The sequence below is a fragment of the Aequorivita sediminis genome (genome assembly GCF_032080575.2).
GTDB lineage: Bacteria > Bacteroidota > Bacteroidia > Flavobacteriales > Flavobacteriaceae > Aequorivita > Aequorivita sediminis.
The window spans coordinates 1-57,671 of record NZ_JAVLSO020000002.1 but is presented as its reverse complement, the minus strand read 5'-3'; the positions used below and the strand labels follow the sequence as shown (position 1 = coordinate 57,671).

General features: G+C 35.1%; 51 protein-coding genes and 1 tRNA gene (1 of these 52 running past the window's edge). 30 read left to right on the top strand and 22 right to left on the bottom strand.

Annotation, left to right across the window (positions count from 1 at the left end):
- Positions 1 to 749, top strand: partial view of a M4 family metallopeptidase gene (locus RT250_RS03740; RefSeq protein WP_313112284.1) — the 3' end only. Its footprint begins 2,302 nt before the window's first position; only the last 749 of its 3,051 coding nucleotides appear in the window; its start codon lies off the left edge, out of view; its stop codon occupies positions 747 to 749.
- Between the two features lie 76 nt (positions 750 to 825).
- Here RT250_RS03740 and RT250_RS03735 read toward each other — a convergent pair whose 3' ends face one another.
- From RT250_RS03735 to RT250_RS03700, 8 genes are all read right to left on the bottom strand, one after another.
- Complete coding sequence (locus RT250_RS03735) at positions 826 to 1,242, bottom strand: hypothetical protein (RefSeq protein ID WP_313112282.1); 417 nt, start codon at positions 1,240 to 1,242, stop codon at positions 826 to 828.
- A gap of 88 nt (positions 1,243 to 1,330) precedes the next feature.
- Positions 1,331 to 2,044, bottom strand: a complete 714-nt coding sequence (locus RT250_RS03730; protein ID WP_313112280.1) for a 3'-5' exonuclease — start codon at positions 2,042 to 2,044, stop codon at positions 1,331 to 1,333.
- A 129-nt stretch (positions 2,045 to 2,173) separates the two neighbouring features.
- Complete coding sequence (gene serS, locus RT250_RS03725) at positions 2,174 to 3,445, bottom strand: serine--tRNA ligase (RefSeq protein ID WP_313112278.1); 1,272 nt, start codon at positions 3,443 to 3,445, stop codon at positions 2,174 to 2,176.
- A gap of 156 nt (positions 3,446 to 3,601) precedes the next feature.
- Positions 3,602 to 4,936, bottom strand: a complete 1,335-nt coding sequence (locus RT250_RS03720) for an HTTM domain-containing protein (protein WP_313112276.1) — start codon at positions 4,934 to 4,936, stop codon at positions 3,602 to 3,604.
- Positions 4,929 to 5,861 (bottom strand): bifunctional riboflavin kinase/FAD synthetase, encoded by a 933-nt coding sequence (locus RT250_RS03715; protein ID WP_313112274.1) that lies wholly within the window; start codon positions 5,859 to 5,861, stop codon positions 4,929 to 4,931. Before RT250_RS03715 ends, RT250_RS03720 begins: the two co-directional genes overlap by 8 nt.
- A gap of 2 nt (positions 5,862 to 5,863) precedes the next feature.
- Positions 5,864 to 6,499: an aminoacyl-tRNA hydrolase gene (pth, locus tag RT250_RS03710; protein ID WP_313112273.1), complete on the bottom strand. Its 636-nt coding sequence runs from the start codon at positions 6,497 to 6,499 to the stop codon at positions 5,864 to 5,866.
- A gap of 81 nt (positions 6,500 to 6,580) precedes the next feature.
- Entirely contained in the window at positions 6,581 to 7,204 is a 624-nt protein-coding gene (locus tag RT250_RS03705; protein ID WP_139854241.1) for a 50S ribosomal protein L25/general stress protein Ctc, read from the bottom strand.
- Positions 7,205 to 7,546: 342 nt separating this feature from the next.
- Entirely contained in the window at positions 7,547 to 8,485 is a 939-nt protein-coding gene (locus RT250_RS03700; RefSeq protein WP_313112270.1) for a ribose-phosphate pyrophosphokinase, read from the bottom strand.
- Positions 8,486 to 8,752: 267 nt separating this feature from the next.
- Here RT250_RS03700 and RT250_RS03695 point away from each other — a divergent pair.
- A tRNA-Leu gene (locus tag RT250_RS03695) sits at positions 8,753 to 8,834 on the top strand.
- Between the two features lie 242 nt (positions 8,835 to 9,076).
- Here RT250_RS03695 and lipB read toward each other — a convergent pair.
- From lipB to RT250_RS03680, 3 genes are all read right to left on the bottom strand, one after another.
- Entirely contained in the window at positions 9,077 to 9,790 is a 714-nt protein-coding gene (gene lipB / locus RT250_RS03690; protein ID WP_313112269.1) for a lipoyl(octanoyl) transferase LipB, read from the bottom strand.
- A 29-nt stretch (positions 9,791 to 9,819) separates the two neighbouring features.
- A complete protein-coding gene (lipA, locus tag RT250_RS03685) occupies positions 9,820 to 10,779 on the bottom strand; it encodes a lipoyl synthase (protein WP_313112268.1) in 960 nt (319 codons plus the stop codon).
- A 370-nt stretch (positions 10,780 to 11,149) separates the two neighbouring features.
- The gene (locus RT250_RS03680) at positions 11,150 to 12,529 is read right to left on the bottom strand and encodes a T9SS type A sorting domain-containing protein (RefSeq protein WP_313112267.1); all 1,380 of its coding nucleotides are present in this window, start codon (positions 12,527 to 12,529) and stop codon (positions 11,150 to 11,152) included.
- Between the two features lie 345 nt (positions 12,530 to 12,874).
- Here RT250_RS03680 and RT250_RS03675 point away from each other — a divergent pair, with 345 nt between their 5' ends.
- From RT250_RS03675 to RT250_RS03665, 3 genes are all read left to right on the top strand, one after another.
- On the top strand, positions 12,875 to 13,453 hold the full coding sequence (locus RT250_RS03675; protein ID WP_313112265.1) for a HupE/UreJ family protein: 579 nt from the start codon (positions 12,875 to 12,877) through the stop codon (positions 13,451 to 13,453).
- 213 nt (positions 13,454 to 13,666) lie between these two features.
- Positions 13,667 to 14,101 carry a deoxycytidylate deaminase gene (locus RT250_RS03670; RefSeq protein WP_313112264.1) on the top strand — a complete coding sequence of 145 codons (435 nt, stop codon included), beginning with the start codon at positions 13,667 to 13,669 and terminating at the stop codon, positions 14,099 to 14,101.
- The gene (locus RT250_RS03665) at positions 14,101 to 15,732 is read left to right on the top strand and encodes a S41 family peptidase (RefSeq protein WP_313112262.1); all 1,632 of its coding nucleotides are present in this window, start codon (positions 14,101 to 14,103) and stop codon (positions 15,730 to 15,732) included. Before RT250_RS03670 ends, RT250_RS03665 begins: the two co-directional genes overlap by 1 nt.
- Before the next feature lie 2 nt (positions 15,733 to 15,734).
- Here the strand turns inward: RT250_RS03665 and RT250_RS03660 are convergent, their stop codons facing one another.
- Together RT250_RS03660 and RT250_RS03655 are read right to left on the bottom strand one after the other, a co-directional pair.
- Entirely contained in the window at positions 15,735 to 15,932 is a 198-nt protein-coding gene (locus RT250_RS03660; protein WP_165145699.1) for a hypothetical protein, read from the bottom strand.
- A 47-nt stretch (positions 15,933 to 15,979) separates the two neighbouring features.
- The gene (locus tag RT250_RS03655; RefSeq protein ID WP_313112259.1) at positions 15,980 to 16,561 is read right to left on the bottom strand and encodes a MarC family protein; all 582 of its coding nucleotides are present in this window, start codon (positions 16,559 to 16,561) and stop codon (positions 15,980 to 15,982) included.
- 315 nt (positions 16,562 to 16,876) lie between these two features.
- Here RT250_RS03655 and RT250_RS03650 point away from each other — a divergent pair, with 315 nt between their 5' ends.
- The 14 genes from RT250_RS03650 to RT250_RS03585 all read left to right on the top strand — a co-directional run bounded on the left by RT250_RS03650 (position 16,877) and on the right by RT250_RS03585 (position 30,433).
- Complete coding sequence (locus RT250_RS03650) at positions 16,877 to 17,440, top strand: DUF3109 family protein (protein ID WP_313112257.1); 564 nt, start codon at positions 16,877 to 16,879, stop codon at positions 17,438 to 17,440.
- A gap of 98 nt (positions 17,441 to 17,538) precedes the next feature.
- Positions 17,539 to 18,141, top strand: a complete 603-nt coding sequence (locus tag RT250_RS03645; RefSeq protein ID WP_313112255.1) for a hypothetical protein — start codon at positions 17,539 to 17,541, stop codon at positions 18,139 to 18,141.
- Positions 18,142 to 18,435: 294 nt separating this feature from the next.
- On the top strand, positions 18,436 to 20,217 hold the full coding sequence (locus RT250_RS03640) for a tetratricopeptide repeat protein (protein ID WP_313112253.1): 1,782 nt from the start codon (positions 18,436 to 18,438) through the stop codon (positions 20,215 to 20,217).
- A gap of 78 nt (positions 20,218 to 20,295) precedes the next feature.
- Entirely contained in the window at positions 20,296 to 20,628 is a 333-nt protein-coding gene (locus tag RT250_RS03635; protein ID WP_313112252.1) for a DUF4286 family protein, read from the top strand.
- Positions 20,629 to 20,696: 68 nt separating this feature from the next.
- Complete coding sequence (rsmA, locus tag RT250_RS03630) at positions 20,697 to 21,524, top strand: 16S rRNA (adenine(1518)-N(6)/adenine(1519)-N(6))-dimethyltransferase RsmA (RefSeq protein WP_313112250.1); 828 nt, start codon at positions 20,697 to 20,699, stop codon at positions 21,522 to 21,524.
- A complete protein-coding gene (gene mgtE / locus RT250_RS03625; RefSeq protein ID WP_313112248.1) occupies positions 21,502 to 22,857 on the top strand; it encodes a magnesium transporter in 1,356 nt (451 codons plus the stop codon). Before rsmA ends, mgtE begins: the two co-directional genes overlap by 23 nt.
- Positions 22,854 to 23,249 carry an acyl-CoA thioesterase gene (locus RT250_RS03620; RefSeq protein ID WP_313112246.1) on the top strand — a complete coding sequence of 132 codons (396 nt, stop codon included), beginning with the start codon at positions 22,854 to 22,856 and terminating at the stop codon, positions 23,247 to 23,249. The genes mgtE and RT250_RS03620 overlap by 4 nt, the downstream gene beginning before the upstream one ends.
- Before the next feature lie 103 nt (positions 23,250 to 23,352).
- Positions 23,353 to 24,807: a lipopolysaccharide biosynthesis protein gene (locus RT250_RS03615; RefSeq protein ID WP_313112245.1), complete on the top strand. Its 1,455-nt coding sequence runs from the start codon at positions 23,353 to 23,355 to the stop codon at positions 24,805 to 24,807.
- Between the two features lie 8 nt (positions 24,808 to 24,815).
- Complete coding sequence (locus tag RT250_RS03610; RefSeq protein WP_313112243.1) at positions 24,816 to 25,292, top strand: hypothetical protein; 477 nt, start codon at positions 24,816 to 24,818, stop codon at positions 25,290 to 25,292.
- An 11-nt stretch (positions 25,293 to 25,303) separates the two neighbouring features.
- Entirely contained in the window at positions 25,304 to 25,738 is a 435-nt protein-coding gene (dut, locus tag RT250_RS03605) for a dUTP diphosphatase (protein WP_313112241.1), read from the top strand.
- Positions 25,739 to 25,869: 131 nt separating this feature from the next.
- A complete protein-coding gene (locus RT250_RS03600) occupies positions 25,870 to 26,886 on the top strand; it encodes a sugar phosphate nucleotidyltransferase (RefSeq protein WP_313112239.1) in 1,017 nt (338 codons plus the stop codon).
- A gap of 90 nt (positions 26,887 to 26,976) precedes the next feature.
- Positions 26,977 to 28,374: a tetratricopeptide repeat protein gene (locus RT250_RS03595; protein WP_313112237.1), complete on the top strand. Its 1,398-nt coding sequence runs from the start codon at positions 26,977 to 26,979 to the stop codon at positions 28,372 to 28,374.
- 4 nt (positions 28,375 to 28,378) lie between these two features.
- Entirely contained in the window at positions 28,379 to 29,143 is a 765-nt protein-coding gene (gene lolB1, locus RT250_RS03590) for a lipoprotein insertase outer membrane protein LolB1 (protein ID WP_313112235.1), read from the top strand.
- Positions 29,144 to 30,433, top strand: a complete 1,290-nt coding sequence (locus RT250_RS03585; protein ID WP_313112233.1) for a murein hydrolase activator EnvC family protein — start codon at positions 29,144 to 29,146, stop codon at positions 30,431 to 30,433.
- 491 nt (positions 30,434 to 30,924) lie between these two features.
- Here the strand turns inward: RT250_RS03585 and RT250_RS03580 are convergent, their stop codons facing one another.
- The 3 genes from RT250_RS03580 to RT250_RS03570 all read right to left on the bottom strand — a co-directional run bounded on the left by RT250_RS03580 (position 30,925) and on the right by RT250_RS03570 (position 36,223).
- Positions 30,925 to 34,524: a S8 family serine peptidase gene (locus RT250_RS03580; RefSeq protein ID WP_313112231.1), complete on the bottom strand. Its 3,600-nt coding sequence runs from the start codon at positions 34,522 to 34,524 to the stop codon at positions 30,925 to 30,927.
- 160 nt (positions 34,525 to 34,684) lie between these two features.
- Positions 34,685 to 35,194, bottom strand: a complete 510-nt coding sequence (locus tag RT250_RS03575) for an acyl-CoA thioesterase (protein ID WP_313112230.1) — start codon at positions 35,192 to 35,194, stop codon at positions 34,685 to 34,687.
- 90 nt (positions 35,195 to 35,284) lie between these two features.
- Positions 35,285 to 36,223: an HU domain-containing protein gene (locus tag RT250_RS03570; RefSeq protein ID WP_313112228.1), complete on the bottom strand. Its 939-nt coding sequence runs from the start codon at positions 36,221 to 36,223 to the stop codon at positions 35,285 to 35,287.
- A gap of 196 nt (positions 36,224 to 36,419) precedes the next feature.
- Here RT250_RS03570 and dprA point away from each other — a divergent pair, with 196 nt between their 5' ends.
- The gene (gene dprA, locus RT250_RS03565; protein WP_313112226.1) at positions 36,420 to 37,523 is read left to right on the top strand and encodes a DNA-processing protein DprA; all 1,104 of its coding nucleotides are present in this window, start codon (positions 36,420 to 36,422) and stop codon (positions 37,521 to 37,523) included.
- Here dprA and trpS read toward each other — a convergent pair.
- A complete protein-coding gene (trpS, locus tag RT250_RS03560; protein WP_313112225.1) occupies positions 37,520 to 38,488 on the bottom strand; it encodes a tryptophan--tRNA ligase in 969 nt (322 codons plus the stop codon). The genes dprA and trpS overlap by 4 nt on opposite strands.
- Positions 38,489 to 38,792: 304 nt before the next feature.
- Here trpS and RT250_RS03555 point away from each other — a divergent pair, with 304 nt between their 5' ends.
- Entirely contained in the window at positions 38,793 to 39,302 is a 510-nt protein-coding gene (locus RT250_RS03555; protein ID WP_435373068.1) for a lysophospholipid acyltransferase family protein, read from the top strand.
- A 96-nt stretch (positions 39,303 to 39,398) separates the two neighbouring features.
- Here RT250_RS03555 and RT250_RS03550 read toward each other — a convergent pair whose 3' ends face one another.
- From RT250_RS03550 to recA, 3 genes are all read right to left on the bottom strand, one after another.
- A complete protein-coding gene (locus tag RT250_RS03550) occupies positions 39,399 to 40,970 on the bottom strand; it encodes an outer membrane beta-barrel protein (protein WP_313112221.1) in 1,572 nt (523 codons plus the stop codon).
- 110 nt (positions 40,971 to 41,080) lie between these two features.
- Entirely contained in the window at positions 41,081 to 41,620 is a 540-nt protein-coding gene (locus RT250_RS03545) for an RNA polymerase sigma factor (RefSeq protein WP_313112219.1), read from the bottom strand.
- A gap of 130 nt (positions 41,621 to 41,750) precedes the next feature.
- On the bottom strand, positions 41,751 to 42,758 hold the full coding sequence (gene recA / locus RT250_RS03540; protein WP_139854281.1) for a recombinase RecA: 1,008 nt from the start codon (positions 42,756 to 42,758) through the stop codon (positions 41,751 to 41,753).
- A 439-nt stretch (positions 42,759 to 43,197) separates the two neighbouring features.
- Between recA and trhO the strand changes: the two genes are divergently transcribed.
- From trhO to RT250_RS03510, 6 genes are all read left to right on the top strand, one after another.
- Positions 43,198 to 44,229 (top strand): oxygen-dependent tRNA uridine(34) hydroxylase TrhO, encoded by a 1,032-nt coding sequence (trhO, locus tag RT250_RS03535; RefSeq protein WP_313112216.1) that lies wholly within the window; start codon positions 43,198 to 43,200, stop codon positions 44,227 to 44,229.
- A gap of 216 nt (positions 44,230 to 44,445) precedes the next feature.
- Positions 44,446 to 45,786, top strand: a complete 1,341-nt coding sequence (locus RT250_RS03530; RefSeq protein ID WP_313112214.1) for a PSP1 domain-containing protein — start codon at positions 44,446 to 44,448, stop codon at positions 45,784 to 45,786.
- Positions 45,779 to 46,258, top strand: a complete 480-nt coding sequence (locus tag RT250_RS03525; RefSeq protein ID WP_313112213.1) for a gliding motility lipoprotein GldH — start codon at positions 45,779 to 45,781, stop codon at positions 46,256 to 46,258. The genes RT250_RS03530 and RT250_RS03525 overlap by 8 nt, the downstream gene beginning before the upstream one ends.
- 10 nt (positions 46,259 to 46,268) lie before the next feature.
- Complete coding sequence (locus RT250_RS03520; protein WP_313112212.1) at positions 46,269 to 48,578, top strand: penicillin-binding protein 1A; 2,310 nt, start codon at positions 46,269 to 46,271, stop codon at positions 48,576 to 48,578.
- Between the two features lie 157 nt (positions 48,579 to 48,735).
- Entirely contained in the window at positions 48,736 to 49,434 is a 699-nt protein-coding gene (locus tag RT250_RS03515; RefSeq protein WP_139854286.1) for a CoA transferase subunit A, read from the top strand.
- Positions 49,435 to 49,584: 150 nt separating this feature from the next.
- Positions 49,585 to 50,238 carry a CoA transferase subunit B gene (locus RT250_RS03510; protein ID WP_139854436.1) on the top strand — a complete coding sequence of 218 codons (654 nt, stop codon included), beginning with the start codon at positions 49,585 to 49,587 and terminating at the stop codon, positions 50,236 to 50,238.
- A gap of 176 nt (positions 50,239 to 50,414) precedes the next feature.
- Here RT250_RS03510 and RT250_RS03505 read toward each other — a convergent pair whose 3' ends face one another.
- Positions 50,415 to 52,103, bottom strand: coding sequence for an ABC transporter ATP-binding protein (locus tag RT250_RS03505; protein ID WP_313112209.1), 1,689 nt, complete (start codon positions 52,101 to 52,103; stop codon positions 50,415 to 50,417).
- A 131-nt stretch (positions 52,104 to 52,234) separates the two neighbouring features.
- Between RT250_RS03505 and RT250_RS03500 the strand changes: the two genes are divergently transcribed.
- A complete protein-coding gene (locus tag RT250_RS03500; RefSeq protein ID WP_313112208.1) occupies positions 52,235 to 52,702 on the top strand; it encodes a lipocalin-like domain-containing protein in 468 nt (155 codons plus the stop codon).
- A gap of 95 nt (positions 52,703 to 52,797) precedes the next feature.
- On the opposite strand, the gene polA is transcribed toward RT250_RS03500, so the two are convergent.
- Entirely contained in the window at positions 52,798 to 55,677 is a 2,880-nt protein-coding gene (polA, locus tag RT250_RS03495) for a DNA polymerase I (protein WP_313112206.1), read from the bottom strand.
- A gap of 282 nt (positions 55,678 to 55,959) precedes the next feature.
- Here polA and RT250_RS03490 point away from each other — a divergent pair, with 282 nt between their 5' ends.
- Entirely contained in the window at positions 55,960 to 56,673 is a 714-nt protein-coding gene (locus RT250_RS03490) for a T9SS type A sorting domain-containing protein (protein ID WP_313112204.1), read from the top strand.
- A 193-nt stretch (positions 56,674 to 56,866) separates the two neighbouring features.
- On the top strand, positions 56,867 to 57,671 hold an 805-nt coding region (locus tag RT250_RS03485), incomplete at its 3' end, for a hypothetical protein (protein ID WP_313112202.1).

Here is a 57,671-nt window from a genome sequence, read left to right as displayed (position 1 = left end):
GAAACAACTCAGTGTATAGCAATACTGTAAATGTTACAACGCTTTCTAATAGTACTGTAGAATATTGTAATTCTAAAGGAAACAACTCTAATTATGAATGGATCGACCTAGTGAAACTAAATAATTTAAATAATCCGTCTGGAAATGATGGTGGTTATAAAGACAATACAAATATGTCTGCAAATGTGCCTTATGGCTCAAATACGATTCAAATAAGTGCAGGGTTCTCTGGTAGAGGTTATACTGAATATTGGAAAATTTGGATTGATTACAACCAAAATGGAACTTTCGATTCTAATGAACTTGCAGTAAGCGGTTCGTCTAGAAGTAGTGGAACGTTAAGCGGAACATTTAATGTGCCGTCTACAGCTCTTGCAGGACCAACGAGAATGCGTGTGTCTATGAAATACAATAGCTCGCAAACTGCTTGTGAAACATTTAGTTATGGTGAGGTAGAAGATTATACTGTTGTAATTGGAGCGAATGGTGTTGCACCGCAAGGATTTGCTGGTGGTGACTCTGTTTCTTCTAACATGACACTATATCCAAATCCAGCTAAACATTATCTAAACATTGCGTTATTGGATGTAGTGGGTAAAGATTACGTAATTTATAATGTAATGGGGCAAATAGTAGGTAAGGGAGCATTTACTGAAAACTTAGATGTTTCTTCCTTACAAAATGGAGTTTATATGTTAGAGATAAACACCGAAGACTCAAAAATGATGAAACGATTCGTTAAAGAGTAAGTATTTTTTTCATTAACAAAGAGAGAGGCCCGATTTAAATTATAATCGGGCCTCTTATTTTTATGTCTAATAAAATTTATAGTGGAGCTCCCACTTGTATATCACATCTGTGTCCTGGTTGTCCGTGAGGAGGGTTTATTTTTCCTTCGCCAGATGCCTGAATAGGGCTTGATGTGTTTGTGTTCATTGGCTTAGCTTTTATAGTGCTAGATCCAGTGCCATTTAAAGGAGCGCCAACAGGAATTGTACAATCATGGCCTGGTTGTCCGTGAGGTGGATTAACAGCTAAATTGCCACTATTATTTGTTGATCCCTGAGTTTGGGTTGGAGCTACATTCTGTAACGCTTGCTTTTTCTGTTCAAGTGTAACCTCTTGCGGAGTTTGGGTTGTGCTCTCAGTCTTAGTTTCCTTATCATTACAAGAAACGAATAATAATGCTGAAGCAGCGAATAAGGTTAGAAATGATTTTGATTTAATTTTTGAAAATAACATACTTCTCTTCTTGTTTAATTTATGACCGCTAAAACTACAAAAAATTACATAGAATCACTCGTAGTAGATTACAGATCAATTTTTAAAGCTATACGGAGAGTATTTCATTCTTAGTTAAAATGTCTTCATTTCTGAGTCTTAAAAAAATTTGAGCGACTGCAATAGTATCTTTTTCGCAGTAAACGATTATTCTGTCAATGTCTTTTTCTTCATAAAATACACTACCCACTTGGCTGCCATCGATGTCGTCTTTAGGTGAGGGTATTCCGAGTACGTGTGTCATTAATTTAAGTGAAGTAAAAGTTTTATAATCCCCAAACTTCCATAGTTCTAGCGTATCTAGGTGAGGAACTTCCCAAGGTTTTTTCCCGAAGAGGTCAAGTTTAAATGGAATTTCAATTCCGTTAATTATCATTCGTCTAGCAATATATGGGAAGTCGAATTCTTTTCCATTATGAGCACAAAGTAGATGATTAGGTTTGTTGAAATGTGTGTCTAGAAGATTTTTAAAATCTTTTAAAATCTTCACCTCATCACCATGAAAACTGGTAACTCGAAAATTTCTAGTATCTCCTTTAAGCACAAAATACCCAACAGAAATACAGACTATTTTACCAAATTCAGCCCAAATGCCTGCTCGATCGTAGAATTCTTCGGCTGAAATATCATCTTTTCGTTGATATTTGCTTTTAAGATCCCACAGTGATTTTGTAGTATCATCAAGCTCATCATAATATTGATGCTGAGGTACGGTTTCGATATCCAAAAACAGGATGTTTTCTAAATTAATGCGCTTTATCATAATGATGAGGTTTATCTCTAATGCTTCATTAAAGCTACAAAAAATTAAAATCTTTCACCATAAAACAAGTGTAGCTGCCATACATTTACCTATCGCAGCTACACTTAAAAAATAGAATGTTGGAGTCTTTTAGTCAATTATATCAAACCCACAATAAGGAACTAAAACTTCTGGAATTCTAATTCCATCCTTTGTTTGGTAGTTTTCAAGAATCCCTGCCAATACGCGAGGAAGGGCTAAAGAGCTTCCATTTAATGTATGTACAAGCTTGTTTTTGCCATCAGAATCTTTAAATCGAAGCTTTAATCTATTCGCTTGGAATGTTTCAAAGTTTGATACTGAAGAGATCTCCAACCATCTATCCTGTGCAGTTGAAAACACTTCAAAATCATAGGTAAGGGCAGAAGTGAAACCTAAGTCGCCACCACATAACCTAAGGATTCTATAAGGTAATTTTAGTTCGCGAAGAATATCTTGCACGTGCTCTACCATCCCATCTAAAGCTTTATAAGAATTATCTGGATGTTCAACGCGTACAAGCTCAACCTTGTCAAATTGGTGTAAGCGATTTAGTCCGCGAACGTGAGCGCCATAACTTCCAGCTTCTCTTCGGAAACAAGGGGTGTAGCTAGTACAAGTAATCGGTAAATCTGAATTGCTTAATAAATCTCCTCTAAATAGATTTGTAATTGGAACTTCAGAAGTGGGAATTAAATAAAGGTCATCAACTCCTACGTGATACATTTGTCCTTCTTTGTCTGGTAATTGCCCAGTTCCGTACCCAGATGCCTCGTTTACTAAAAGTGGTACTTGGTATTCGGTGTAACCAGCTTTAGTGTTTTTATCAAGGAAGTATGTAATTAGTGCACGCTGTAAACGAGCGCCTTTTCCTTTATACACAGGAAAGCCTGCTCCGGTTACTTTAACGCCAAGTTCGAAGTCTATTAAATCGTATTTTTTTGCCAATTCCCAATGTGGTAAGGCACCTTCGTAAAGGGTTGGAACCTCACCTTCTTTGAAAATTTCTTCGTTGTCATTTTCATCAGTTCCAGCGGGAACCAAATCGTTTGGAATATTTGGAAGCGTAAATAATAACTCTTGCAACTTTTCGGCTGCAACAAGCATTTTCTCATTCAATTGCTTAGACGATTCTTTTAAAGTAACTGTTTTTTCTTTTAACTCATTTGCTTTTTGAACTTCTCCGCTTTGAAAAAGTTTTCCAATTTCCTTAGAATAGGAATTGCTCTGTGCCAAAACTTCATCTAACTGCGCTTGTGTAGCACGGCGTTCTTCATCATAAGTCAATACATCTTCTAATGTTGAAGTAGCATCAATACCACGTTTAGCAAGTGCTTGGATATACTTTTCTTTGTTTTCGCGAATGTCGGTTACTTGTAGCATATTCTATAATATATTTTGAATTGGCTAAGTTACAACAGACTCAAAAGGTTTTCAAATGCTTTGTAGTCTTTATTTATAAAAATGAAGAATTAATTGTGATTTAGAATGGAAATAAAAACTTCACTTACTAATGTAAGATTTAAATAGCTAAATAACCTAAGGAGTTTTGCGTTTAGTAAATTCTTCGGGAGAAGGTAAAATCCATTCACTATGTTTAAAAGGATGCCATTTCTCAGCTGCAATGTCGATACTTGGGTCTGTAAATTGATGATACGGGCCATAATTCACTCGCACTTTAGCATCAAGATAAACCGCTACGTCTCTTCCTTTTTCAGCTTCAACCTGTTTTATTTTTTGAGCTAATTGCCACATGATATCAGGTTTTGTGGTAACTGAAGCTTGTTGCTTAAGCCCTAAAAGGCTTTGATGGTCATAGAGCTCTCTTTTTCCATTTTCTTTGTCTTTTACATATACCTTCAGCATTCCACCTTTTGAGCGTAACATCATTCTCCAGCTTAAACGGTGCCCTTCTTCTGTCCAAAGTACATCGTCTTTAAAAAACCAATGACGCAATGGAAGCCCAAGCTGAAACAGGAAATAAATAGAAAATACACCAACTATCAGATGCTTATTTTTAGGGATAATCACCTCGTTGGCAGTGTATAATTTTTTACTCGGAAGAAACATTCTCTGAAGTATTTCCTTTGAGAAGAAAAACAAAGCAAAGGAAATCGACATATAAGGGAAAATTCCGATCTGAAAAACGATTGAATTAAATAGGTGAAAAAACACAGATATTGCAAACCCTAGTAGCCGTGTGCGTTTCCAAAGCATTAGCGGAACGATAAGCAAATCGAATAATATACCTGTGTACGTAATTGCCCAATGCACCCAATTTTGCTGTAAAAAGTCACCAATGAGCCAATAGTCACTTTTACTATTCATTAAAAGCGATGCCATTGAAGCGTCAAGCCAATCGGGATAAAACTTTGCAACAGAAGCGAAAGTATAAACTATCCAAACTTGTAAAATTAGCACTAATAATACCCAGCGAGGCATTGAAGGTGATTTAAGGGAGGGGTTTCTTTCTGCATCTATTGAAAGCCATCGGTTTGCTGGTAGAAAAGCCATAATCCAACACAACAGCATCATTAAATAGTAATGATTATTGTAATTAGACTTTTGCATTAAATACACTGCACTCCACATAATGGCATAAGCCAACATACTCACGCGGTATTTGTACCCAAGCATTACCCCAATTCCGAAAATACCCATTACCACGAAGTAGAAGTACATAAAGTCTCCCTGTAGGTGTTGCAGAAAATCGAAACCTATAAAGTTGAAAGTAAATGGAGGTTCTACCAAAGTACGACGCACCCACCCTGTAGCAATCGCGCCAAAAGCCTCAACGGTAATTAAAAAGCCAAACACTGCTCTAAATAGAACAAGACTTATATTGTCTATTTGTTTGAACAGGAGTTTATTCACGTTGATTTAAAAATTGAATTGCTTTTTTTTCGTCTTTTTCTATTTCTAACCTCAATACTTCCATTGAATCGAACGTTTCTTCGTCGCGAATGTGTTTTAAAAATTCGATAGTAATTTCCTTCCCGTATAAGTCTTTGTTAAAGTTTAAGAAATGTGTTTCTATCGTTCTTTTTTTTCCGCCAACTGTAGGATTTGTGCCGATACTAGTTATTCCATAGATTTTTTTGCCTTCAATTATAGAGGCTACTACATAAACTCCATTTTTGGGGATGAGTTTATATTTTTCTTTTAGTTTTAAGTTGGCTGTAGGATAGTTTATAGTGCGACCTAGCGCTTTTCCTTTTTCAATTTCCCCAGTCAGCATATAATTATATCCCAAATAGTTGTTGGCAGTTTCAATATCTCCTGCATTTAAAGCATTTCTGATTTTTGTAGAGCTGATGGTTACATCATCTAATTCTTTTGCAGAAATCTCTTCAACTTCAAAACCATAAGTTAACCCAAATTCTTTTAGGTTTTCAATATTTGCTGTTCTATTTCTTCCGAAACGATGATCGTAGCCTATTATTATTTTTTTGGCTTTCAGTCCGTTAACCAAAATATCTCTAACGTACTCTAAGGCAGTTAACCGTGAAAATGCATGAGTAAATTGATGGATTACCAAATGTTCAAGTCCTGTTTTTTCAAGTAATTGAGCGCGTTCATCAATTGTATTTAACAAGCTTATTTCTGAATGTTGCTGAAGTACCATTCGGGGATGTGGAAAAAATGTAAGAACAACCGAGTCTAAATCTTCTTTTTTGGCAGTTTCGACCAATCGTTTTAAGATAGCCGAATGCCCTATATGAACACCATCAAAAGTGCCAATAGTTACCACACTATGGCGGTCGCTCTTAAAAGTTGAAGCAGAGGTGTATTTCTTCAAAATTATTTTCCGTTAAAGGTATTCATAGTTATTTTCATTCCAGCAAGCGCAAAAGACTCAATTGCTTTGCAACCTACTTCTAGTCGTTCAGGGAGTGATTTGTTTTCTTCTTCATCCCATTCTCCTAGAACGTAATCTATTTGTTTTCCTTTCGAGAATGCATCGCTAATTCCGAATCGGAAACGGTTGTAATTGGTTGTTTGTAGGGTGTTTTGGATATCTTTTAATCCATTATGTCCTCCATCACTACCCTTTGTTTTAATGCGAATTGTACCGAAAGCTAAATTTAGGTCGTCGGTAATTACCAGCATATTTTCTAAGGGAATTTTTTCTTTATCAAGCCAGTAATTTACAGCTTTTCCGCTAAGATTCATAAAAGTGCTTGGTTTCAGAAAAATAAATGTTCGTCCCTTTACTTTATGTGAAGCAATATCTCCCAATTTTGCTGTTTCCCAAGTAAGTGAGTTTTTATCTGCATAAAAATCGAGTAATTTAAACCCGATATTATGACGAGTATTTGCATATTTTGGACCAATATTTCCTAGGCCTACAATAAGAAATTTTTTCATAGGATCTGTTTCTTCTGAAATAGTATGATGTTCTTTAGTTGAAAAGAACTTTTTAATAATAGAAAACATCTTTTTTAAAATCTTTGGTAAAAATAAAAAAAGCACCCTGAATTAACAGGATGCTTCTCGCTTATCTTTAATAAGATTAACTTATGCTTCAGCTGGAGCTTCTTCAGCTTCAGTAGCTTCTGCACCATCTTCAGTTTCGTCTTCATCAACGTCAGCAATTGCAGTACGAGATGTTCTAACTTGACAGATAACTGTGTTGTCTGGGTGCATGATTTTGTAATTATCTGTTTTAAGAGACTTAGTGTACATTTTGTTACCAATACGCATATCAGTAATGTCTGCTTCAATAAAATCTGGAAGATTTTCTGGTAAAGCTTTCACTCTTAATTTACGAGTAACAATACGTAAAGTACCACCACTACGAACACCACGAGAGTTTCCTGTTGTACGAACTGGAATTTCCATAGTAACTTCTTTATCATCGAAGATTTGGTAAAAATCGATGTGAAGAATACGGTCTGTCACAGGGTGAAATTGGATGTCCTGAAGGATAGCCTTAACTGTTTCGCCTCCTAGGTCGATTACAACTGTGTGTACGTCTGGAGTGTATACCAAGTTTTTAAATGCAATTTCTTCTGCTGAAAAACTAATTGGTTCTTCCCCTCCGTAAACTACGCAAGGAACCATTCCAGCATTACGTAGGGCTTTAGTTGCCTTTTTGCCCACGCTTTCTCTTTTTGATCCTTTAATTGTAATAGATTTCATTTCTTTTGAAATTTGTTTATTAATAAAAACTCCCTAAAAAGCTGTTTTTTAGGGAGTGCAAAGATATGGTTTATTTTGGAATTACGATTTATGTTTTCAACATTTTGATGCCTCACTGATAATCGAATCAAGAAACAGTCCAAAATATCAAGAGTTGTAGATTTTTTTTAATATGTTCCCTTGCTTTCTAAATCTCTCAATACCCATGATTTTTCCTCGAAATCGTAGCAGGGGGAATTTCGAAATTTTATCTAATAGAAGGTTAATTATTTAGAAGAACAAAGGGTAGCTGAGTGATTCCGATAGAAGGCTTTTAAGCGTTTTATCGGAATCGTACCGAAGCTACATTAAAAACTTACTGCTAATTGATTTATTAGCATTTACGCTTAACATAACATCTGCAAAAAGATTTGCACAGCTAATCACGCGTATTTTATTATGAGGTTTTGTAGGAATTGAATCTGAAACGATTAATTCTAACATTTGAGATTTTTCAATGCGTTCGTATGCGTTTCCTGATAATAGTGGGTGAGTACATACAGCTCTAACGCTTAATGCACCGCGCTCCATCATAAGGTCTGCAGCTGCAGTAAGAGTTCCAGCAGTATCTACCATATCGTCAACAAGAACGACATTCTTTCCTTTTACATCCCCAATTAATTCCATGTAAGAAATTACATTGGCTTTTTCGCGTTGTTTGTAGCAAATAACTACATCGCTTTCTAAAAACTTAGAATATGCATAGGCTCTTTTTGAGCCTCCCATATCTGGAGATGCAATTGTAAGATTATCTAGTTCTAAACTTCTTAAATACGGTAGGAATATAGTTGAAGCAAAAAGGTGATCTACAGGTTTTTCAAAAAATCCTTGTATTTGATCTGCGTGCAGGTCCATTGTAATAATTCGAGTAGCACCAGCAGTTTCAAGCATTTTAGCTACAAGTTTTGCAGCAATAGGGACACGAGGTTTGTCTTTTCTATCCTGTCGTGCCCACCCAAAATAAGGTAAAACAGCAGTAATATGTCTTGCAGAAGCGCGTTTTGCAGCATCTATCATTAATAATAGCTCCATTAAATGGTCGCTATTTGGAAAGGTTGATCCAATTAAGAACACTCGGCTTCCACGTACAGATTCCTCAAAAGAAGGTTGAAATTCTCCATCTGAATAATGAGAAGTAATTACTTTTCCGAGTGGGATACCAAAAGCATCAGCGATTTTTTTTCCAAGTTCTTCACTTTGTTTACAGGCAAAAATTTTCGGGGTTGGAGCAATATTTGGCATAAGGCAGATTATTGGTTTTGGTGCAAAGGTAAAAATTAATCGATAGTCACTTTGATAATTTGCCCTTTATCGAAACAAAAAAAATCAATTCAGATTCACTCAAAATAATGTGCCGAGAAGAACTAAAGTATATTTAAAATGAGAAATAAGAACTTCTCGATAAATTTCGCATTGAGGACAAGTAAATCAAACAAAAATTTTATTTTAAATACGCCGAATAAATAATCAATATTTTACAATTATTTACTTATTTTTGCATCCCCAATTGCTCGAGTGGCGGAATTGGTAGACGCGTTGGATTCAAAATCCAATGTCGCAAGACGTGCGGGTTCGATTCCCGCCTCGAGTACTGCAAAAGCTCCAACAACAATGTTGGAGCTTTTTTTATATCGGTTATCTATATATTAGAGTTTGGGTTGTTAGGAAGGATTGGCAGCCGAGAATATCTTCAACATCAGTTGAAATATAAAGACTTTTAGTGGTAAAATTTTCAAGCTTTAAAATTCTATATTGAGAGTGTCACAATCATTTTTTAAACAGTTTTTTAAAAAAAATAAATTGATTTTTAATATAGTAGTGACCTCTATATATTTATTCTATAACTGTTAACAGCGTTTGCGCCTTTGGTATTTCAACATTGAAAACCTCTTTAAATTTCTGGATAAAAACTTCATTCAGTTGGTTTTCGTCTATTTCTTTATTCAACTCAATGCTTACTGAAGTTACACCCTTGTCAGTAATGCCACAGGGTACGATGTTTTTAAAATAAGATAAATCGGTGTTGACATTCAAAGCGAGTCCGTGAATGGTAACCCATCGGCTACATCTAACGCCAATTGCGCAAATTTTGCGGGCTCTATACGTTTCAGGTTCTATCCAAACTCCTGTATATCCTTTAAGTCTTTCCCCTTTAATTCCGTATTCCTGAAGCGTTTGAATAACAGCCTCTTCAAGATTTCTAAGGTAGAGATGAATACTGCTTCCAAATTTTTCTAAATCCAAAATCGGATAGGCTACAAGTTGTCCTGGCCCGTGATAGGTGATATCGCCTCCACGATTTGTGTTGTAAAATTCAATTCCGTTTTTTTCGAGTTCTTCTTTTCTGAATAATAAATTCTCTGAATGCCCACTTTTCCCGAGGGTATAAACATGCGGATGTCTACAAATCAATAAAGTGTTTTCAACTTCTTCCGATTTGTTTGGGTCTTTCTTCTTCGAAATCACGTTTTTTAATAATTCTTCCTGAAGATCCCACGCATCTTTATATGGAATTGTCCCTAGAATTTTTAATTTAACTTGATTCATAGCCTTAATGATTAAACTTCACTGAAATATTAAGCTTTTTTAGCCTGAGCCGCTTTCCAGGTGTTAATTCCGTATCCTGGGATTGTTTGCTTTTCACTATGGTAAGAAGATCGAATCATCGGTCCGCTTTCCACATAATCAAATCCCATTTTATATCCCTCATCTCGAAGTTGTAGAAACTCTTGAGGTGTTATAAATCGTTCAACAGCTAAGTGTTTTGTTGATGGTCTTAAATATTGACCAATGGTAATAATATCAACTCCTACGGTTCTAAGATCACGCATAGTTTCCAGAATTTCATCAAATTCTTCTCCCAATCCCAACATAATTCCGGATTTGGTACGCATTCCATTTTCTTTTAAATATTGAAGTACAGATAGACTTCGATCGTATTTAGATTGAGGACGAACACTCGGAGACAACCTTCTTACGGTTTCTTGATTATGAGACACTACAGTTGGTGCTTCATCTACAATTCTTTGAATATTTTCCTCAACACCTTTAAAATCCGGAATCAAAGTTTCCAAAGTTAGATTAGGGTTCATTTTTTTAACAACACGAATAGTATTTGCCCAAGCTGTTGATCCGCAATCTGCTAATTCATCCCTGTCAACCGATGTAATTACAGCGTGCTTGATTTTCATTTTAAAAATAGCTTCTGCCACGCGTTTGGGTTCTCCAATATCTACAGCATCGGGACGACCAGTATTTACATTGCAAAATTTACATGCTCGTGTACAGGTGTTTCCTAGAATCATAAAACTCGCTGTACCAGCATTCCAGCATTCGCCAATATTTGGGCAGCCTCCACTTTGACAAATGGTATGTAGTTTATTATCGTTTACAATACCTCGAACTTTAGTGAAATTTTCTCCAGAAGGAAATTTCACTTTTAACCAAGCTGGTTTTCTTTTAAATTTTAAAGCTTGTTCTCCTTCTTCTCGAGCGTCTTTTACTTGATCTAGAATGGAATTAGGTGATGTACTCATTTCAAAAGTTATTTTTTGGCTAAATTAATCTATATAGATTAATTTCTGCTGAAAAATTTTACAGATTTCAGGTAAGCTTTGTTTACATGAACAAAAAACTATATGGACATTTATACTAAGGAACTACAGCCAATACTTGAAGATTATATTTCTAAAACTGTAAACATTTAAAACATAAGATGGACGCTATAGCTATTAAAAGGATGCTTTATATTTAAAAATAATTTTAAAGAATTGTAATGCTGATAATTATGGCGAAAATAATATTCATTTAAAGGCTAATCATCAAGTTAAAAGAATAAAAAAATCCTCAGAAAAGCTCTGAGGATTTTTGAATATTTAAAGTTGTATTCTTAAAACTTAGAATCAATTATTTCTTAATTATTCTTTTTGAAACCATTCCTTCAGCAGAACGAATTACTACGATATAGTTACCAGTTGAAAGATTACTTGCGGAAACGTTTGTTGATTTTCCGTTTAACTTTCCACTAGAAATCAAAGCTCCAGAGATATTATAAATTTGGTATGAATCTAACTCTAGGGTAGAAGCAACGGTAAATTCAGAATCAAAAACAGTAGGATAAACGATTACTTCAGTTGCATCAAAATTGTTGTTTTGAACACCTAAAACAAAGTTTAATACCGGATAACCTTCATTAACGCTTGAATCGATAGCCCAAGGTGCTTCAGGAGAACCTGCATTTAATAAATCTACTGTTTCAGCAGATTTCATTTCGGCGGTAGTAAGTGCAGTAACGTCTGGAGTCACTGGAGGCCCTTGTATTCCACCCACACCATCTGTCATTCCAGAAGATTCTGAGTCGAAATACAAATTTTCAACCACTATTTGACCGAATAATCCAATTGATCCACCTGCGTAATCAGGCGCAGTTACCGTTCCAGTAGAATATGAATTTTTAATTGTTAAAAAATTGTCTCCACCACCAATTAGACCACCTGCGCGTTCATCGTTAGCAACTACATTAGATCTTGAATAGCTATTGTCTATTGTATTAGTTCCTGAAAATCCAAAGGGATAGGAACCAACTAATCCACCTGATAATAGATCAGCTGTTACCGTGCCTTCAGAGTAGCATTCAATTACAGCAGAAGCATCAAAGCCTGTCCCCGCAAGACCACCTACTTGAAGCGTACCTGTAACATTACCAATTGCGTGACTTTTAGTGATAGTAGAGCTCGTTAAAAATCCACCAACCAATCCACCAGTTGTATATTTACCAGTTACGTTTACGTTAACAGCGCTACAATTTGCAATTAAACCATTGTCGTAAAGGTTAGCTACTAAAGCTCCTGTATTGTCATCGCCAATTACATTTGCAGTGTCAATATGAATATTTGAAAAAGAAGCACTTTGAGTATGGCCAAATAATCCTGCCATTTCCTCTTCTGGCATGTTAACCCACAAATTACTTATAATATGGTTGTTTCCTTCTACAGTTGCAGAAAAAGGAATTTCAAATTTAACACCAATTGGAGTCCATAAGTTTCCATCCAAATCTATGTCTGCACCAATTATAATGGTTTTACTCTCAAAAGAGTTTCCGTCTGCAACCAATTGAGCTAAACCAGCTAACTCTTCTGCAGTAGAAAGTGTAAATTCATCTTGAGCAGAATCGTACCAACTAGTATCGGCAAGGTCGCTCCAAGTTGTTGTAGGGTAAGTTTGTGCTTTGGCAAAGGTCGTGAATGCCAAAAATAATACTAAAAAGAATTGTAATTTTTTCATCATTTAAATTATAGGGTTTTCCGCAAATCTATTATAAAAAAGACAAACAAAAATTTTTTTAAAATGCTGTACTGATAAGCGATAACGTGCGTTTTGTTGTCGTTTTAATAAATAACAAACACTATCATTAGTGAAAATGTTAATAAAGTAATTGGTGTTATTAAAATTTAAGTGTAATATGTAGAATGATGTAAATGAAAAATAGTACTCTTTTCTTTTAATAATTTATTAAATTACTTAACAAACACCTAGAATTATTAAATATATCTAAGTATTTGACTTGAAAACATAAGCGAATTCTTCTACATTATCTCTATATTTGGCGTAATACCATAATTATTATCCCCAATGTCAGATTTTTGGCTTTATTTTAATCTAGGTCTAAACCATGTTTTAGATTGGAGAGCATACGACCACGTTTTATTTTTAATAGTGCTTAGTGCGGCTTATACATTTTCATCTTGGAAAAGGCTGCTAATTTTGGTTACTCTATTTACCGTAGGACACACACTATCGTTAGTATTAGTAAATTATAACGTGATAAGTGTTTCAAGTAGTGTTATTGAGTTTTTAATACCAATAACTATTTTGATGGCGGCTGTTTATAATCTGATCACTGCCAAAAAGCATAAGAAAAACGATAAAATGACTGTTTTTTATGTGCTTACCTTGTTTTTCGGATTAATACACGGATTGGGCTTCGCAACATTCTTTACTGCATTAGAAAGTGATGGAAAACTACTTCCACTATTACAATTTGCCTTAGGTATAGAAGCGGCTCAAATAATAGTTGTAATAGTCTTGTTAATTTTTGCGTTTATTTTTCAAAGTATTTTCCGCCTCAATATACGTGATTGGATTTTGGTTTTATCTTCAATTGTAATAGGAATGGTCATCCCGATGTTGGTTGATAATTGGATTTTTTAAGAGAAGGGACACAGTATTATAGAGAAAAGGGAAGTAAAATTGATATAAAGCTTGACGTTTTCAAAATTCAACGGTGAAGTAGATTTACATTTAATACAGCACTTTTCTTAATTGATAACCTTCTCGCGCTTCGACTCTTTTTTGCAACAACTTAACACTATTTTTTTTGGTAGTAGCGTAACTTCCTACTAATTTCGCTACCTATTTAAATGTATGAAAGACAGTAAACAACGTAAATACGATATTGCTTATTTAAGGATGGCACGAGAGTGGAGTAAGTTATCTTATTGTAAGCGTAAACAAGTTGGTGCGCTTATTGTTAAAGATAAGATGATTATTAGCGATGGCTACAATGGTACTCCAACAGGTTTTGAAAATTGCTGTGAAGATGATGAAGGCATAACAAAATGGTACGTATTACACGCGGAAGCTAATGCAATTTTAAAAGTAGCTTCAAGTACACAATCGTGCGAAGGTGCAACGCTATATATTACCATGTCGCCATGTAAGGAATGTAGCAAATTGGTTCACCAAGCAGGTATAACAAGGGTAGTATATTTAAATGAGTATAAAGATAATGCTGGTATCGCTTTTTTAGAGAAGGCAGGAATTAGCATTCAACATATTCCAGATTTGGAAACAGAATAATGACAGACAATAATCCCACAAATTTTAGTAAACACAGAAAATACTTACCACTGTGGGTTGGATTAGCACTTGCTATTGGCGTATTTATAGGTTCGAAATTCAATTTTGGAGACAAAACTGAAAAAATATTCGCAACTAGTTCAAAAAAAGATAAACTAAACAGGCTTATAGATTACATCGATTACGAATATGTAGATAATGTAAACACAGACAGTATTGTGGATGTTACCGTAAATGGAATCCTTGAAAATCTTGATCCTCACTCGGTTTATATTCCGAAGAAAAGCTATGCACATACTGCCGATGATATGCGTGGAGCCTTTACAGGAATAGGGGTTAGTTTTTACATCTATAAGGATACTATTGCTGTTAAAAGATCAATTACAGGAGGGCCAGCTGAAAAAGCGGGTATCAAAGGCGGTGATCGTATTCTTTATGCCGATGGTAAAAAACTTTTTGGCGAACTAATTAATCGCGACAGTATTTCTAGTTATTTAAAAGGTGAAATAAACAGCAAAGTCGCATTAGATGTTTATCGTCCAAGCGAGAAAAAAATACTTGATATAACTGTACGAAGAAATAAAGTGCCGCTTATTAGTGTTGATGCTTCGTATAAAATTACAGATGATTTAGGCTATATAAAGCTCAACCGTTTTTCTGAAACTACTTATAAAGAGTTTGAACGAGCTTTAGAAAAATTAAAAGCAGATGGCGTATCTAACTTGGTTTTAGACCTTCGTGATAACCCTGGGGGGTATATTTCTACTGCAGAAAGAGTCGTAGACGAGTTTTTAGAAAACAACAAACTTATTCTTATCACAAAAAATAAAAGTGGTGATATAAACAAAACCTACGCTTCCCGTCGTGGCGAGTTTCATCATGCAAAAATTTATGTTCTAATTAATGAAAACTCAGCTTCGGCAAGTGAAATTGTAGCTGGTGCACTCCAAGATAATGATAAAGGTATTATTGTGGGGAGAAGATCGTTTGGAAAAGGGTTAGTACAGCGGGAAATGTCTTTAGGTGATGGAAGTGCAGTACGGTTAACAATTGCGCGCTATTACACTCCAACTGGTCGTTCCATACAGCGTCCTTATGGCAATGGGAATGATAATTACTATAGCGATTATGAAAAACGCTACCGAAATGGTGAGTTAATCCATTTAGACAGTATTAAAGTTGCTGATTCTTTAAAATATACGACTCCTAAAGGAAAGGTTGTTTATGGTGGAGGTGGTATAATTCCGGATGTGTTTGTTCCTAAAGATACAAGTGTGGAAAACGAAACACTGCAATACGTTTCAAAAAGTGGGTTTATGAGCTATTTTATTTTTGAATATCTCGAAAAGAACAGAGTTAAATTTGAAGGAATGAACTTTGAAGAATTCAGAAATAATTATCAGGCTGATGATAGTCTAGCTACTGAATTTATTGAATATGCTCGGCTTAACGAGGCTCAGATAGACTTGTCTAATTATACCGAAGAGCTAAAAAGATTATTGAAAGCAAATATTGCGCAACAGTTGTATGGTCCTAATCAGTTTGAGATTATACTCAATGAAACTGATCCTATGCTTCACAAAGTATTGGAATTAGAAGCAGCTGCTAATTCTTCAGAAAAAGAAGAGTAAGATTATCTCTTTACCTTAGAAGCTATCTTCTTAGAAATCAATAATATTCCAAGTAAAATAAAAGAACACATTCCAGCTAGTATACCAAATACCGCAACTGAGCTATCTCCCACAAGAATGTTATCGAACTCTAATTTTGTAGCGTTAAAAATTATCAAGGCGAATGATAAAGCCATCAAGATGTAGATAAATACTTTCATAGTAATATTTTATTAAATTCAGTTTTTCAATAGTATCCGATTAAAATTTAATTGAATAACAGTTGAATGTTTGAAGTAAATAGTTTTACTGCAATTGCTAGCAAAATTACACCAAAAACTTTTTGAATCACAGCAATTCCGTTTTTTCCCAAAAAGCGTTGCAATTTTCCTGAAGTTTTTAGTACAGTATAAATAATTACAATGTTTACTACTATAGCTACAATTATATTTTGAATTTCATATTCCGCACGTAATGAAAGGAGTGTAGTTAAACTTCCAGGTCCTGCTAATAATGGAAAGGCTAAAGGAAATATTGAAGCCATATCGGGGTTTGTATCTCCTTCTTTAAAAAGAGTTACTCCTAATATCATTTCTAAAGCAATAAAAAAGAGAATTAATGCACCTGCAACAGCGAATTCATTAACATTTACGCCAATTAGATTTAGGATACTCTCCCCGAGAAAAAGAAATAGAATCATAACAATCGCCGCAATTATGGATGCCTTTGCAGAATTAATATGACCTGCTTTATCACGTAAGCCAATAATAATTGGAATGCTTCCAATAATATCGATTACAGCAAAAAGAACCATAGTGGCCGTTAGTATCTCCTTAAAATTTAATAGCATAGCGAAATTTTTCAGGCGGCAAAAGTAAGTTTTATGTTTGGTCTAATAAAATAAATAAAGAATAAAATAAAAAGTTTTTTTAATACCATAAGATATTGAATATTAACACCTAATGATTGAATTAGGATAGGTATGATTGAATTAGGATAGGTGTAAGGTTGGATAATAGCCTCCATGTGAATCTTCCATGTTCTAGTGTAAGGAAAATATATGAATAAGTTACAAATAAATAAGCTTTTCATATTTAAAATTGAATCATTTGTTTGATTTAACCCCGGTAGGCGTAAAATTGTATCGAAGTAGTATATTTGCAAAATGTTTCAACTAGGAAAAACAATAGTATCCGAAGACATAATCAAGAAGGATTTTGTCTGTAACCTCAACGCTTGCAAAGGTGCTTGCTGTATTGAAGGGGAGGCGGGAGCACCCCTAAATGAGGAAGAAGTACAAATTTTAAAAGATGTATACCCTAAGGTGAAACCATTCCTTCGCCCTGAAGGAATTGCATCCATAGAAGAGCAAGGCACTCACGTAGTATCCGATTTAGACGAACTAGAGACTCCTCTGGTAGCTGGAAAGGAGTGTGTTTATGTAACATTTACCGATAAAGGTATTGCAAGTTGCGGAATCGAAGACGCTTATAACGCAGGCGAAATAGACTTTAGAAAACCTATTTCTTGTCACTTATACCCTATACGCGTTCAAGAGTATAGTGAGTTTTCTGCAGTAAATTATCACCGTTGGCCAATTTGTGATGACGCTTGTACCTTAGGGAAAGAACTTCAAGTACCCGTTTATAAGTTTACAAAAGATGCTCTTATCAGAAAATTTGGCGAAAATTGGTATACTGAACTAGAAAAAGTGGCTTCTGAGTTATAGGGGTTTCCCCCATTTTTCGTATATTCTAATCATATTTAACTGGCTTTGTTTAACTTAGCTTCTGAAATCCTTTTTTCTGCAATCAAAATTTTAGAATTATGAGAAAATTTATAGTAGCACTTTTTATACTGGGTACACTTATAGCGTGTAAAGATAATCCTGTGAGCAAAAAAGTAAAAGAAACAAGAGAATCGGTCTCCAATACTACAAATGCTGTAAAGGAAATGACCAAAATGCAGGATGATATTAAAGACCTGCAAGAAACTACTCCACTAACCAACGAAGATTTTAAGAGTTGGCTTCCCGACGAAGTTGATGGTATGAAGCGTATAAGCTATAAAGCTGGCCAAACTGGGATGATGGGAATTTCATCTATTGAGGCTACATATGCTAATGAAGACAAGTCTAAAAAATTTAGCTTTAATATTATCGATGGAGCCGGTCAGATGGGGGCAGCTGCAACAGCAGGTATGAGAATGGTAATGACACAAGACTTTGAAGAAGAAGATGAAAATGGTTTTAAAAGAACCACAACTAAAGGAGGGACTAAAGCTATTGAAGAATATAGAACTAGAGATAATAGAAGTAAAATTCAGCTTATGGAAGGCAATCGCTTCTATATAGATGCTACTGGAACTAATATGGATCTCGATGAAACTTGGGATGCTATTGATGAATTAGATATAGACGACTTAGGTTAATTCAACTTAAAAAACATTAAAAAGGGCTGAAAGCAGTAGTGTTTTTAGCCCTTTTTGTGTTTTGGAACATATGTATTCAGGATTGTTACAATAGTGTTATACTTCGCAAAATGATATCTTTAAATTTGAATATATAATTATTGAATATTAGACAAAAGTGAGGAGATTGTTTAATGTTAAATATGTAAGGCCGTGATATCGCGGCCTTTTTTTTGTGGTATATTGATTGAAGTAAGATTTTTAAAAAAATTTCAGAACTTAATAGCTCTCAAGTCATTTCATTATATTTACCGCATGCGTAATTTTCTTCTCATTTTAATTTTATTTGTAACTACAGCGAGCTTTTCGCAGAGCGATGCTTTGGCAAAAAATTACTTTGAACAAGGCGAATTTGAAAAAGCACTTCGCATCTACGAAAAACTAAGCGAGCAAAATCCCTATCGAATGGATTTCTTTTTGGGAATGGTGGAAGCAAATCAACAACTCGAAAATTTCTCTAAAGTTGAAGCCCTATTAAATGAAAAGCTAAACGGAAGTCGAAATTACCCTCAACTTCATGTAGAATTAGGATACAATTATTCGCTTCAAAATAAAGCAGAATTAGCAACTGAAAATTATAATAAAGCCATTGAAACACTAGACTTAAACCCAAATTTCGCTTATAATGTGGGCGCGGCATTTCAAAAATATAGCCTATTAGATGAAGCTGTTGCAACCTACGAGAAGGGAATGAGCTTAAACGATAAAATGGATTTTCATACGCAGTTGGCTAGAATCTACGGGGAACAAGGGCAGCTCGAAAAAATGTTTGACAGCTATATTAAGATTATTGAAAGAAACCTAAGCTTTAAGTCATCAGCACAACGCTATTTTAGTCAGTTTATAACTGAAGATTCAAATAACGATGCAAATCAAATTCTTAGAAGAATTCTTCTTCAGCGCTCACAACAAAACCCAGATGTACTTTACAACGAATTGTTGAGCTGGTTGTTTATTCAACAAAAAGAATACAAAAAAGCTTTTGTTCAGGAAAAAGCAATTTACAAACGCTTAGGTGTGGAATTACGTGGAATTACAGAGTTAGCCTATATTGCAATAGCAGATGAAGACTATGTTTCGGGTAGAGAAATAGTGAGTTACTTAATCGAAAACTCCTTTACACCTCAAAGTAGATTACAAGGCAATCAGATTTTAATGCAAATGGAAGTCAAAACTGCCACTCCAAAAGAATATGCCGATATAGAGAAAAAGTTTGAAAGTTTATTAGAAGAGTTTGGAAGCGGACGAGAAACATATCTATTGCAAATAGATTACAACCATTTTTTAGCTTTTCAGAATAACAAAAAAGAACAGGCTATCAAAAACTTAAAAGCCTTAGCTAAGGAGCCGTTATCTGCTTACCAAGAAGCTAGGGTGAAAATGGAACTTGCAGATATTTTGGTGTTTGACGAAAAGTTCAACGAAGCCTTGATTTACTATTCTCAAATTCAGAAGAAAGTTCAGAGCGATGTTCTTGCACAAGAAGCAAGATTTAAAGTGGCACGCACCAGTTATTTTAAAGGCGATTTTGATTGGGCTCAAGTGCAATTGGATGTATTAAAAAAATCTACATCCCAACTAATAGCGAATGATGCTATGGAGCTAAGTTTATTGATAAGCGATAATACTATTGAAGACACTACTCAAACTGCGCTGAAAAAATATGCTCGTGCAGATCTATTGGCTTTTCAAGATAAAAACTCCGAAGCTATTTTAGTTTTAGACGATATTTTAACCAACCATAAAGGTGAAAAAATTGAAGATGAAGCTCTTTTTAAGCAAGGCAAAATCTATGAAAAGATAGGTGAATTCGCTAAAGCAGAAAGCAACTACCTGAAAATAATAGAATTTTATAGCGATGATATTTTAGCCGATGACGCTCATTATCACTTAGGAAAAATTTATGAAGATCAATTAGATTTACCTGTAAAGGCAAAAGAACATTACGAAGCAATAATTTTTAATTATGCCGATAGCATTTATTTTATTGAAGCTAGAAAAAAATATAGAACTTTGCGCGGAGATGCGATAAACTAATATCAATTAAAACTTAATAATCAATATTCCATTACTTTTGAAGAAAGATAGGGATTTCGATTCTAATAAAATTAAACTATGTACATATATAACGTTACAATGAATGTAGAAGAAATTATCCACGATATTTGGTTACAGTGGATGTTATCTGATTACATTCCAGCGATGCTAGCCACAGGTAAATTCAGTAAAGCACTTATGACGCGTGTTGTTGTTGAAGAAGAAATGGGAGGAAAAACCTATTCGGTTCAATACACTACAGATAGTAAAGAAACACTGGAGAAATATTTTGCTGAAAACGCCGAGGAACTTCGCGGTAAAAGCTTACCTTTTGAAGGGAAAGTTGTTTCTTTCCGCACCGAACTTGAAGTGATTGGTGAAGCACATAATGAGCATTTCAGAAAAAATTAATTTTGCTGCGTTTGTGGGGAAAAACCTTTTCAGTTTTTTACAGTTAAACATCCTTTTAAAGGTTATGAATGAAGAAAAAATCGAAGATTCAAAAAGAAGCTAATACAACCGGTGCAGTACGCGCCAAAAAACACCTAGGGCAACACTTTTTAAAAGACGAAGCTATTGCCGAAAAAATCGGGGATACACTTACGCTTGAGGGTTATAAAAACATTTTGGAAATTGGCCCTGGAATGGGAGTTCTCACCAAATATTTAATAAATAAAGATGCTGAGGTAATAGCTATGGACCTCGACGCCGAATCTATTGTTTATTTAAAAGAAAATTACAAAAACAAAAATCTCAAAATTGTTGAAGCAGATTTTTTGAAATACGATCTGTCAGAACTATTCAATGATGAACAATTTGGCATAACAGGTAACTTCCCGTATAACATTTCAACACAAATTGTATTTAAAATGTTGGAATGGAAAGAACAAATTCCAGAGTTTACAGGAATGTTTCAAAAAGAAGTTGCTCAACGTATTTGCGAGAAAGAAGGAAGTAAGGCTTACGGAATACTTTCGGTTTTAACCCAGGCATTTTATGATGCCGAATATCTATTTACAGTGCCTCCTACAGTATTTAATCCACCTCCAAAAGTTGATAGCGGCGTACTAAGGTTAAAACGGAAAGAAGATTTTTCAATTCCGTGTGATGAAAAAATGCTTTATAAAGTAGTGAAAACTGCTTTCCAACAACGTAGAAAAACGCTTCGAAATAGTTTAAAATCTTTTAATATTTCTGATAAACTAAAAGAAGACACTATCTTTGGCCAACGTCCAGAACAACTTTCTGTTTCACAATTTATAACGCTTACAAAAAAACTGGAGAATGATGCAATTTCAACTGACTAATGAATTTATTGAGCAGGTTGAACAGCTAATTGCTAATAACGATGGCGAGCAGCTAAAAGCATTATTAAATGAATTTCACTTTGCCGATATAGCAGAGCTTCTACACGAGTTAGACACCGACGAAGCCACTTATATAGTAAAGCTTTTAGATAGTGAGGTTACTAGTGAAATCTTAATCGAACTTGATGAAGATTTTAGAGAGCGAATATTAGACAACCTTTCGCCTTCAGAAATTGCAGATGAGCTTGAAGAAATGGACACCGATGATGCTGCCGATATTATCGCAGAACTCGATGACGATATTCAAAAGCAAGTAATTCGGCATATCGAAGACGAAGAACACGCTGCTGATATTGTAGACCTTCTTCGTTACGATGAAGATACAGCCGGGGGGTTAATGGCAAAGGAGTTGGTAAGCGTTAAAGAAACTTGGACAGTAGCAGGATGTGTACGCGAAATGCGCCGTCAAGCCGAAAATGTTACTCGTGTTCATTCTATTTATGTTACTGATAAAGAAGGAAGACTGAAAGGAAGGCTTTCTTTAAAAGATTTACTTACAGCCCCGGGAAGAGCACATATAAGTGAGGTTTATATTCCTAAAGTGGACTACGTAAGAGTTAATACCGAAGCCGATGAAGTTGCTCGTATTATGCAGAAATACGATTTGGAAGCAATTCCCGTAGTAGATGAAGACGGAATTCTTGTTGGAAGAATTACTATTGATGATATTGTAGATTATATAAAAGAAGAGGCTGAGAAAGATTACCAGTTAGCTGCCGGTATTAGTCACGATGTTGAAGCCGACGATGGTATAATTAAGCAAACTCGAGCGCGCTTACCTTGGCTTTTAATTGGAATGTTTGGTGGTTTAGGTGCTGCAAGTATAATTTCAGGATTTCAAGAAATATTAGAGAGCTTTCCAAGAATTTTAATTTTTGTGCCGCTTATTCAAGCAACGGCTGGAAATGTAGGAGTACAGTCTAGTGCGATAGTGGTTCAAGGTTTGGCAAATGATACTATAAAAGGCAATATTTTTGCCAGGCTACTTAGAGAATCTGGTTTGGCCTTAGTAAACGGTCTTGCCATCGCGCTTATAGTACTTTTTATAAGCCATTTTATCTTTTCAACGAGCTATTTAGAGTCTATTAGTATAGGTATAGCCCTTGTGAGCGTAATTCTTTTGGCTGCATTAATCGGAACTTTTATTCCAATTATTTTGGATAAAAGAGGAATCGATCCTGCAGTAGCAACGGGACCATTTATTACTACTAGCAACGATGTTTTCGGAATTCTAACTTATTTCTTAATTGCTAAATTAATACTGGGATTTTGAAATCGGATATCTTTATACAACATTTCACCGTACCCGCTTCGGCAATAGATGGGTTAAACCATGTTAACAATGTAACTTACCTTCAATGGTGTTTAGAAGCAGCCGAAGCTCATTGGATTTCTAAAACTTCAGAAGAACAACGTAAAAAAAATGTTTGGGTAGTGCTTAATCATTTTATTTCGTACAAAGCTCCTTCATTCTTAGGGGAAGAATTAGAAACACACACCTGGATTGAATCTTACGAAGGTGTGAAAAGCGAAAGGCATTATAAAATAGTACGCCCCGCAGATGGTATAGTTATTGTTGAAGCACAAACACTCTGGTGTTTCTTAGATGCTGAAACTTTTAAACCCACTAAAATCACTGAAGAAATTTCAAAAATTTTCCTTTAAATAAGTAGGTACACATTCTACTTACAAAACCATAATTTTCAATACTTTTGCCTACTTGTATAAGGAGTTAAATAATCCTTATTGGAAATAAAGCCGAACTTACTTGAGCGTTTTTAAAAAACTATTTAAGCAAACATTTATCTATGGTTTAGCCACGGTTTTACCAAGGGTAATGGCTGTGATATTAGTGCCGTTATACACTTCGGTAATGCTGCCAGAAGAATACGGAATTTACTCTACTTTAATGGCATATCTTATCTTAGGAAATGTCTTGTTGAGCTACGGAATGGAAACTGCCTTTTTCAGGTTTGTAACCAAAGACACTACCAACCAGAAAATTGTACAGTCCACAACTTTAACATCGCTCACAGTTTCTACTTTGGTATTTCTAGGAATAACGATGCTTTTTAGAAATCAAATTGCTGTTATTGCCGATTTTAAACCTGAATACGTTACCTACGGTCTGTTAATTTTAGCTTTGGATGCTTTGGTAGTTTTGCCATTTGTTTGGTTTAGGGTAAATGAAAGGCCTTTGCGCTATGCTGTAGTAAAAATCTTTAACGTTGTTATAAACTTAACTTTCAATCTGTTTTTCTTATTAATGCTTCCTAAACTGGCGGAAAACAGTACGTATTGGAATTCGCTATGGTTTCCAGAGAATAAAGTGGCTTATGTTTTTATGGCAAACTTAATTGCAAGTGGGGTAACCCTCTTGGTATTACTTCCTTTGTATGTTAAAATTGGTTTTGGCTTCAGTAAAACTATTTGGAACCAAATGATGAAATATGCAATTCCTGTTCTTATTGCCGGAATTGCATTTAGTATTAATGAAGCCTTTGATAGAATACTGTTAAAGTATCTATTACCTGAAAACGTTGCTGAGGTTGAGGTTGGTCTATATTCGGCTTGTTACAAGCTAGGAATGTTTATGACGCTCTTTGTAATGGCTTTCCGTTTGGGAATAGAACCATTTTTCTTTAATCACTCGGGGCATGCAAATGCAAAAACCACCTATGCAACTATCACCAAATATTTTACGCTCTGCGGTTGCCTTATTTTACTGGGAGTAATAGTTTATATAGATCTTTTTAAACAAATTCTAATCCCAAATAGCCAATATTGGGAGGCGATTAAAATTGTACCTATTATTTTATTAGCAAATCTGTTTCTCGGAATTTACCACAATCTTTCAGTGTGGTATAAAGTTACAGACCGTACTAAATACGGAGCTTATATTTCAGTTTTTGCAGCTGTAGTTACCCTAGTGCTAAACTTTGTTCTAATTCCGTATATCGGGTATATAGGTTCGGCCTTTGCAACTCTGGCTGCTTATGGAAGTATGATGGTGCTTTCGTACCTTTACGGCCGTAAGTATTACAATGTTCCTTATGAGGTAAAAAAGATAGTTAGCTACTTAGTTTTAGCTATAGGCTTTTCAGCAATTTCCTTTTACCTCTTCGATCGAAATATTTGGATAGGATCTGCGTTATTATTACTGTTTATCGGTATTTTATTCTATTCTGAAAAGAATGAGTTTTTAAAAATATTAAAAAAGTAAAGTTAAAAATGAAAATATTATTTTCTATTATCTGTATGTTCGTGTTATTGTCATGTAATGATGCGAATAAAGAAAACCTAGAAGTAAATGAAAATGAAAAGTCAGGTTTTTCAGTTGAGTTATTAGAAAATTATTTTCCTAAAAATGAAATCGAGTTTAATTCTCCTGTTAAAGCAGTTGTTATTGGGGATAAAGTGCGCTTTGAAAAGTTTTTTGGAGTAGCAAAAAATATGAATAACGTAATTTTACCAATTGATTTTGAGGAGAATAAAGTTGTTGCGCTAATAGCTAAACCTAGTAATGTTAAACAGGAAATTTTTATTACTGCAACAGAGCTTAAAAAGAACAAATTACTTGTTAAATATAAATTGAAACAGGGAAAAACTCTATCATTTACAGCTACAGACTTAAAGATGTTTACGATTCCCAAATCGGTTTACGCTGTAGATTTTGTTGTTGATAGCGACAAATCGGAAAACAATTAAAAAGAAAAGCTTTGAAAGTAAAAATTATAAACAAATCTAATTACCCACTACCGTCGTACGAAACATTTGCTTCTGCCGGAATGGATTTACGGGCTTGCATTGATGGGCCATTAACACTAAAGCCATTAGAAAGAGCAATTGTAAAGACAGGGCTATTTATAGAATTACCTGTTGGTTTTGAAGCTCAAGTTCGTCCTAGAAGCGGCTTAGCAGCCAAAAAAGGAATAACAGTATTAAATTCACCGGGTACAATAGATGCGGACTACCGTGGTGAAATTGGAGTGATTTTAGTGAATCTTTCAAACGAAGATTTTACAGTTGAAAACTCCGAACGTATTGCACAATTAGTAATTGCAAAGCACGAACGCGCCGAATGGGAAGAAGTAGACCAACTTTCAGATACATCACGTGGAGCAGGAGGGTTTGGAAGTACTGGCAGTAAATAGTAGTTTCTGACAGATAGAAGCGTTGAAAACAGAATTATAAAATTTAAATATAAGTTTAATTAAATATTCTTATAATCGTTTAATTTATAAGGGTATAAAATAAAAATCTCTGTGTTTTCAGAGGAAGATATATGAAAATTATTGTACCAATGGCAGGTCGCGGAAGCCGCCTTCGCCCACACACCTTAACAGTTCCAAAACCATTAATTCCAGTAGCCGGAAAACCAATTGTACACCGTTTGGTCGAAGATATTGCTGGGGTTTTAAATGAAAAGATAGACGAAATTGCATTTATTCTTGGCGATCCTGCCTTTTTTGGAGATGATGTTATTGCCGAACTTGAAACACTTGCAAAAGGTTTAGGAGCAAAGCCAACTATTTACAGACAGCTAGATCCTAAAGGAACTGGTCACGCAATTATGTGTGCAAAAGATTCATTATCTGGCCCAGCGGTAATCGCTTATGCCGATACTCTAATTCGCGCAGATTTCGACCTAGATAAAGATGCAGATGCTGTGATTTGGACTAAAAGAGTAGAAAATCCAGAAGCATATGGAGTGGTAAACTTGAATGAGAAAAACGAAATTATCGAGTTGGTTGAAAAGCCAGAAGAATTCGTAAGCGACCAAGCTGTGATAGGAATCTATTACTTTAAAGATGTGGCTCAACTCAAAAATGAGCTGCAGTTTGTATTAGATAACAACATTATAAACGGAGGTGAATATCAAATTAACGACGGAATTAAAAGAATGATGTCGTCTGGAAAAATATTTAAAACCGGAACCGTAGATGAGTGGATGGACTGTGGTAATAAAGAAGTAACAGTTGAAACCAATCAAAGAATGTTGGGCTTTCTTGCAGATGCAAATCAGCAATTAATTTCAGAAAATATTACTACTGAAAATTCTAAAATAATCGAGCCTTGCTTTATTGGGGAAGGCGTAGTATTAAAAAATAGCACGGTAGGTCCGTTTGTATCTTTAGGTAAAGGTACGGTAGTTGAGGATAGCACAGTGAAAAACACTATAATTCAGACAAATTCTAAGATTAAAAACGCTAATCTTGACAATGCGATGATTGGTAATTACGCTACATTTGATGGTAAATTTACCAATGTGAGTATTGGAGATTATTCTGAATTGAAATAGCATACAAATGTCCCCTTGAATGCAGTCGAGGGGACATTAATACTTAAATTTACAACTGAAGTCTCGCCTGGGCTTGAACAGACATAAAACTTGAAACAACGTTTTTTATATACTATCATTTTTCTCTTTGGAATTATTGTTCCGCAGCATATTTATGCTCAAGAAATAAATCCTTCTTCACCCAAAGACAATAATGATACTGTTGAAAACCCGATGGATGAGTTGGGGAATGTAAGTGATGCATTTCAGGAAAATTTTTTCGAAGGTCTTAAACAGAAAGCGATAGAAAACTACGAGCTGGCACTTTCAGCATTAAATAAGGCTGAAAAAGCTGCCAACACTGAAGAAAATAAAGCGGTGGTGTATTTTGAGATGGGTAAAAACCACGTCTTTTTAAAAGAGTATGACCTTGCTGAAATAAATTTCAATAAAGTGCTTAAAGCTCAAGGTGATAGGCTAGATGTTCTTGAACAGTTTTACGACTTATACTATCGTCAAAAAGAGTATGAAAAATCAATTCCTCTCGTAAAAAAGTTAGTGGAATTTGATGAGGATTATAAAGAAGATCTTGCAAACCTATATACGCTTACAAAGAAGTATGACGAAGCTTTAAAACAGTTAGACGATTTAGATGAAACTTGGGGTGAATCGGATATTCGCAATGCGTTAAGAGCGCAGATATACCGCGCTACCGGAAATACTGAAGGTGCAATAGAAAATCTTGAAGGCAAGATTGACAAAAATCCTAAAAATGAAAGAGAATACTTAAACCTTATCTACCTGTATAGCGAGCAAGGAAATACCGAAAAAGCCTTCGAAACAGCAAAAAGTTTATTGAAAACTAACCCTAAATCTGAGATAGTGCATTTAGCACTTTACAAATTTTACTTAGGTGATGGAAATGCTACTGAGGCAATAAACTCGATGAAAACTGTGTTTGCATCTGAGGAGATTGATAAAGAAACTAAAAATAAAGTTCTCGCAGATTTTATTCAGTTTGTAAATTCAAATCCAGATTATGAAGCAGAACTGACAAAAGTGGTAGCACAGTTTTCTGTTGAAAATGGACGTGTTTATGAAAAGATAGGAGACTATTACGCTGCAAAAAACAGAAAAGAAGATGCCTTAAAAGCTTATGAAAAAGGGATTGTTATTAATCCAGACAATTTCAATCTTTTAAAAAATACCATCTTGTTGCAAATCGATTTTCAAAAATATGAAGCTGCGGCCAAACTGAGCTCGGAAGGATTGGAAATTTTTCCAGCGCAACCACTTTTATATTTGCTTAACGGAGTTGCAAACAATGGCTTAAAACTGAGCGATAACGCCATTGAAAGTTTAGAGATGGGATTGGACTTTTTAATGGAAGATCTCAAAATGGAGCGTGATTTTTACAATCAACTTAGTTTAGCTTATTCGCAAAAAGGCGATGCAAAAAAAGCAAAAATCTATTCAGATAAAGCTGTGAATCTTAAAATGCCTAATTAGTTTTATGAAGCTGAAACCATATTACTTAATCTTTTTACTTATACTAGCCTCTTGTGGAGGAACTAAGTCTGTAACTAACGTAAAACACACTTCTGCTAAGGAAGTTATTTCTTCTCATAAAATGGCTGCTCCCGAATTTAAAACCTTGGCAGGCCGTATGCAGTTGCAGTATGAAGACGAAAAGAAGTCGCAAAGCATAACCGTTAGCTTGCGCATGGAAAAAGATAAAAACATTTGGGTGAAAGCTTCCATCTTAGGAATTACAATTGCAAAAGTGTTAATCACGCCAACAAGCGTTAGCTATTATGAAACAATCGGAAAAACTTATTTTGAAGGTGATTTTGCACTTTTAGGTGAATGGCTGGGTACGCCAATCAACTTTCAGCAGGCACAAAATCTACTTTTAGGGCAATCAATATTTACTTTAAACCCTGGAGATTATTCGTCTGAGGTGTTTCAGAATAAATTCAAAATTCAACCAAAACAACAGCCTAGGAATTTTATACATTCGCTTTTTATAAACCCGGATAATTTTAAAATAGCTTCAGAAACATTATCGCAACCTGATGACAATCGCATATTGGCTATTCGTTATGGAGACTATCAAAAGGTGGAAGAACAATATTTTCCAAAAGGTATAATGATTAATACTTCTGAAAACGAATCGAGCACATTAATTGAAATTACGTTTAGAAAAATTGATTTGAATGTGAACATAGGTTTTCCATTTGATATTCCGGAAGGTTACGAAGAAATTCAACTTAATTAAATGAAGCAATTCTCGACATATATTTTATTATTTTTCTGTTTCCTAACAGTTACTTCTTCCTTTGCCCAAATAGACAAACAAAAGGAACTAGAGGAAAAACGACAAGCTATACTTAAGGAGATTAAGCAAATAAACTCTCTTCTTTTTAAAACTAGAAAAGAAGAAAAATCTGTGCTTTCACAAGTAGAAGATTTAAATCAACGTATTACAGCTTCAGAAAATTTAATTCGAGTTACAAACCAACAAGCAAACTTGCTTACTCGAAATATTAACGATAATATCAATAAAATAAGTGCCCTTCGTGAGGAGTTAAAAGTGATGAAAGCTGATTATGCAGCCATGATTCAAAAATCGTATAAAAGCAAAAACCAACAGAGTAGAATAATGTTTTTGCTTTCATCTGAAAACTTTCTACAAGCCTATAAACGGGTTCAGTATATGAAGCAATACGCGGCGTTTAGAAAAAAACAAGGTGAAGGTATAAAAGCAAAAACTGATGAATTACAACTATTAAATGCTAATTTAATAGATCAGAAAAAGCAAAAACAAAAGTTGATTGCCGAAAATGAACAAGCAAAAAGAAAGCTTACCGAGGAGAAAAAGAATCAACAAGCTCTAATGGCTACTTTAAAGAAAGATGAGGGCAAATTTGTTTCGCAAATACGTGAAAAGCAAAAAGAAGCCGATGCTATAGACCGTCAAATTGAAGCAATAATTAGAGCTGCAATTGAAGAAGCAAACAGAGTTGCAAGAGAAAAAGCGGCTGCTGAAGCTAAAGCAAAAGGAACAACGGTAGCTACTACAACAAAAAACAAAATAACAAAGCCAGCTAAATCGGAAGAATTTTCATTAACTGCTGAAGACAAGGCCTTGGCAGCGAGTTTTACAAATAACAAAGGAAAACTGCCTTGGCCAGTAGAAAAAGGAATGGTAACTAAGAGTTTTGGTACGCATAGGCATCCACAATTCCCGAATGTTACAACTAATAATAGTGGAGTTGAAATTGCTACAAATGATAACTCTGCTGTGCGTTCTATTTTTGAAGGACAAGTTTTATCTATACAAATGATAAAAGGTGCCAATAAGGTGATTATTATTCAGCATGGAGACTATTTGTCTGTGTACAGTAATTTGGCTACAGTTTCCGTAAACAAAGGCGATAAAGTATCTACCAAACAAACTATTGGTACCGTAGCAAAAAGCGCTACAGAAGGGCGTACACTATTAAAGTTTTATATTTACAAGAATAAGACAAAAATTAATCCAGCCGATTGGATTTATAGAATGTAGTATATTTTCTTAAGCAAAATGCACTTAATTTTAAAGGGCAAGATTTTGCTGGAATTTACAATATAATGGTTCTATACCACATGTTTTCATCCTTTGAATATCACAGGTATACTTATCATAATTCGGATTATAATTGATTTGCCAAGTTGTTCTTTAAATTAATTTAAACCCGAAATATCTAGAATAGATTATCATACTCGGTTTCGCTAACTCCTATTTCTACTAATTACTTGCTAATTAATACCTATAAAATTATTGTTAATCATAAATATGGGATATCTATTCTCATAGGTATAGTGATAATACTATGGTTTTTCAGCTAATTAAGAATTGGACGTTTACAATACCAAATAAAATTTTTTACAACCACTTCAACTGAAAACTTTATGGAAATGAACTTTATGTTTTAACGATGCTGATTGACAAAAAAAAGAGGCTGTCTTTTTAGACAGCCTCTTAAAGGAAATTAGAATTTTACCTTACTTGAATTTTTACTGTACTATCAATTTTTTAGTAGCACTAGTTTTTCCAGACTTTATTTTAACAAAGTAGATACCTGTAGCGTATCCAGAAACATTAAGTGTTCCTCTTGTTTTTCCAGTCATTTCAGTTTCGGTAATAGTCTGTAATCTTTGGCCTAAGCTGTTGTATAGTTCAATAGAAACATCGTTTTGAATACTAGTGTTTAGATTGATAACCACTTCACTAGATGCAGGGTTAGGGTACATGGTTACATTGCTGAAAATTTCTTTATCTATACCTAATGATCCATTAACGTTTATATTATCAATATACGTGCTATTTCCATAACCAGTAATATTTACAAATCTAAATTGAACATTTTCGCCTAAATAAGCTGATAGATCTATAGTTTCTGTACGCCAATGATTGGCTGAATTAGGAACCCAAGGTCCAGTAAAATATCCTGGTATTGTAGAAAGATCTAAACCTTGTTTGTAATATATTTGATTAAAAGTAGCTCCACAATCGGTGGATATATCTACTCTAAAAGCATCAGAGAAACTTGAAGAGTATTGCGCTTTAGCAAGGTCAAAACTTAAGTTTGCTGTATTCGCGGTTGTTAAGTCAATATACAGAGTTTGTAGTATATCTTCTTGTCCATTGCCGTTGTAGGTATTGTTATCAACGTAAGCAGTTAAAGTAGTGGCTCCATCACTTCCGGTAACACTTCTAGGCGTCCATGTAATACTATTGTCTGGATTAAAGATAGTCCATCCCTCAGGTGGCATTCCGTTTACATCAAACGGCTCTTCGTAATCTAACTGAGCTGCTTCAGTTGCTGAATAGAAGGTAAGTGTATCCTCATCGTTATTTGGGTTTTCATCACCTGGTAAATCTATCGAAACAGTTAAATTGTAAGTTCCACTTGTCGTTATATTAATTTGCTCTGCAAAATCAAAAATCATAGTCTGACCCGAAGTAAGTGTTTCTGTAAATGTTTCAGTAACAATACTTCCACTGTCTAATTGATAACTAACATCAAAATTAGTTTGTGAATCAATACCAGTATTTGTCAACTTAGCCGAAACAGTCACAGGTCCTGGATTACAAATTTGATTGAAGTCACTTGGAGTGTTATTTACCTCAACAGCAACATCATTAGATAACGTACAGTTAAGTAGTCCACCGTCGTGCTTTCTTGCAACACTTCTACGTCCTTCCCAACCTTCTGTATCATTTTTCGCTAAAACTGCATACCATAGCGTTGCTTCTGGGTCTGTAATTGGAACAGTAATAGAGTTAGTATTAGAAGTACCAACAACCTCCATGTATTTTTCACCTAGTATATAAAAATCGTAAGATTCTGCATCTGTAACAGCATTCCAAGTAAAGGTTGCTGTAGATGGACACACTTGACTAACTAAATATCCTGTTACTAAAGGAGCAATGTCAAAAGTATCGTCACTTACATCTTGGGACGATCCATTGCTTACGCGAATTAACGCTTTACCAGACACTGAGTTTGGTACATTCCATTCGTAGTTAGTTGTCGAGCTAGAAACAGTTGCAATGTTGTTCCAGCTATTTCCATTATCAAGTGAGTACTCAAGTTCAAAACTTGAAGTAGTGTTTACTGCAACGGCATCCCAGTGGATGGATTCAGCTTCACCTGGAACTACACTTTCACCTCCATTAGGGTAAGTTACAGTGATGTTTTCAGAAATAACTTCATATACCACAAAGTACTCTTGTGGACCAACAGGTACATTAAAACCTGTTACGTTTATGTCGTAGTTTCCTGATGTTGGATTGTTAATCACAACTTGTTCCACGTTATTAAGACGATCTATACCATTTGTAGCCGGTAAGTTTAATGTTGTAGGATTTGGAGTTGGATCTAGAATATACGGTAGGTGATCTGTATTATTTGGATCATTTACCACTAAATCTAAATCGTTAACCAACGCTGGGTTAGCGCCTGGAGATGCAGGAGCATCACTCCAATATACCATAAAACGCACTTGCTTAGTACCTGCAGGAACATTTATTGAGTGGTTGTTTGCATCACCTTGTGAGATAGTGCTAGAAAGATAACGTTCGTCTTCGATAAGCTTTGCAGCGCGAAGTCCGTTTACTATACCAAAACCAAACTTGTAATCAGGTCCAACGTTTCCAGCATCGTTAGCAGTGTTTAATAAAGCCGCTTTAATTAGTGCAGATTGAGGAAGATCTCCGCCATTTAATCCTGCATAGGCTTCGTATAATTGAGCCGAAACACCAGCAATACCTGGAGCAGCTCCAGAAGTTCCACCGAAGCTTCGGTAAGTGTTGTTTTCATCTGTAGACATTTGATTTTGACCATTTGCAGCAATGTCTGGCTTAATTCTACCATCATGTGCAGGTCCCCTACTACTTGAAGATACCAAAGAACCGTCAAAATAAACGTTTGCAGTAGCGATTACGTTTTTACCTTGTTTGTGACCCCCTGTAATATTTCCCCATTGGTTTCCAGCTCCATATCCACAGTTGTTTCCATTGGAATTTCCTGCAGAGAATACGTGAAGAAGGTTAGGTAAATCTTTTGTTTGAGTATCCACAGTACGTGTAATAGTAGTATATCCATCATTACAACCATTACTATATGAAGAGTTTGTGATTACTACATCCCCGCTATTAATTAGTGAAACGGTTGGTCCATCTAAAAAGCTTGGTATGTAGTTTACTACGTGAAGTGTTGAACCAGCAGCCATACCTCTGTACGAAGGATTTAAGTTTCCTGCTCCAGACATAATTCCTGAAACACCATCACCGTGATTCTGTCCTGTACCACTAGCTTGTGAGTTGTCTATTCTTCCTTGAAAATCGATATGAGGTCCTACAATACCATCATCACGGCATAATACGCCAATTCCCTCACCAGTGTAGTTTCTACCTGCAGTAGTTTGAGTATCTAAATTACTTGAACGGTGAAGACTTCTACCACGAGTATCATCTGGAACAGAAGGAGCTGGAATTAACTCAATCCATTTTACAAATGAAAGATTTGCAAGGTCCTCTAAACAGTTGTTTGGAATAGAAAGTTCTATATTATTTGCACCTTTATATTGTTGCTTTACTGCAATTTGTCTTTGAGCTAACTCTTGAATAACTTGATCTGCCGAAATATTTTTGTGAAACTCTAAAGTCACCAAAATGTTATCCCCATCCATAGCCCAATACTCATAAGGAGGGTTTTGTAACTCCTTAGAAAGTTTTGCATTTCCATTTACAGCAACAATAGAACGTACTCCGTTATTTCTTAAAAAATCTACAGAAGTATTTTTTGGGAAATAGAATAAGTATGTGTTGTGAGGAATGTATTCAATTAATTCTAAATTGTTTTGTTTAAAAGCATCTTGAACAGATTGCTTTGGAGTTTCATAAAATTGAACCCAACCTACATAGCCTTCAGCCATTTTAGCTGATACAGGAAGTTGACTCCATTTAAAGCTTGAGATATTTTCAGGCATCTCATAATTTTCGCCCTGAAAATTGATGTTGTAATTATTTTGCCCAAAGGAAGTCGAAAAGACAAATACTAAGGCAAAAAACAAAAAAAGTCTGAACTGGGGAAGTGTAGTTTTTTTCATAATTGCAAATAAGTTAATAATAAATTCATAAGGATTTCTACTAAAAGATTCCAAATATATTTATTAACCTTTAAAAGCAATCAAGATTTCGTACAAATATTCTACTTTAACAATTAAAGTGCTTAAAAAAAGAACGAAACTTAACGTTCTAAGTGTAAGTTTATTGAAAAATAGATTTTAGCTCTATAGCATCCTTAGGCTTCATTTTTCCAGCTAAGACTAAACTTAGTTGTTTGCGGCGTAAAGCAGCGGCAAAACGCTCTTTTTCTAATTCAGTTTCTGGAATTAATTCAGGAACTCTTACAGGATGCCCCATTTCATCTACAGCCACAAAAGTATAAATGGCTTCATTTGAAAGACTCTTTTCGCCACTTTCACGATCTTCAATAAAGACATCCATATAAACTTCCATCGAACTTTTGAAAGCTCTAGAAACTTTAGCTTCAACCGTAACTACACTTCCTAAAGGAATCATTTTATTGAAAGCTACGTGATTTACTGAAGCAGTTACAACAATTCTTCTACTGTGTCTACGTGCGGCAATACTAGCGGCTCTGTCCATTCGAGCTAGAAGCTCTCCTCCAAACATGTTTCCAATTGGATTGGTTTCACTAGGCAAAACCATATCCGTATATATAGTAAGTGATTCTTTGGCTGTTTTAGTTTGCATTAGATAGTTTTTTGGCAAAGATATCTAAGTTAAAAGTAACAGAATAGAAAAAAGAGAAATATGGGTAAGTTTTACAAGATTAATGTAAAATTATTTAATCTCTTGCACCAACATCCAAGCATCTGCATTCTCGTTAGCTTGAATTTGAAAGAGTTTTTTTGAAGCTTCTAAACGACTTTCATAACTTGCGTATAAAACTTGATGAAGTCCGTATTTAGAGGCTTGCATTTTAAATGGAGAATACCCTTTTTCACGTAATTCTTCCATTTTTTTATTTGCATTTTCCTCAAGTCTGTAAGCACCTGCTACAATATGATAGTTTCCGGTATGCTTTGGAAGATTTAGACTTAAAACTGGAAGTGGATTTGAAATTACAAAAGTTGCCTCCTGAATTTGATTTTCAATAAGTGAATTTGCCTTTTGACGTTCAGCGTAATTGAATTCCTGAACTTGAGATTCATAAATCTTCATGCTACCAAAACCAACTGCGGAAAGAGCAATTACTGCAATAGCTGCATATTTAAGATATGGCTTTGAAGTTCTGCTTTCGGCATTTAAAGTTATAGGTGCTTTTTCCTTCTGAGAATTAGACTCCTCTTTATAGATTTCGCGATTTATTTCTTCTGAAACAAATGTAGAAAGTCCAAACGACGAGGTGCTAAAGTTTTGATGTTGAACAGGCTCAAACTGAATTGATTTTTCTTCGTTCAATGAAAACTCACCTATATTTTTAAAAGAAACTTCTTTTCCTTCCAATAAATCTCTAGAAACCTCAGCAGTAAAGTTCCTTATTTTTTGAAGTGCTGTTTCATAACTACACTTGTCGACCGAAGCTACATAATTAGCAAGTAAACCATCATTAGCCTGTAATTGTCTGTTAAAGGAAACAGTTTTAGAAGGTGGGTGAAATGTGTTAGTATTACTATCGATATAAGCAGATTTTTGACGGGTTAAAAAAGCGCCAAAACCTGGGATTATAACGCATTCATAGCGGTATAATAAATCGTTTATGTAGGTAATAAGTTGCATTGAAACAAAGTTAGTTATTTTATGAAGAGGTTCAAGTTATCAGTTAAAAAATTATCAACATCTTTTACAAAATGAATATTAGATGCTTTTTTTGTTAGAATTCATCCATAATAACTTGCAGATAGTTAGGTAGATAAGCTTAAAGTGAAAAAATATTGTAATTTTAAGAGTCTGTGAGGTTTTTAAAATTACCATTATGCTCTCAAAAAATGAACTTCGTTATACTCTTGCTTTACAGCGTATTCCAAATTTGGGGGATATTTCCGCAAAAAAGTTATTGCGAAAAACAGGTTCTGCGGAAGCAATTTTTAAAGAAAAAAAATCTAATCTCGCCAAAATTGATGGCATAGGATTGTCTAGGTTAAGAGATATAAACTTGAATAGACAATTAGAAGAAGCGGATGAAGAACTTCAGTTTATTGAGGCTAATAATATTGAGTATAGTTATTTTCAAGACAAAACTTATCCAGAGAAACTTAAACACTGCATAGACGGCCCAATTTTATTTTTCCACAAGGGTAATATCGATTTAGTTGGAAAACGTATAATAAGTATAGTAGGTACTCGTAAAATTACTAGTTATGGCAATGCTATCTGTCAACAGTTAATTGAAGACCTCGCTCCCCTAAACCCTGTAATTGTTTCTGGTTTGGCTTATGGGGTAGATATTTGCGCTCATAAAGCTGCAATAGATAATAAGTTACAAAACATAGCGTGTCTGGCTCACGGTTTGAATCAAATGTATCCTAAAGATCACAAACGCTATGCTTCGAAAATTGAAGAAAACGGAGGCTTTATAACTGAATTTTGGAGTAGTGATGCTTTTGATAGAAACAACTTCTTAAAAAGAAACAGGATTATTGCTGGTCTTTCAGAAGCGACGGTTGTAATAGAATCTGCCGAAAAAGGAGGTAGTTTGGTTACTGCAGATATAGCACAATCATATAATCGTGAAGTTTTTGCAATTCCAGGTAGAGCTTCAGACAAGCAGAGTAAGGGTTGTAACAATTTAATAAAGCAACAAAAAGCGCATTTAATAACTAGCGCTGCAGATATAATTTACTTATTAGGCTGGGAAATTCAAGAAAATAAGAAGCCTAAACAAACTCAACTATTTGTTGAACTGGATGACGAGGAAAAGGTTATTTTTCGATTTTTAAAAGATAAAGAAAAAGAAATGCTAGATGTAATCGCTCTGGAATGTAATATTCCCGCATATAAAACAGCTAGCATTCTTATGAATATGGAGATAAAGGGCGTAATACGCCCTTTGCCTGGAAAATTATTTCAGTTGGTCTAGTAGCCAACTTTCTCTCTTACTCTTTTTAAAACGCCATCGGCAACTTTACGAGCTTTTGCTGCACCCGTTGCAAGTGCTGCATCAACTTCATCAAGATTTTCCATAAAGTAGTTGTAGCGTTTACGTTCTTCAGAGAACTTCTCAATAATTAATTCAAACAGCGCTTGCTTTGCATGACCATACCCGTAGTTTCCACCTTGATAATTTTTACGCATTTGCGCAATTTCTTCAGGAGTAGCTAATAACTTATAAATATTGTAAATGTTACAAGTGTCTGGGTTTTTAGGTTCTTCCAATGGAGTGCTATCAGTTTCTATAGCCATTACTTGCTTTCGCAACTTTTTATCGGCTAAAAAGATATTGATATAATTATTTTTCGATTTACTCATTTTTGAACCATCGGTACCTGGAACATACTTAGTCTCTTCTCGCACTTGTCCTTTAGGCATTACGAATGTTTCGCCCATTTGTGTGTGGAAACGGGAGGCTACATCGCGAGTTATTTCAATGTGTTGCATCTGATCTTTCCCAACTGGTACTATTTCGGCGTCATATAATAAGATATCTGCCGCCATTAGCATCGGGTAAGTGAAAAGTCCAGCGTTTACATCTTCAAGACGGTCTGCTTTATCTTTAAAAGAATGTGCCAATGTAAGACGTTGAAACGGGAAAAAGCAGTTTAAATACCAAGTGAGCTCTGTTGTTTGTGGAACATCGCTTTGTCTATAAAATATTACCTTATTAACATCGAGACCTAAAGCAAGCCAAGTTGCGGCTGTACTGTAGGTATTTGCGCGAAGCGTTTCGGCATTTTTAATTTGGGTTAACGAATGCATATCTGCAATAAACAAGAAAGATTCGTTTTTCGGATCATTTGCCATTTCTATGGCGGGAATTAAAGCGCCCAATAGATTTCCTAAGTGAGGTGTGCCTGTGCTTTGGATTCCTGTAAGTATTCTAGACATGGTTTTAAAAAATTTTAGCAAAGGTACCTTTTTTCAATAATTTGCATACTTCAAATATGTACTTTTGACCCTGATGAAATTATTTGAACAAATATTTGCGACTTTCTATCGTATTTGGTTTTATATAATAATAGCATTTGCTACAATTTTACTTTTCCCTTTTCTTCTAATAAGTATTTTAAAAAGCTCCTGGTATCCATTTTTTTTCAAGGTGGCACGAGTTTGGTCAATAATAATTATATATGGAATAGGGTGTTATCCGGTTATAAAAAGGGATGTAAATTATCAAAAAGGCAGAAGCTATATGTTTGTTGCAAACCATACCTCAATGACGGATATAATGCTAATGTTTTATACCGCTAAAAACCCGTTTGTATTTGTTGGTAAAAAGGAGTTGGCAAAAATACCTCTGTTTGGATATATCTATAAACGCACCTGTATTTTGGTTGATCGCGGTAATACTAAAAGTAGGGTGGAAGCTTTCCGCAGAGCAGAAAAAAGACTAAATGAAGGGTTAAGTGTATGTATTTTCCCTGAAGGTGGAGTGCCAGACGACTTGTCTATTATATTAGATGAATTTAAAGATGGGGCATTTAGATTGTCTATTGAACACAAAATCCCAATTGCACCTATGACGTTTCATGATAATAAAAAACGTTTTCCATACTCTTTTTTTAAGGGAGGGCCTGGAAAAATGCGCGTAATGGTTCACGAACTTATCGAAACCGAAAACTTAGAAATGACCGATCGTAAGGAATTGAAAAGCGCAACTCGCGAAGTGATTTTGAAGGAGCTGATGAATCCTTCGGTTTAATTCGGATTTCTTATAACTCAAAAAAACCATCCTATGGCTAAGAATGGTTTTTTCAATGTTTGATTGAAAATCAAACGCAATCAACTTAAAACTAACTTAAAACTTGAAGCTTATTCCGCTGTACACTCCTAAATAATATGGTTTAAAGTTTACAGAAGAATCGGTATATGGATTGAGCTGGTACTTAAACATTGGCTCAATATTAAAAGTAAATTTCTTTGATAGCTTGTAATCTAGTCCTAAACCAATATTAGTTGAAAAGCTTACATCTGAAAGGTTATTAGCTTCTCCTAGTACAGTATTAAAATTATCTGCTTTTACAGAAATTTCATTATTGCCTAAAACTAAGGTGCTTAATCCACCTATTATATTGACCCCTAATTTGGTGTCTAATATTGAATACTTAAGTTCTACAGGAATTTCGTAATAATTTATGTTCTGTATCACTCTAGCGTTTCCTTGGGTAGATTTTAGATTGATATTTTCAAAACCTCCTGAAGGAGCAGAGTTGTGAAATGTGGATTTTGAAACTACAGTGGTTACAATTTGTTTTCCACCATAATCTACAGACCTCAATGCCGAGGATACGGGTCCTGTCCCTATCAAAATATCGGAAGTGCTATAGCTTAAATCTACGTTGTTAAGTCCAGTTCGAACACTCAAACGATTACTCACAGCGTAACTAACTTGTACTCCATAACTTATATTTACATCTCCTTTTTGTGGATTGTCTGTAAATGTTGGGTCTATAGAGGATCCGTTCCCTAAACTGCTGTAATAAACAGGAGCTACATTTGGTGCTATCTTCCAGCGATGTTCTGGTTTTTGTTTCTTTTTCTTTTCTGCTTCATTTTCTTCAATATTTTCAGCAATGGCATCGAATATTGATTTTTTAGCTACCGAATCTTGTTTAGTCTCTGCTTCAACCTTCACTAAACCGTTTTCTATATCCGTTGGAATCATTTTCGGGTTTACATCTTTTAATTTGTCAACTTCAGCGATTCTTTCGTTATCTTTAATAATGATTTCCTTATCGGAATTAATGAATTTATCAGCAGCTTTCTTCTCAGTTTTGTCTAACGCGGTTTTTTCTGAAGGATTTTTTGAAGTAGCAATTCCTTCATTCAACTTTTTTGTTGAAATATTTTTAGAAATGTGACTTTCTGAATTAGTTTGCTTTTGAATTGCTTTCTCCTTTTCAGAATTGCTTGAAGCAACTACTATATTGGTAGCTTTTTCTGAAGTTCCCTTAATTGTTGTATTTGAAACTCTGGTTTCATTTTTATCCTTCGTATCAATTTTTTCTGAAGAATTTAAATTTTGAGTTGTAATATCCTCAGTAGCTACTTGTGTATCCTTAGTATTTTGGATTTCTGATCCTGATCTAGTTTTCTGAAGATTTTTATTGTTTTGCTCAACATTTTCATTGGTGATTTGTTCACCATCCATTATATCAGGAGAATTGTAAAGTGAATTGCCAACAGTTAAAAGTAGAGCAAGTAACGCAGCAACACCGCCAAGTTTTATCCACAACGGAATAACTTTGCGTTCTTTTTTCTCCTTGTTGAGCTCCGCTTGAATGTTTTCCCAAACGCGCGGCGAAGGAGTGGCTTCAAGATTATCGAAACCATCTTTAAAAATGTTGTCTATGTTTTTCTTTTCCTTCATTAGTTTCGCTGACTTTCATTTTTCAATATAAAAAGTAGCTGTCAGTTTTTAAATAAACCCCTACCTAATAAAAGCAGGGGACTTATTATTCTAAACAATTCAATAATGCATTAAGTGTTATAGTTTTTAGCATTATACTCTTCAATTTTATTTTTCAATATCATTCTAGCGCGGGCTAGGTTAGATTTAGACGTTCCGTCGCTTATACCTAACATTTCGGCAATCTCTTTATGCTGATAGCCATCTAAAACATACATACTAAAGACCAATCTATATCTGTCTGGCAATTCTTGTACAATTTTCAGCAAAAAATCCAAGGGGATTTCGTCGCTATCTATTTCTACTTCTGCCTCATCTTCAATCTGTCCTTCGTCTACAATGTCAAAATTACGCTGTTTTCGGTATTTTTGAAGTACAGTATTCACGGTTATTCGTTTCATCCATCCTTCAAAAGAACCTTTGCCTTTATATTGCTCAACCTTTTTAAAAATGGTTATAAATGCATCTTGCAAATTGTCTTCTGCCTCTGTGTAATTAGGCGAATAACGAAGACAGATAGCAAATAGGATTCTGTTGTACTTTTTGTACAATTCGCCTTGTGCCTTTGCATTCTGCTTTTTGCATTGTTGTATGAGCTCTTCTAAAGTCAATTGCGGTACCGTGAATTAACATTAAGTTGTAAATACCTCTATATTTTTAGAGGGCAACCGTAAATATTCAAGGTTCCTACGTTGTGTAGATGCCACAGTATCAAAAGGGTTGCGTGGTTCTTTGAAAAATTTATTGATTTAATGCTGCAATGGCGTCTTTAATTTTCACTTCCAATTCTTCCATTAGCTCAGGGTTGTCTAACAAAAGTCTTTTAACTGCGTCACGGCCTTGCCCGAGTTTTGTGTCGTCGTAGCTAAACCAAGAACCTGCTTTTTTAACTATTTCGAAGTCAACTCCAAGGTCGATAATCTCCCCAACTTTAGAAATTCCTTCACCATACATAATGTCAAATTCAGCTTGTTTGAAAGGTGGAGCTACTTTGTTTTTAACAACCTTAACTCTAGTTTTATTACCGGTAGCATTACTATCGGTATCTTTAATTTGTGTAGAGCGACGAATGTCTAATCGAACAGAAGCATAGAACTTTAAGGCGTTACCACCTGTTGTAGTTTCAGGGTTTCCAAACATTACGCCAATCTTTTCACGCAATTGGTTAATAAAGATTACCGTACATTTTGTCTTACTGATAGAACCTGTAAGTTTTCGTAGTGCTTGGCTCATTAAACGTGCGTGAAGCCCCATTTTACTATCTCCCATTTCGCCTTCAATTTCACTTTTTGGCGTCAAAGCTGCAACCGAGTCAATAACCACGATATCGATAGCCCCACTTCTAATTAAATTATCCGCAATTTCTAATGCTTGTTCTCCATTATCAGGTTGAGAAATAATAAGGTTTTCAATATCTACCCCAAGTTTTTCTGCATATACACGATCAAAAGCATGTTCTGCATCGATAAATGCTGCAATACCTCCTTTTTTCTGAGCTTCTGCCATCGCGTGAAGCGTTAAAGTAGTTTTACCAGAAGATTCTGGTCCGTAAATTTCAATAACTCTTCCACGTGGATAACCTCCAACGCCTAAAGCTACATCCAAGCCGAGGGAACCTGTTGGGATTACGTCTACATCTTCTACGGCACTATCGCCCATTTTCATTACGGTACCTTTTCCGTAAGTTTTGTCAAGTTTATCAAGTGTAAGCTTTAAAGCTTTAAGTTTTGCGTCTTTTTCAGTGCTCATTTTCAATGTGTTTAATGATAGAATTTTAATTAGCTAAGATACTATTTCTTCAGGCGAAGGGCAAAAATAATATGGAATAGGTCGGGGTTTTTGTTAACAAATTTGAAAGCTCGAAGTTTGACTTGTAAAAACTAAGCTTACATCAATTTAAATCTACAAACAATTGTAAATTAGGTTTTTATAATAACCATTTTATATTTGATAATCTTTTTAAAGGAAAAAGAGAAGGTTGATGATTTCCTTTGTTTTATTCGGAATTAATTTTAGAATATTTTTATAGTTGTAAGTCTATTGTCATTTTTAAAATAAAAATTACTCCTTGTCAGATCTTTAAAGTAATTGGGATAGTATTAATTCTGGACTTTCTTCCGTTTTTTACAAAAACCATTACCTTTGCAGCTTTAAAAATCAATTCTTTTCACCTAAAAATTAGTATAGCATGCAACTGTACAATAAATTAAGTGCTAAAGAAAGGGAAGCACTATTAGAAGAAGCCGGTGAAGAACGGCTTACCCTTTCATTTTATCAATACGCCAAAATTGGCAATCCTCATCTTTTTAGAAATCACCTTTTTGTTACTTGGCATGAACAAGATGTTCTAGGTCGAATTTATATAGCTCACGAAGGTATAAACGCGCAACTTTCGGTTCCAGCAAAACGTTTTAAGGAATTTAAAGAATTTTTAGACGGAATAAACTTTTTAAAAGACGTTCGGTTAAATATTGCTATTGAACAAGATTTAAAATCGTTTTTAAAACTGAAAGTAAAAGTTCGCGATAAAATTGTAGCGGATGGATTAAATGATGAAACTTTTGATGTTACCAACAAAGGAGTTCATGTAGACGCTATCGCTTTTAATGAACTTATTGAAGATCCAAATGTAGTTTTGGTCGATATGCGAAACCATTACGAAAGTGAAATAGGGCATTTCAAAAATGCGATTACTCCAGATGTTGATACTTTCCGAGATTCTTTAGATATTATTGAAGAAGATTTAAGAGATCACAAAGAAGATAAAAAACTTGTTATGTATTGCACAGGAGGTATTCGTTGTGAAAAAGCCAGCGCTTATTACAAGCACAAAGGTTTTAAAAATGTTTTTCAGTTAGAAGGAGGTATTATTGAATACGCTAGACAAGTAGAAAATTTAGGACTAGAAAATAAATTCTTAGGCAAAAACTTTGTTTTCGATCACCGTCGTGGCGAACGAATTACCGATGATATTATAAGTCACTGTCACCAGTGTGGAGAACCATGCGATACCCATACCAACTGTGCGAATCAGGCTTGTCACTTACTGTTTATTCAGTGTGAAAAATGTGCTGTGGCTATGGAAAACTGCTGTTCAAACGATTGTATTGAGATTATTCATTTGCCAGAAGATGAGCAAAAAAGAAGACGTCAAGGGATCCCGAATAGCAATAAAATTTTTAAAAAGGGACGCTCGGAAAAGTTGAAGTTTAAAAAATAAATGCGTGTTGAGTGCTGCATTAAGGATAACGGGTGGTTGCAGCTATTAATATGACTTTGGGGTGTTTCCCTTCATTTTTGAATCTTGATTTCATTAGTAAAATTCATAATTCTGAATTCAGCATTCGTAATTATTTATTGGTATCTTTACCGATTAGTAATTTTGTTTAATTTTTCGTCCCTCTTCATTTAGAACAGGGCTTTATATATAAAATATATGGGCTGTACCAGCTGTGCCACAGGCGCCAACGGACAGCCAAAGGGATGCAAGAACAATGGTACTTGCGGAACCGATGGCTGTAACAAACTAACGGTGTTTGATTGGCTTTCAAATATGCAACTTCCCGCTAATATGGAACCTTTTAATGCGGTGGAAGTTCGCTTTAAAAACGGTAGAAAAGATTTCTATCAAAACCCTGATAATCTCACACTAAGCATTGGCGATACTGTAGCTACAGAAGCTTCGCCCGGTCACGATATAGGAATGGTAACTTTAACAGGCGAGCTTGTTAGAGTTCAAATGAAAAAGAAAAGAGTTCCTACCAAAATCGAGGCGCTTCCAAAAATTTATCGCAAAGCAACTCAAAAAGATATAGATATCTGGCAAGGGGTCCGCAACAAGGAGGCAGATGTTCAGAAACGTTCGCGTGAGATAGCTATTCGTTTAGGTCTTCAAATGAAGATTAGCGATGTAGAATTTCAAGGGGATGCATCTAAAGTAATATTCTATTATACCGCTGAAGAAAGAGTAGATTTCCGTGAATTAATTAAGGAGTTTGCACGTACTTTCAATACCCGTATTGAGATGAAGCAAATTGGTTTTCGCCAAGAGGCTGCGCGCTTAGGGGGTATTGGTAGTTGTGGTCGTGAACTTTGTTGTTCTACATGGCTTACAGATTTCCGTTCGGTAAATACTTCGGCAGCACGTTATCAGCAACTTTCTTTAAATCCTCAAAAACTTGCAGGACAATGTGGAAAGCTTAAATGTTGCTTGAATTACGAACTAGACACCTATTTAGAAGCATTAGAATCTTTTCCAAATACTGATACGAAGTTACAAACTGAAAAAGGAACTGCTACTTGCCAAAAAATTGATATTTTTAAAGGCTTGCTTTGGTATGCCTACGAAAAGGATTACATGAATTGGCACGAGCTTACTGCTGAAAAGGCTAACGAAATTATCGAGCTAAATAAGGCTGATAAAAAACCTTTCGCATTAGAGGAGTTTATTATTGAAGCTCCAGTAGCCGAAAAAGAGCCGTATAGTAATGTTGTAGGTCAGGACAGTTTAACGCGTTTTGACAAACCAAAGCAGAAACCTAAAAAGCGCAGAAAAAAGACTAAATCTAAGCCTCGTTTAAAGGCCGATTCGGCCAACAAACCTGCAGCTAGAGAAAACAAGAACGCTGCAAAAAAGGCTAACACTAAACCTCGAAAAAAGTCTAGAACTAAGCCAGATACTAAGTCGGATAATAAACCTACAAGCAAATCAGGTAATAAAGCATCTAATAAGCCAACGAATCAAAATAGAAATAGAAAGTCGTCAAAAAATGAATAAATTAGTAATGATTTTTGTGGCTGCTGTATGTTTCGTTTCTTGCGATTCTAATACGGTATTTAGTGATACAAAAGCAATGAACGGGCATTGGGGTGCTGCTGAAACTGTAGCGTTTACAGTACCAGAATTAGATTCATTAACAAGATATAATTTATTTTTAAACATCAGAAACACTAACGAATATAAGTACAACAACCTATTTTTAATAGTTTCGATGGAGTTTCCACACGGTAAAACAATTACCGACACTTTGGAATACCGAATGGCTAATCCCGATGGTTCGTGGTTGGGTCACGGTATAGGGAACTTAAAAGAAAATAAATTGTGGTATAAAGAAAACGTACAGTTTGTTGAAGAAGGGTCTTACAAGATAAATATAGGACATGCAATGCGCAATAACGGTTCTATTGAAGGCGTTAGCAAACTTGAAGGTATATCAGATGTTGGGTTTAGTATAGAAGCTTCCAAATAGTAAATAAAATATGGCAACAAAAAAGGCATCCGCAAAAGATAAAAAACGCAGTTTAGGGCGTCACATTAGAACCTTTTGGAAGATTTTCGCTGGGTTTATACTATTAATAGTCTTAATGTTTTTAATGGCTTCTTGGGGCGTTTTTGGAAGTCTTCCAGATGAAACAAGTCTAGAAAATCCAGAGAAAAACCTCGCTACCGAAATAATATCATCCGACGGGAAAACTATCGGAAAATTCTACAAAGAAAACCGTACTCCAATACCTTACGATTCTTTACCAGACCACTTAATTAACGCATTAATTGCAACTGAAGACGTTCGTTTTTACGATCACTCCGGGATTGATGGTCGCGGGACATTAAGAGCAATTGCATTTTTAGGCTCTCGAGGTGGAGCAAGTACAATTAGTCAACAGCTAGCAAAACTGTTTTTTACTGAACAGGTATCTCGCAATAAATTCCAAAGAGGACTACAAAAAGTTAAAGAATGGATAATTGCAACTCGCTTGGAACGTCGTTATACAAAAGAGGAAATTATTACTATGTATTTTAACGAATACGACTTTGTGAATCAAGCTGTTGGTATAGAGTCTGCAGCTAATATTTATTTCGACAAACCGCCGTCTCAGCTTTCAACTATTGAATCTGCGACTCTTGTAGGAATGTTCAAAAATGCTTCCCTATATAATCCAATTCGAAATCCAGAAGGTGTTAAAAACCGAAGAAATGTGGTGTTAGCACAAATGGAGAAATACGATTATATTTCAGAAAAAGTAAAAGATTCGCTACAAGCTCTTCCACTGAATATCGAATTTACACCGCAAGGTCACGATGAAGGAAGTGCGACTTATTTCCGTGAGTATGCACGCCATTTTATGGAAAATTGGATAAAAGAACATCCAAAGTCAGATGGTAGTAAATACAATATTTACCAAGACGGACTTAAGGTTTATGTTACTATAGATAGTAAAATGCAACTTCACGCCGAAAATGCTGTTAAAACGCATATGGCAAACCTCCAAGCTGTTTTTGACGAACAAAATAAAGGGAATAAAACTGCGCCTTTTAGAGATATTACAGAAAAAGAAACCGAAGGGATTTTAAATTCAGCTATGCGAAAAAGTGATCGCTGGCGCGATATGAAAAGACAAGGGAAAGACGAGAAAGAAATTATTGCAAGCTTTAAAAAAGCAATCCCGATGCGTGTTTTCTCTTGGAAAGGAGACATTGACACAATTATGACTCCGTTAGATTCTATTCGTTACCACAAATCATTTTTACAAGCGGCTATGATGTCTATGACACCACAAACAGGTGAAGTAAAAGCGTGGGTTGGTGGAATAGATTACAAACATTACAAATACGATATGGTTAAAAAAGGAAGACGCCAGATAGGTTCTACTTTTAAGCCATTTGTTTACGCAACAGCTATAGATCAAATGCATATGTCTCCTTGTGATACATTGCCTAATACTATGTACACCATTCCAGCAGGAAAACACAACTTGTTAAAACCTTGGACACCTAAAAACTCTGGAGGTAGTTATGGAGGAATGGTTTCTCTTAAACACGCTCTTGCAAATTCTATCAACACTATTACTGCAAGACTTATTGATAGAGTTGGGCCAGAACCAGTTATCGATCTAGTGAAAAAAATGGGAGCAAATACAGATAATATGCCTGCTGTACCATCAATTGCTCTAGGAACTGCAGATTTATCGGTTTATGAAATGGTTGGAGCTTATAGCACCTTCGCAAATGAAGGAGTATATATAGAGCCAATTTTAATTCAAAGGATTGAGGATAAAAATGGAACTGTTCTTTATCAAAATGTTCCAAAAACCAGAGATGTTATAAGTAACGAAACTGCGTATGTTACAACTAGTTTAATGGAAGGGGTAACGCAATCAGGAACTGGTACTCGATTAAGAGGAAATTGGGCTGTTAATTCCCCATTTTACAAAGAGGTTATGACAGGATATCCATACGATTTCAAAAATCCTATTGCCGGTAAAACTGGAACTACGCAAAACAACAGTGATGGTTGGTTTATGGGAATGGTTCCAAATCTTGTTACAGGAGTTTGGGTAGGAGGAGATGATAGAGCTACGCATTTCAGAAGCACTAGATACGGACAAGGAGCAACAATGGCACTTCCAATTTGGGGAATGTATATGAAGAGTTGCTATGCCGATAAAGATTTAGATGTGTCTACTGAAAACTTTAAGCGCCCAAGTAATCTTTCTATTGAAACTAACTGTGAAGTGTGGAGAGATAGAGATGCTGATAAGGAAGAAATTCCAGATGAGTTTGATTTTTAATTAAAAATCTAATAATCATAAAACTAAATTTTAGACTTTTTACTGATATCAAAAGAGCTGTTTTTCTATTGAATTAGCAGTTAAGTGTTTATTAGGTGTTTGTAGAATTGTTCTGAATACTCAGACAAATTTTGTAATTTTCAGAAAAATTTTAAAAATGATAAATAAGACAGTAGCAAACGTTCGAGAAGCCTGTGAAGGCATTGAAGACGGAATGACTTTTATGCTCGGGGGCTTTGGTCTTTGTGGTATACCTGAAAATATAATCAACGAATTGGTTAGACGTAACATTCAAGGTGTTACTTGTATTTCAAATAATGCAGGTGTAGATGATTTTGGTCTAGGTCTTTTGCTTAAAAAGCACCAAATAAAGAAAATGATTTCTTCTTATGTAGGAGAAAACGCCGAATTTGAACGCCAAATGCTAAGTGGTGAAATGGAGGTAGAGCTTGTTCCTCAAGGAACGCTAGCACAGAGATGTGAAGCTGCTCGAACTGGTATTCCAGCCTTTTTTACTCCCGCAGGCTATGGGACCGAAGTGGCAGAAGGTAAAGAAACCCGTGAATTTAACGGAAAAATGCATATAATGGAGAGAGCTTTTGAAGCTGATTTCTCTTTTGTAAAGGCTTGGAAAGGCGATGAAGCTGGAAATCTTATTTTTAAAGGTACAGCTAGAAACTTTAACCCCGCTATGTGCGGCGCAGGAAAAATTACAGTGGCTGAGGTAGAAGAACTTGTTCCTGCTGGCGAATTAGACCCTAATCAAGTTCATATCCCTGGAATATTTGTTCAGCGAATTTTTCAAGGTGAGAAATATGAAAAGCGCATTGAACAACTTACAGTGCGTAAAAAATAATTAATTGGAATCTTAGCGTTTTTAGTGGTGAATTAGTAAACCATAATGAAATAGAGAACGCAACGGAAAAATAATTATGTAAGGTTGAGCCCTTCGGCATCGCTCAGGACAAACCAAGGTGGAAACCTACTTCAAATTAACAATATTGAGATGTTAGATAAAAACCAAATAGCACAACGAATAGCAAAAGAAGTTAAGGACGGATACTACGTTAACTTAGGAATAGGAATTCCAACCTTAGTTGCGAATTTTGTGCGTGACGATATTAGTGTAGAATTTCAAAGTGAAAATGGAATTCTAGGAATGGGACCATTCCCTTATGAAGGGGAAGAAGACCCAGATTTAATTAATGCCGGTAAACAAACTATTACAGCCCTTCCCGGAGCTTCTTTCTTCGACTCTGCAATGAGTTTTGGTATGATACGTGGCCAACACGTAGATTTAACTATTTTGGGAGCAATGGAAGTATCTCAAAACGGTGATATTGCCAACTGGAAAATTCCAGGTAAAATGGTAAAAGGAATGGGTGGCGCAATGGATTTAGTAGCCTCAGCCGAAAATATAATTGTAGCAATGATGCATACGAATCGCGCTGGCGAATCGAAATTGCTAAAGGAATGTACTCTACCGCTTACTGGCGTTGCTTGTGTAAAGAAGATTGTGAGTAATCTTGCAGTAATGGAAGTTAGAGATGGTAAGTTTCACCTATTAGAACGTGCCCCTGGTGTTTCTGTTGAAGAAATTCAACAAGCAACTGAAGGTGATTTAGTAGTTGAAGGTGACATTCCTGAAATGAAATTTTAAAACAATTCTCCTCTTTTTCTATATAAAAGAGGCTATTTAAAAAGCAAAAATTATTTGATTTGTTAGGTTAATCGTAGTCGATACCTATTTAGAAGTCAGTAATTTAAAGTTCTCGACTGCGCTCGAACAGACAGTGAGACTTACTTTTTGAATAGCTTTTTTTTATTCAAGAAAAATTAAATCCCTTTAGGAATTGCTTGAATAAGCTTTTTTGAATATTCGGTCTGCGGGTTTTCGTAAATTTCGTCGGCATCTCCTAGTTCTTCTATTTTCCCTTTATTCATCACTAATAGTTGATCCGACATGTATTTCACCACCGCCAAATCGTGCGATATAAAAATATAGGTGAAGCCATAATCGTTTTTCAGTTCGTTCAAGAGATTAAGAACTTGTGCCTGCACAGAAATATCTAAAGCAGAAACCGATTCGTCACAAATAACAAGTTTTGGCTCTACTATTACTGTTCGAGCAATTCCAACACGTTGTCGTTGCCCCCCTGATAGCTCGTGCGGATAACGATAAAAGTATGTCTCATCCAAACCTACTCTATCTAGAAGCGAAATAACGCGCTCTCTTCTTTCTTTTTTATTTTTCCCTAAACCGTGAACTTCCATGGGCTCCATCAAAGCTTCGCCTATCATTAAACGAGGGTTTAAAGAGGAAAATGGATCTTGAAAAATGATTTGAATTTCTTTTCTCAGATTTCTAATATCAGTTTTTGAAAGCGTTGTAAGTTCCTTTCCTCGATACTTAATACTTCCAGCCGTTGCTTTTTCCAACTGTAGAATTGTTTTTCCCAAAGTAGATTTTCCACAACCCGATTCGCCTACAAGTCCTAAAGTTTCTCCTTCAAAAACCGAAAAACTAACGTTATCTACTGCTTTTACAACTTCTGTTTTGGCAAAAAGCCCCACATTGCTGAAATAGTATTTTTCAAGGTTGACGATTTCTAAAATAGGGGCCTGAGTGTATATCTGCTTATGTTTTTTAGCGCGTTCGGTCGCTTTTATTTCTCTAGGCTTAAAACTTTTATCAGCAATAGAAGCAATGGTTGGCAATTCTGCTAAACGCACATTTAATGATGGTCGCGACGCCAATAATGCTTTGGTATATTCGTTTTGAGGATTTTTAAAAATTTCTTCGGTAGTTGCACTTTCAACAATATTTCCCTTATACATTACCAAAACGCTATCTGCAATTTCTGAAACCAAACTTAAATCGTGCGAAATAAATAGCATAGCCATTTTAGTTTCTTTCTGAATCGATTTTAGAAGCGAAATAATTTCTTTCTGTACCGTAACATCAAGTGCTGTAGTTGGTTCGTCTGCTATAAGTAATTTAGGTTTACAAGCAATAGCCATGGCAATCATTACACGCTGCATTTGTCCACCGCTTATTTGATGCGGATAACTGTTGTAAATTTCGTTGGGACGTGTCAGTTTCACTTTTTCAAACAGCGAAATGGTTTCCTTTTTGGCTTCAGAAGCATTCATATTTAAGTGAAGCATGAGTATTTCAGAAACTTGAAAACCGCATTTCAGTGAAGGGTTAAGCGCACTCATAGGCTCTTGAAAAATCATTGCGATTTCGCTACCGCGGATTTTTCTATATTTCTTTTCTTCGTACTTCAATAAATCGTTTCCTTGGAAAAGGATTTCTCCCGATAAGTTGGCTTGCTTTTTTGGCAATAACCCCATAAGTGCTAAAGATGTAACCGATTTACCAGAACCAGATTCGCCTACAATCCCTAAAATTTCGTTTTCAAATACATCAAAAGATATAGTATGTAAAACTTCAGTTTTCTTTTTCTTGCCCCCAAAGGAAAGAACAAGATCTTTAATCGATATTAATGGGGTGTTTTCCATAGTATCAAAGATAGAATTTAAGTTAAAATTGAGAGTGTAGTTTTAATTCAAAAATTTAAATAGATGTAGCGACAAGCGAAAAAAGAAAATAATTGTATTATTTTGGGAATCTCTAATGAAAATCCAACGATATGAAAAAAATATTTATAGCCTTATTTGCAAGTGTTTTATTTACCTCTTGCTCTTCCGATGATGATAGTAATTTAGCAGAAGCGTCCATAGTTGGTTCTTGGTCGCTAACTGAAATGAATGTGGCTATTCCTGTAGACTTAAACAACGACGGATCTTTTAATCGAAATCTAATTAACGAAATTCCATGTATTGAGGGAACGAGTAATTTTTCTGCTAATAATGATTTCTCACAATCGTTTAGTGTGATAACACAAGAGGAAATAAACGGAGAAATTGTTTTTGGATGCCAAGGCACCGAAAGAAATGAAGGCACTTATGAAATTCTAGGAGATCAAATTAAGTTTACTATAGAAGGTCCAGAGCCATTAACAGAAACTTTTGATTATACGCTAAATAACAATACGCTAAAAATCATAATGCCAACAGACGATTATGGCACTTTAGAAATGGTTTCGCAAAGAGATTGACATAAACTGATGAAATTTCAAAGGGCATTTCTTAAGAAACGCCCTTTGTTTTACTTCAGTATTTGATTTTTTTTGCATTTTAGCATTTAGGTGGCTTAATGAGCCTCCAGCCAATTTTCTCCTACTCCCAAATCCACATTTAAAGGAACGGTAAGCTTGTAAGCGTTTTCCATTTCGTGTTTTACCATGGCTTTTAACTTTTCTAACTCAGGTTTGTAAACATCAAAAACCAATTCATCATGAACCTGAAGGAGCATTTTACTTTCATAATTCTCTTCTTCAAGCTTGTTGTAAATATTAATCATGGCAAGCTTGATGATATCTGCTGCACTACCTTGAATTGGAGCGTTTACAGCGTTTCTTTCAGCCGCACCTCTTACCACTTGGTTGCTGCCATTAATGTCCTTTAAATAACGTCTACGGCCTAAAACGGTTTGCACATATCCGTGCTCCCGTGCGAAGTCTATTTGAGAACTTATGTAATTTCTAAGTTTTGGGTAGGTTTTGTAGTAGGTGTCTATTAGTTCTTTGGCTTCAGTTCTAGAGAGATCGGTTTGGTTGCTTAGTCCAAATGCCGAAACTCCGTAGATAATCCCAAAGTTTACAGTTTTAGCATTGCTTCGTTGTTCACGGGTAACTTCTTCTAAAGGCACATTAAAGACTTTTGCAGCCGTAGAAGCGTGAATGTCTTCTCCGTTTTTAAAAGCATCTATCATGTTATCTTCTTCGCTTAAAGCAGCGATAACGCGAAGTTCAATTTGCGAATAATCCGCAGCCATTAAAACATAGTCTTTATTTTTTGGGACAAATGCTTTTCGCACTTGGCGTCCGCGCTCTGTTCTAATAGGAATGTTTTGAAGGTTTGGATTATTACTACTCAATCGCCCAGTTGCTGCGACGGTTTGCATATAATCGGTATGTACACGACCTGTGGTTGGTTCTATCTGTGCTGGTAAAGCGTCAACATAGGTGCTTTTTAACTTAGCTAAGCCGCGATATTCTAATACATCTCGGATGATTTTATGATCTTTTGCTAAGTATGAAAGCACATCTTCTGAAGTAGAATATTGACCGGTCTTGGTTTTTTTCGGTTTGTCGATAAGCTTCATTTTCCCAAAAAGAATTTCTCCCAACTGCTTTGGAGAAGCAATGTTGAATTTTTCTCCAGCTTCTTCGTAAATATTCTTTTCTAATTGAAGTATATCGCTATCTAAAGCCGCCGATAGACTGTTTAAAAAATCTTTATCGAGATTAATACCTTCCAATTCCATCGCGGCCAATACACGTAATAGAGGCACCTCAATTTCATCAAAAAGTTGTTGAGTGTTTGCCTCGCCTAATTCTTTCTCAAAATGCTCTTTAAGTTGTAGGGTAATATCGGCATCTTCTACTGCGTATTCGGTTTGTTGAACAATATCAACATCGCGCATACTGCGTTGATTCTTACCTTTTTTACCGATTAATGCGGTTATGGAAACAGGAGTATAGTTGAGGTACGTTTCGCTCAATACGTCCATATTATGGCGCATATCTGGATTGATAAGATAATGCGCAAGCATAGTATCAAATAGTTTCCCTTTTACAGCTATATCGTATTTTGCTAAAACCTTAATATCGTATTTTAAGTTTTGTCCTATTTTCTCAATTGATTCATCTTCAAAGAAAGGACGTAAATTTTCTAGAATCTGTTGTGTTTCTTCGCGGTTTTCTGAGAATGGAATGTAAAAACCTTTTCCTTTTTCCCAAGAGAAAGCAATACCAACGAGTTCTGCTTCGAGCGGATTTAAACCTGTAGTTTCTGTGTCAAAACACACGCTTTTCTGCTTCATTAAATTTTGAAAAAACAACTTTGCGCCCATACCAGGTTGAATGGTTTGGTAGAAGTGTTCGGTATTTTCAATAGTTGCCCGTGTATTAAAATCTTTTGCATTTGTTGCTGCCTCTCCACCGCCTCCAAAAAGTGAAAATTGGCCTTGACCAGCACTTTTGCTGCGTTCCGCCACTTTTGATGTTTTTTGCTTTGTAGTAGGAGCGTTGTTTTCTGCATCTTTTGGTTCACGGCTTGTGCCATTAGAAGCCATAGCCTCTACAGAGAAAGATTTTAGGAAATTATCTTTAAGTCTTCTGAACTCTAATTCATCAAATATTTCCAATACCTTTTCTGTATCAGGAGGACAAACTTCAAAATCTTCTTCATTAAATTCTACAGGAACATCCAGCATAATAGTTGCCAATTGTTTACTGAGTAAACCAATTTTGCGATTAGCTTCTACCTTCTCTTTCATTTTGCCTTTAAGCTTATCGGTATTGTCTAGTAGGGCTTCCATTGAGCCAAATTCCTTAAGGAATTTCTTCGCTGTTTTTTCACCTACACCTGGAAGCCCCGGGATGTTATCGCTACTGTCTCCCATCATTCCTAAGAAGTCTATTACCTGAAGCGGATTTTCTACTTCAAACTTTTTTTGAACTTCTGGAATGCCCCATGTTTCATAACCTCCACCAAAAACAGGGCGGTACATAAATATATTTTCGGAAACCAATTGTGCAAAATCCTTATCTGGAGTTACCATATAGGTGGTATAACCCTCTTTTTCAGCTTTTTTTGCCAAGGTTCCAATTACATCATCTGCTTCAAAGCCTTCTTTTACCATTACTGGGATTTTCATGGCCTCAAGGATGCTATAGATGTATGGAATTGCAAAACGTATTGCATCTGGAGTTTCGTCTCTATTAGCCTTGTATTCAGGAAACATTTCGTTTCGAGCTTCGCTGCCGCCTTTATCAAAGCAAACTGCAAGATGGTCTGGACGTTCTCTTTTTACTACGTCTATTAATGAATTCATAAATCCCATAATAGCCGAAGTGTTTTGACCTTTGCTATTAATTTGTGGATTTTTTATAAATGCGAAATACCCTCTAAAAATAAGAGCGTAGGCATCAACAAGGAAAAGGCGTTTTTTTGGTTCTTGCATCATTATAATTTATAGTCTTCCTGAGCGCAGCCGAAAGGTTTATGAAGTTGATGTCCTTATCGTTCTCGACTGCGCTCGAACGGACATTTTTCTGTTTCTTCAAAAATAAAAGAAGTATTTGGAAATTAGCTTGTATTAGGGTAAAATAAAGATGTTCCACGAATCTGATAAAATAGATGCTTTAATTTTTTTTAGCTATTTTTAATTTTAGAATTTACAACTATAGTGAGACATTGGCGCTAATGGAGTTGTTTAGGATCCAAAATCCTTTTAAAACAATAAATTATGAAAACAATTATAATTTTTCTTTTTACGAGCCTAGTTTATGTTTCATCACACGCTCAAGATCCCCATCTTTTTGAAAATACCTGGTATTTAGAAAATGTAATTATTGACGGAGAAAACAATTACCCAATAAATTCAACCTTTGATGGCGAAATGAATTTTCAGGCAGACTTTATTTCTTTAGGTCATAGTTATTGTGAATCTGGCATTTCTGGAGATGTTATTTATACTGGTTCAAATCAGTTTAATTTAAGTGAAGTTATAGCTTTAGTTGAAACCTGTGAAGATCCAGATGTTTTAGAATTTATAAGTAAGCATTATTCTGTCTACGTAGATAATAATCTTATTGCGAAGAACCCATTAGATTATTATATAGTTTTTCTTGGGGATCATAAAACGCTAATTATTACCAACCCAGAAGGAAAACAAGCTATTTATAACAGTGGACCCTTAGGAGTTCAAGCTTTTGAAAACGCTATGTTTTCTATTTACCCAAACCCATCTTTTGAAACCTTAAATATTTCATCAACAAAACAAGTAGGAAATCTTCAAATTCACATTCTCAGTTTAGAAGGAAAACTTTTAAATACGCAACATATAGATTTTAGTAAGCAAACAACAATTAATGTTTCAAACCTATCCAGCGGTATTTACTTTTTAAAGATAGCGGATGAAAGTGGGAGAGTAGAGGTGAAAAAGTTTGTAAAACAATAAATAGTTCTCGACTGCGCTCGAACGGACATTTTTCTGTTTCTTCAAAAGTAAAAGAAGTATTTGGAAATTATATTTATTGTTGAATTATTCATAAACAGAATGGTATTTGGGAAAAAGGGGGAAATTCCCCAACATAATACAGGGAATTACCTATATGAAATTAATATTTAAAATATACAAAACAAGAATATCTATGCTAAATATACTATGTATATGGCTGCTTTTATTGCCATTAGGGCTTTACGCACAAGTAACAAATATACCCGATCCTAATTTTGAACAAGCACTTATTGACTTAGGCATTGATAGCGATGGTATGATAAATGGACAGGTTTTAACTAGCGATATTGAAAATGTCATATTGCTTAACGTAAATAATAAAAATATCAATGATTTTACGGGAATAGAAGGTTTTGATGCTCTGGAAAATTTGGATGTTTCATTTAACTTTATGTCCTCATTAGATCTTTCAGGAAATTCCAACTTAAAAAATCTTGTTTTTGACCGTAGCTTTAATCTTTCAACAATTGACATTACTTCAAATTTGAATTTGGAAACAATAAAAAGTAATTATTCTTTACTTACAGAATTGAATCTTTCGAACAATATCAATCTTTTAGAATTGGATTTGGGCGAATCGGCACCTTCAACAACCAATGGTATTGAAAACTTAGATTTAAGCCATAATACTATGTTGCATAAACTACATTTAGAAAATTTAGAGCTACTAAGAGTTCTTGATATTAGATCAGGTTTTAATTTTATCCTTACTGATTTTTTTGTTCTTTGCGTAAACGATGATGGAGACGCTTGTGAACCTTTTCCTTGTTTAATGGTAGATGATTATGCAGCTGCGCAAAACAATCAATTTCCATATTCTGAATGGGACGGTCTTTTTAATTTTTCTGAAGACTGCTCTTTAGGAACAAATGATATTAATGAAAAACTATTTTCTATATATCCAAACCCTGTTAATGAAGTTTTGGTTTTAAATGGCA

What these genes read in the sequence shown, in the direction of transcription:
- lipB (WP_313112269.1), bottom strand. Translation starts at nt 9,790, where the DNA reads ATGAATCAAGTTAAATTAAAAATTCTAGGGACAATTCCATATAAAGAT.
- dprA (WP_313112226.1), top strand. Translation starts at nt 36,420, where the DNA reads ATGCTCTCAAAAAATGAACTTCGTTATACTCTTGCTTTACAGCGTATT.
- RT250_RS03665 (WP_313112262.1), top strand. Translation starts at nt 14,101, where the DNA reads ATGACAGACAATAATCCCACAAATTTTAGTAAACACAGAAAATACTTA.
- trpS (WP_313112225.1), bottom strand. Translation starts at nt 38,488, where the DNA reads ATGTCTAGAATACTTACAGGAATCCAAAGCACAGGCACACCTCACTTA.
- lipA (WP_313112268.1), bottom strand. Translation starts at nt 10,779, where the DNA reads ATGAGTACATCACCTAATTCCATTCTAGATCAAGTAAAAGACGCTCGA.
- RT250_RS03640 (WP_313112253.1), top strand. Translation starts at nt 18,436, where the DNA reads ATGCGTAATTTTCTTCTCATTTTAATTTTATTTGTAACTACAGCGAGC.
- RT250_RS03550 (WP_313112221.1), bottom strand. Translation starts at nt 40,970, where the DNA reads ATGAAGGAAAAGAAAAACATAGACAACATTTTTAAAGATGGTTTCGAT.
- RT250_RS03655 (WP_313112259.1), bottom strand. Translation starts at nt 16,561, where the DNA reads ATGCTATTAAATTTTAAGGAGATACTAACGGCCACTATGGTTCTTTTT.
- rsmA (WP_313112250.1), top strand. Translation starts at nt 20,697, where the DNA reads ATGAAGAAAAAATCGAAGATTCAAAAAGAAGCTAATACAACCGGTGCA.
- RT250_RS03600 (WP_313112239.1), top strand. Translation starts at nt 25,870, where the DNA reads ATGAAAATTATTGTACCAATGGCAGGTCGCGGAAGCCGCCTTCGCCCA.
- RT250_RS03570 (WP_313112228.1), bottom strand. Translation starts at nt 36,223, where the DNA reads ATGCAACTTATTACCTACATAAACGATTTATTATACCGCTATGAATGC.
- pth (WP_313112273.1), bottom strand. Translation starts at nt 6,499, where the DNA reads ATGTTTTCTATTATTAAAAAGTTCTTTTCAACTAAAGAACATCATACT.
- RT250_RS03520 (WP_313112212.1), top strand. Translation starts at nt 46,269, where the DNA reads ATGGCAACAAAAAAGGCATCCGCAAAAGATAAAAAACGCAGTTTAGGG.
- lolB1 (WP_313112235.1), top strand. Translation starts at nt 28,379, where the DNA reads ATGAAGCTGAAACCATATTACTTAATCTTTTTACTTATACTAGCCTCT.
- RT250_RS03575 (WP_313112230.1), bottom strand. Translation starts at nt 35,194, where the DNA reads ATGCAAACTAAAACAGCCAAAGAATCACTTACTATATATACGGATATG.
- RT250_RS03730 (WP_313112280.1), bottom strand. Translation starts at nt 2,044, where the DNA reads ATGATAAAGCGCATTAATTTAGAAAACATCCTGTTTTTGGATATCGAA.
- serS (WP_313112278.1), bottom strand. Translation starts at nt 3,445, where the DNA reads ATGCTACAAGTAACCGACATTCGCGAAAACAAAGAAAAGTATATCCAA.
- RT250_RS03610 (WP_313112243.1), top strand. Translation starts at nt 24,816, where the DNA reads ATGAAAATATTATTTTCTATTATCTGTATGTTCGTGTTATTGTCATGT.
- trhO (WP_313112216.1), top strand. Translation starts at nt 43,198, where the DNA reads ATGCAACTGTACAATAAATTAAGTGCTAAAGAAAGGGAAGCACTATTA.
- RT250_RS03510 (WP_139854436.1), top strand. Translation starts at nt 49,585, where the DNA reads ATGTTAGATAAAAACCAAATAGCACAACGAATAGCAAAAGAAGTTAAG.
- RT250_RS03635 (WP_313112252.1), top strand. Translation starts at nt 20,296, where the DNA reads ATGTACATATATAACGTTACAATGAATGTAGAAGAAATTATCCACGAT.
- RT250_RS03700 (WP_313112270.1), bottom strand. Translation starts at nt 8,485, where the DNA reads ATGCCAAATATTGCTCCAACCCCGAAAATTTTTGCCTGTAAACAAAGT.
- RT250_RS03580 (WP_313112231.1), bottom strand. Translation starts at nt 34,524, where the DNA reads ATGAAAAAAACTACACTTCCCCAGTTCAGACTTTTTTTGTTTTTTGCC.
- RT250_RS03735 (WP_313112282.1), bottom strand. Translation starts at nt 1,242, where the DNA reads ATGTTATTTTCAAAAATTAAATCAAAATCATTTCTAACCTTATTCGCT.
- RT250_RS03660 (WP_165145699.1), bottom strand. Translation starts at nt 15,932, where the DNA reads ATGAAAGTATTTATCTACATCTTGATGGCTTTATCATTCGCCTTGATA.
- RT250_RS03555 (WP_435373068.1), top strand. Translation starts at nt 38,793, where the DNA reads ATGTTTGTTGCAAACCATACCTCAATGACGGATATAATGCTAATGTTT.
- RT250_RS03675 (WP_313112265.1), top strand. Translation starts at nt 12,875, where the DNA reads ATGTCAGATTTTTGGCTTTATTTTAATCTAGGTCTAAACCATGTTTTA.
- mgtE (WP_313112248.1), top strand. Translation starts at nt 21,502, where the DNA reads ATGATGCAATTTCAACTGACTAATGAATTTATTGAGCAGGTTGAACAG.
- RT250_RS03500 (WP_313112208.1), top strand. Translation starts at nt 52,235, where the DNA reads ATGAAAAAAATATTTATAGCCTTATTTGCAAGTGTTTTATTTACCTCT.
- RT250_RS03680 (WP_313112267.1), bottom strand. Translation starts at nt 12,529, where the DNA reads ATGATGAAAAAATTACAATTCTTTTTAGTATTATTTTTGGCATTCACG.
- RT250_RS03670 (WP_313112264.1), top strand. Translation starts at nt 13,667, where the DNA reads ATGAAAGACAGTAAACAACGTAAATACGATATTGCTTATTTAAGGATG.
- recA (WP_139854281.1), bottom strand. Translation starts at nt 42,758, where the DNA reads ATGAGCACTGAAAAAGACGCAAAACTTAAAGCTTTAAAGCTTACACTT.
- RT250_RS03530 (WP_313112214.1), top strand. Translation starts at nt 44,446, where the DNA reads ATGGGCTGTACCAGCTGTGCCACAGGCGCCAACGGACAGCCAAAGGGA.
- RT250_RS03705 (WP_139854241.1), bottom strand. Translation starts at nt 7,204, where the DNA reads ATGAAATCTATTACAATTAAAGGATCAAAAAGAGAAAGCGTGGGCAAA.
- RT250_RS03650 (WP_313112257.1), top strand. Translation starts at nt 16,877, where the DNA reads ATGTTTCAACTAGGAAAAACAATAGTATCCGAAGACATAATCAAGAAG.
- RT250_RS03525 (WP_313112213.1), top strand. Translation starts at nt 45,779, where the DNA reads ATGAATAAATTAGTAATGATTTTTGTGGCTGCTGTATGTTTCGTTTCT.
- polA (WP_313112206.1), bottom strand. Translation starts at nt 55,677, where the DNA reads ATGATGCAAGAACCAAAAAAACGCCTTTTCCTTGTTGATGCCTACGCT.
- RT250_RS03505 (WP_313112209.1), bottom strand. Translation starts at nt 52,103, where the DNA reads ATGGAAAACACCCCATTAATATCGATTAAAGATCTTGTTCTTTCCTTT.
- RT250_RS03490 (WP_313112204.1), top strand. Translation starts at nt 55,960, where the DNA reads ATGAAAACAATTATAATTTTTCTTTTTACGAGCCTAGTTTATGTTTCA.
- RT250_RS03515 (WP_139854286.1), top strand. Translation starts at nt 48,736, where the DNA reads ATGATAAATAAGACAGTAGCAAACGTTCGAGAAGCCTGTGAAGGCATT.
- RT250_RS03645 (WP_313112255.1), top strand. Translation starts at nt 17,539, where the DNA reads ATGAGAAAATTTATAGTAGCACTTTTTATACTGGGTACACTTATAGCG.
- RT250_RS03585 (WP_313112233.1), top strand. Translation starts at nt 29,144, where the DNA reads ATGAAGCAATTCTCGACATATATTTTATTATTTTTCTGTTTCCTAACA.